The following is a 57671-nucleotide window of genomic DNA, read 5'->3' on the forward strand; positions in this document are numbered from 1 at the left end:
CCGTGGATGTGACCGTCAATAAATCCCGGAATCAGGTTCAGCCCCTCACCATCAATCACGGTCACATCATCCGGGGGTGTTTGCTCCTCCATATGTATCGCTTTGATTTTTGTTTCTTCAATTACCAATGAACCATTAATAACGCCATCCTCTTCGGTGAAAATGGCAGCATTTTTAATATATACGTCGTTTTCCAATCAACTCATTCCTTTTATTTGTATCTGCTTTAAACTTAGCATATCCATTAAGAAAGTGTCCATGTTAAGAAAAAACGCTGACGCGTCTTTTCAGATGCCAGAGGTCAGAGGTCGGATTAGTAGAAATCGGCGAGTTAGCCGATTTCCGTATTGAAAACGTCATCAATACTTTCTTTTCGATTAAGTAATACTGCATCCCTTCCAGGAAATGCAGGTGTTCATTTGGCCCAATTGCTTTGACTTTGCTCCATGTCATCAGTGAGGAAGGCACCCCACTGATATTAATGATCTGGTGAATACGATTTCCTACCTGATATTTCGCTGATTAACTTTTGGATCATCTCATCTGCTGATTGAATCTTTTTATTCTCTGTTTCTTTAATTAACTTTTCCATTAGGTGTTTGTATCGCTCTTGCTCTACCATTTAAAAAACCGCCTTTTTTTAATTACCTATAAGAATCATACCACATTTTGCCGGAAGATGTTGTCGAAACATGTCTTATCCAGTATTTTCTTAAAAGATTTCGTTATGAGATTTTATTTTTTGTACGATATTGCTGCCAGAAGAATAATAGAATCACTGCAATCAGGGCTCCAGTTGCATCCAGCATGACATCGCCAAAATACGGCGTCCGGTTTACGGTGAATCCCTGATGAAATTCATCCATTACAGCATATGCAACCGTCAGCAAAAACGATACGGTCAACCTAACCCGAAAATTCATTCTGCTTGTCTTAATCAACGCCACAAAAAACAGGCACATCAGGATAAAGAAAACCCCGACATGAGCACCTTTCCGCAGAAAAAATTCGACAAACCCTTCCACACCCAAGGCAGAAACACTCACTTCCGACTGATGGTATGAAAAAGAAACCCAATCCACATATGGTATCAGAAATGATAAATCCAATTTACTTTCCAAAAGCGGTTTGACGTCCTGGTCTTCATATGGCTGTGCCGACGAATAATAGATAACACCCATCCACATGATCGGAAGCAGCCAGTTAAGATATTTTTTCATAGCTTCCTCACCCTATCATTCATACAACCTAACGATATTACCTCAAATTTGTTACATCAGATTTTCAAACACCGACCCGGAAAATTTCCAAATAAAAAACCGCAAGCTGCAGCTCCACGGTCTGGAAATTAATTATTGCGCCTGTTACGCCATTTATAAAATTCGAGGTACTCTTTAAATTGTTCCTTTGTCACACCTGAATTCATCGCTTCCTGAACAATTTGCAGCCATTCATCGTCCAGCTGCTGATCATGGTCACCCTGTTTATCTTCACGTATTAAGTCATTAGCGGATATGCCCAACACGGCACTGATTTTCTCAACAAACTGGATCGATGGGTTTGTCTGAAGATTTCTCTCTATGGAGCTTAAGTAGGATTTTGCTACACCTGCTTTTTCCGCCAGTTCAGAAATAGACATTTTCTTTTCTTTGCGCAGTTGCTTTATCTTTTCACCGATCAACACATACACCTTCTTTCAGTATAGATTATACCATAAAAAGATGTATGGTTCTATATTGAGCACATCACTTATTTAGATTTACTCACTTCATGATTTTTGTTTAATAGCAGCCGAACCTCCTCAATCGTCAACCCGATTAATTTTGCCTCCTTCATTAATGCAACCCATTCCTGATCCATCTCAACATACTCCCCCGTACTCATCATAAACGTCACCCCATATAGTTCTCAGGCAGTCCAGCCATCATAACACTAATGCTTTAGACCTGTGACTTTGCGCCCCTATTTTTCAACAGGTATGCTTTTTTCTGAGGAAATATTCTTTTTATAAGACTACTATACTATATATTCAAAGCCTTTTGGGTGTCTTCTTTTGTCAAACGCAAACTAGTTTTGTATTTTTCCAAAAATATTTTATCGAATTAGGTCTTATGACTTATTTTTGAACTTGAAATGTCTGCTGTAATGGCATATAGTCAGAATAGAATGTATTGTAATGGGAGCGGTCAAGTAAAAAATACAATCATTCTGTTCGTGACCGGACTCACCTTCACTGTCAGGAATACTAACAATGATTCATAAAGCAGCACCTTCGATGAAGCAAAACGCTCCTTGCCGATGAAAAAAGTGAAACGTCCGGCACCCCAATTTCGTCTAACCTGGAAGACCATTTTCTGCCCTCAGAAAGTGAAATAGTTGGCACGTTGAATATACTGAATTATCTAAAATGAAGGAGAATTTATGTGAGTTTAAGAATGGCGAAAAACAATCGAAAAAAACGCCGTAAATGGCCGTACTGGGTCGGCGGGACTATATTTATATTACTATTGGTTGCCGGCCTGGGCCTGCTATACATATACGATAAAGTCGGTGATACAGCAGAAACGATGCACAATCCATTGCCAAGAGATGAAGACCCTGAGCGCAAGCAAGAGCTGGACTCCGCTTTCAATGAATCCAGGTCCATTAATATTTTATTGCTTGGTGTCGATGAACGGGAAAATGATCAAGGCCGTTCAGATACCATGATTGTGCTTTCATTGAACCCAAATACAAACGCCATGAAAATGCTCAGCATTCCCCGGGATACACGGGTTGAGATACCTGGGCACGGAATGGACAAAATTAACCATGCCTATGCATTCGGTGATGTTGGACTATCCGTGGAAACAGTCGAGCAAATGCTGGATATTCCTGTCCACTTCTATGCACAAGTCAATATGGAGGGTTTCCGGCAAGGTGTTGATGCGCTGGGCGGAATCACCGTTACAAATGAGCGGGCCTTTTCACAGGACGGTGAGGACTTTCCGGAGGGCGAAATCCAGCTCAATGGGGATGAGGCATTAAGTTACATTCGAATGCGTAAAGAGGATCCAAGAGGCGATATTGGACGAAATGAGCGTCAGCGTGATGTTATCCAAGCAGCCATCGATGAGGCCGCCAGCTTTTCAAGCATTACCAAGGTGACAAATATTCTCGATATAATTGGCGATAATGTCCAGACAGATCTCACGTTCAATCAGATGCAAACACTGTTCACAGACTACCGGCAGTCCCGTAACACGATTGATTCAATGGAACTGAGTGGAAGCGGTCAGTACATTGGTGACATATGGTACTACATTGTACCGGATGAGGAACTGAATCGTGTCAGAACCGAACTGAAAAATCACATGGAGGCAAGGTGATCGATTCTCATAACAATTGATTTCATGCGGGTAAAGGTCAGTATGAATGACTTTTACCTCTTTTCTTTCCGCTGATATGGAAAATTGAGATAGTTAGTTTAGGTGCATGTTTTTGTACAAATGTCATGATATAATAATTTAATAGGATAACAGAAGGAACCTGAGGGGGGATTGTATGAAAAAAATAGCGTTATTATTTCCTTTTTTGTTACTATTTCTAATCACCGCATGTTCAAACGACGAAACGACACCACAGGAACGTTTTAACGAATACGTCAACCATTGGAACAATCAGGAATTTTCCGATATGTATAACATGATTACCACAGAGTCAGCCGAAACCTACCCCACAGAGGAATTTGTCGACCGGTATCAAACTATTTATGGGGATTTGAACATCTCAAATCTTCAAGTGACATTTGAACAACTATCTGATGAGGAAATGGAAGCAGCCATGGACAATGGTACAGCACAATTTCCCTTTACCGTTGAGATGGAATCGATAGCCGGTCCAATTTCATTTGATTATGAAGCAACCCTTACGAAAGAGGAAGAAACAAGCGGAGAAGATGGAGAAGCGGAAGAAAATTGGTTCGTTAAATGGGATCCCGGATTTATTTTCCCGGAAATACAGGATAGCGGTGAAATCGGGCTGCAAATCACTGAACCGAAGCGAGGAGAAATTCTCGACCGTAATCGTATGCCATTAGCCATAAATGATACCGTACATGAAGTTGGGATTATCCCTGAAAACCTGGGAGACAATCCGGAACAAGTAAAACAGGAAGTGGCTGATTTAATAGGCATGTCTGTTGAAGAAATCGATAACAGCCTTAATCAGGATTGGGTACAACCGAATATGTTTGTACCACTTAAAAAATTGCCACCATCAGATGAAGACACCATCAACCAATTAAGCGAATTGAGCGGTGTTACTTTCAATGATGCAACCGGCCGTGTCTATCCGCTCGGTGAAGCCGCATCTCACCTGACAGGTTATATCAGCCAAGTGACGGCGGAAGATCTGGAGGAGCTGGACGAGGAAAAATACGATGGGGACGACATGATTGGCCAGCGCGGTCTGGAATCCCTATTTGAAGAAAGATTAAAAGGTGAAGAAGGAGCTGTCATAACGGCAGTTAACGAAAGTGATGAAGAAACCGTCATTGCTGAAAAGGAAGTTGAGAATGGTGAAAACATCGTGACGACTATTGACGCCGATGTTCAGGAAACTATTTATGAATCCTATGATGATAACGCGGGAACAGCTGCAGCCATTCACCCAAAAACCGGTGAAACATTGGCGCTTGTAAGCAGTCCGGGATTTGTACCAGACGATTTTCTTTATGGTATATCCCAGTCTAAGTATGATGAGCTGCAAAACGACCCGCAGCAGCCAACACTCAATCGCTTTTCCGCTACCTTTTCGCCCGGGTCAGCCATCAAACCGGTAACAGCAGCTATTGGACTCAATAACGGCAGCATTGTGCCTGGTGAAGGTATGGAGATAAACGGGCTTACCTGGAGCAACGGTGAAGGCTGGGGCGATTATGAAGTCCGCCGTGTCAGTGAAACAGATAGTCCGGTAGATGTGACCGATGCACTGATTCGCTCGGATAATATTTACTTTGCCAAAAAAGCAGTTGAAATGGGAACTGAGGAATTCGTAAATGGAATGCAGCAATTTGGATTCGGCGAAGACCTCCCCTTTGAGTACCCTATGACATCATCATCCGTATCATCGAGTGGATCAATAGATGATGAGGTACAGTTGGCGAATACAAGTTACGGACAGGGTGAAATCGAAGTAAGTGCCCTTCATCTCGCCTTGACCTACACGCCAATCTTAAATGAAGGCAATATGCTTAAACCAACGCTTCTGGCAGATGAGGAAAATGGCCAAATATGGAAAGAAGAACTGATTACCAGTGATGAAGCAACACTCATCCATGACGCTCTCCATGATGTCGTTAACGCACCGGATGGAACCGCAAAAGGGGCACAGGATGCGGAGTTTCCGATCGCCGGTAAAACAGGAACCGCTGAACTCAAACTATCTGCCGAAGACGAAGATGGTGAAGAAAACGGCTGGTTTGTCGGCTACCCATCAGAGGATCAGGACATATTAATTGCCATGATGGTTGAAAATACCCAGGACAGTGGCGGCAGTGGCTACACCGTTGAGAAAGTGACTGATGTATTAACGGAAATTAAATAAGCATATTTCATAGCGGCGATTTTAAAAAAGTGTACCCGATTAGTTCGCGTACACTTTTTTCATTTTTGCCCCGCATGCCTGACAATAATCCGCTTCAGCCGGCACTTCATTCTCACAGACATAACACATAGTCATCTGATTTTGTTCCCTGCTGTCCGGCATATCGGTCTTTTTCCCGCATTCCGGGCAAAACACGTCCTCTTCCGAAAGCGGTGCACCACATGAGCATTCCATCACATTTTCTCGATTCAGCTTCGTTTCCTGCAAGAGTGAATAAATTTTCGAATCCAGATCTTTAATGGATGAACCTTTATTCGCCACGACCGATTCTATATCCTCACCTCGACGATAGGCCAAATAAACTTCCTGTCCCAACTCAATCAAAAGCTTTGACTTGGCTTCCGTTAATTCATTTACCTGCTGCTTTGTTTCGGTTATCTTCCTTTTCACCGACTTCCCCCCTAGCCTAAAATATTTTTCGTGTCAGGGCACCGATTAATGCGGTAACCATGGCATAGATCATGCTGACAGCAAATGTTCGTATGATTTCAAAACCGGTAAAAAATGACATGTTATCATGTTCCATCTGTTGTGCCTGATGCTGAATTATCTGATTCATGGAGACATTAAAGGAAAAGAAAGTCATGATGACAGCGAAGACAATACTGTATACAACAATTGATTTCAGCATCTTTTGCTGCCCGGATGCCACCAATAGACGCCCGGTCATGATAAACAGTGCAGCTGTTATGATAATAAAAACAATCTCATTTGAATCGAAAAATTGCGGCGGTATGTCGTATGTCCAACCCATCGTTTCCGCATTGTTAGAGAAACCAGACAGGAAGGAAAACGTTGATTTTTCCTCAAAATCCGGATTATTGAGAACGAACGTATTCAAAACAGAAAAATTAAACAGGTAAACTGCCATCCGGACGATAAATACAGCATTCATAAGGTTGTCAATCATTGTTGCGTCTCCCATTTCTCCCCATTCCGCCGGTGGTTCATACTGAGCCGTTAAAAAGGAACTGATAACAAGCATCACGCCATAACCTGCCAGAAAAACAAATACCCCGTAATAGAGTGCCCGCTGATATACAAATACGCGCATCTTCTCTTTCAACCGGCCCTTTCGTAAAACCATGCTAGCGTAACTGAACATAAAACCGATAAATAGACCATTGACCAGAGCACTAAACGTATTAAAGGCAAATGATACTTGGTTATTTCCCTGATCAATATTCTCAGCTCCTGATAGCGGACTAATGATCACCAACAACATGGCATACCCTACGGCAACAAATATGGCTGCCTTCCACTCATCAATTAAAGGATGAAGCCACTTTATCAGAAATCCGCCGGCGATTAACGAAAGAACTGCAAATATCAAGATATAACTCATTCCGGCAGATATATAAATAATTTGCTGTGAAAACTGGTCATTCTCCATCGATATGGACAAGCTGGTCAAATTGGCAAAAAGCGTCATGTTCAACACATTTAAACTTTCCGGAGTAATCGGCAGCTGAGCATTCCAGAAGTCACCAGGTTCCGTATTGTCTCTTATCGCTCCCAGGATAATTTGACTGAGACCGAGCAGCATCACAATCGACAAAAACAATCCCGGCAGAACACTGCGTACGAGATTAAAATCAAAATATGTATGTCGTGAGAAGCGTGTTTTTGATGATTCATAGACATCAAGTGAGCTGCCACATTTCCCGCAATATCTTGCAGCGTTATGATTGATGATTGCCCCGCATGCGCTGCAGTATGATTGAGCTTGTAAACGCCCATGTGGTTCCTGCTGATACAGAGGATGTCCATCGTGCACACAATACAGCGCATGCGAGGCATTGGTTGTACCACAATGATTACAATCCAGAAAACTCCCCCCTTTTATCACCACTATACGCATCATATCAAAAAAGCTTATCCAATAGTTTATTATTTTCAAAAAGGTCTATTATTATATTTAAAATTAGCTCGTTTTCCAAAACGAAAATCTGCTGCCGCGATGCTCTTCTTTAATCAGATCCGGCTGTTTTTGGTGTGTTTTTTCAAGCGTTATTTGATAGTTCAGATCAAGTGCCTTGATAAATTTATAAAGTGTCACACCGGTTAATAAGACTTGAGCGATAATCATAATCGACACCATAGCTTCTATATTGATTAAAGCTGGTATGCCGAGTACCACAGCCTGGATAAGCGTTACTCCAAACGCCCTGAGCATAATCGTCAATGCAATCGTTATAATAGCTGCGACAAAAATGAATGCATAATCTTCCATGAACAGTTGCATTCTCATCACCTCCCGTTTTGCCTTTATTATAAATAGGGAGTATTGCCACAACCTTGACGTGAATCAATTTTTTATAAAATAGCAAAAGATTTTTCTATCTAAACCAATTTAACCGAAAAAAAGAAGCTTCCCAAAAATTAGGAGCTTCATTAAAGTAATTTCAATAATGCCTCAAATGTCTCTCTATCCCAATTATCAAGTGCTTTATCAATTAATCTTTTCACGTTCATGTGTTCAAGTTCATCGATAATAACTGAATTTTCATCATTATCCTGATAATATGGTTTGACAATCTCATGTAGCTGAACCAGGACATCCGGAATGGAAATAAGTTCATTTAATGTCATGTAGATGATTTCATTATCTTTTTCAAATGTAAACCGTGCTTCAAGATTTTCTACTTTTTGCGTGCTGCGGTTAATTCGGATCTCGCGCGACTCAGCCGGAACAAAACGATAGACTTGATTGTTCATAACCAGCGTAAAACTTTTATATCCCAAAATAACTTGAATATGACTATCAGACACATTAATGTAATATGGCTTCATCATCTTTACGGTCGTCATTATTTATCCCCCTTGTCATGAACATAATCTTAATTTTCTGTATTTTATTATACTATATAACGAACAATTCGACAAGTGAGAAAATAGAATATTAGCAAATATACCGCTGAGTAAATCAGCGATATCAACGGGGTAAACTTAATAGAATCTTCTGGACAGCATCATCTATATCCTTTTCAGTAATTAGATCCATATACTTCTCTTCTATTTGATCACGCTCCTGCCCCGCCATTTTCAAGTAACGAATGCCTTCTTTCATACAAGATTTATAACGGGTGTTCAGCTCACTGATCTCTGTTTCGAATTTCTCATCCGTGCCTGCCGCTACGAATTCTTCATATAAATCAACAATCACTTCCCCTTCACGTTTCGGGAAAAATTCATGCGGATCAGTGCTGTCAAATATACAAAAATCCAAGTCACGCACGAGTACCATATCAACGCTGCCCGGATCAAAACTGCAATAATATAACTCCACATCAAAGCCATGCTCTGTACAGGCTTCGGCAATTTTTTTCATGAACACCGATTTTCCTGTCCCGGCCCGGCCTTTGATGTAGTAGACATTTTTTATGTCTTGAATTAGGTGGGGGACAACATTGACGACACCATCGGCCGTATTAGTCCCGAAAAGTCTATTGTAAGTATGTGGCTCCTGATTCTGCTTTGGAACGTTATGAAGTAAATCATTTATGAATTCTGTTGTGAACGCATCAGCATGGTCAAAATCCATTTTATTAATATAAATCTCTTCCAGATCATCGTGGATTTTTAAGCCTTTTGAAAAGCTGTCGTATGCTTGTTGCGTAAGATTATCGACTTCCGTAAGATTCTGATCTTTGACGGGAAAAGTCTCTTCCAGATTGATCATCTCCGACCTTAAAGTTGCTATTCTGCTGTCAATGAATGCGATTGACTTATCACGGATAATGATGCCATCAAGGTATTGATCCCCAAGTGCACTTTCCAGGATTTCAACATTGCTGGTTTCATAATGATCGATTAACCTGTTAATGATTCCTGTTTTCAAACTTACCGATGGATGCTTCAGAGCAATAACCTGGTTAATGTCATGCAAGTTCGTATAAAGGTGATTGACGAAACCTTCAGCTGTATTGCCGGTAACATAGTAATGGATGTTTGTCATACCGGGCACCTCTTTCTGTGGTAATATAATGATTGCGCCTAATTAAATTATGTTTATGAAGAGGATTTGGTGATTAATTTTAAATGTTTTTCTTAGAATCAATTATTATGCCATCTTTACATTTTTCTCTATACCAAAAGTTCGGGGGTGTTGCCAAAACATTCCACTATGTTCAGATATAAGTTCTTAAAAATAACTATTCTGAAATTCCCATTCTATTAAAATATATGCTAAATGAACTACTGAGAATACTGAGATTACTGATAACGCAAGTATCTTTATCTATACCAAAATTCAGGATGGTGCCAAAACGTAAATGGTTTGCAAATGATCAGGGGCGTTGGGTAAATAGACCCAGGATGTAAATGTAATAAAATATTTATAACCGTACATTTAAAATATTGATATGACAGCGTTCATTTTATTTAATGCTGTTGTTTCATGGTCGCACACATACCCAGGCGATGAAATCGATTCAAAATTGGGTGTATAATCACCTGGATATTTTTACCAAAAGAAAAGCCAGAATTTAAATATTTTTATCTTTATGAACATGGCAGTATGTATATTTTTCTTTCTAATTGGATCATTAATAGAGGTTTTAGCAGATATTGGCCTATTTAATTTAGTTCAACAACTACCAATCGAATGTTTTTCCAAACTGTTAATCATTACTCTACCATACCTCCTACACAAAAAATGCACACCCCACAAAAACTCCTCAAAACCTAATACCTATCCTCCCGCCTATCCTGAAAAATCGGTATCCTGCTTCTGACTTCATCCACCTTATCCAAATCAATTTCAGTCAGAATCATCTTTTCATGATCATTGGCTTCCGCAACAATTTCACCCCAAGGATCGACGACAAGCGACATGCCGCCGAATTCGTTTTTCGGATCTTCTCCCACGCGATTACAGGCGACAACATAACATTGATTTTCGATCGCGCGGGCCTGCAGCAGTACGCGCCAATAGTCGATACGTGGTTTTGGCCATTCCGCTACAACATACATAATCTTCGCACCATTCAATGCTGATTTGCGTATCCATTCAGGGAAACGGATGTCATAGCAGATGAATCCCGCTGATGGGACACCGTTTAATTCGAATTCCGCCTCATCTTGTCCTTCAACCAGATGCAAGTGTTCATCCATCAGCTGGAATAAATGCAGCTTGCTGTACTTGTGAACGAGCTCACCATTTTGATCAACGACAAGCATCGTATTTCGCATACCATCCTCAGTCTGTTCGGCGACAGATCCGCCGACAATGACAACGTTCAATTCTTTGGCCAGATCACTCAAGAACTCAATCGTTGCTTTGGCATCCTTGTCTGCCAGCACATCAAAACGTGATAAATCATAACCTGTATCCCATAACTCCGGCAACACGACTATATCCGCACCACTGTTCGTCGCAGCATCCATTACCCATTTGGAAACACGAGCAAAATTGACTTTTGGATCACCATATGTCACATCCATCTGTATCAGTGCAACTTTCTTTTTCATCGTCAAGTACCTCCTAAAACTAGCCTTCTTCTACTATTACAATCGAAACTTTTATGGAAAAGGGGGCATGAAAGTTAAATTTAAAATTATTTCTTTAATGACGCCCCCAAACCAGGTTTTCTAACGATTATAGTAGTGAGAAAGGGTATTCTAATTAAAACGTACCATAAGTACAGTGCAAAAAAAATCGTCTTGCCGCTTTTGGAACAATAATTTTTCTGCACTTGCAGGTAATCGATGTGATATTGTGATATAGAAAACCACTTTTTGAGGCGGGGATATTACTCCCTCTTATATGCTGGACAAAAAATACTGCTTACCCCAGCAACCCAAGGTAAGCAGCAATTTTCCTTAAACATATATCCAGGCTAACGATCACCGTTTCGCCTCAATACGCTTCTGTGTCAGTCCCAGCAAATAATCGGCGAGGATAGCAAGTGCCGCGGCGAAAATGGCACCACCGAATATTTTTTCCGTATCCCGTACGTTGATGCCGGATACGATTTCACTGCCTAATCCACCGCCGCCGATAAATGGTGCGAGGGTTGCTACACCAATTCCGATGATCAGTGCAATTCGCAGTCCGGCCAGTACAAATGGAAGCGATAAGGGAAACTTCACCTTAAACAACAACTGCAGGCGGGTCATCCCCATACCGGTTCCAGCCTCAACGGAACCTTTATCCACTTCCTTCAGGCCGACAGCCGTATTCCGGATAATCGGCAGAAGCGAGTACAGAAAGAGGCCGATCACAACCGTGTTAAATCCAAGCCCGAAGATAATCATCAATACTGCAAGCAGGGCAAGACTTGGAATGACCTGGATCATATTGGCAAGCGCCAGGATAACCGACTCGAATTTTTTATTCTTTGTACATAGAATACCAAGGGGGATGCCGACGATTAATGCAAACAAAATCCCAAGCAGAACCATTAAAATATGTTCATAGGTCATCCCCAAGAGCCCCATGAAGTTTCCTGAAAGGTACTCAAAAAAACTGCTCAGTGCATCCACGATTTATCACCTACTCCAGTAAGCCTTGTTCTTCCAGATAATCCTGGGCAACGTCTTCTATTTCTTCGCCATCAAGATCAACCCTTCCATTCAGGTCGCCAATCGTTTCCTCATCAAAGCTGCCGATTAACGGTTCGATAGCATCGGCAATTCCCGGATGCTCATCCAATACGTCGTTTCGTACGACAGGTGCTGCATCATATGGCGGGAAGAAGCTTTCGTCATCCTCCAGAATTTTCAAATCATATGCGACAATACGCGGGTCTGTTGAATAGGCAAGTACAACATCCACTTCCCCATTATTGACTGCATCGTAAACAAGGCCGATTTCCATTGGGTTTGTATTGCCAAATTCAAAATTATACGTGTCGATGAAGGCAGGGTAGCCATCGTTTTCGCGTTCCAGCCATGCCGTGTCAAATCCGGCGCTGAATTCCCCCGCAATTCCTTCCAAGTCGGATACTTGTTCCAGGTCGTATTCATCGGCAATATCCTCACGTACGGTAAATGCGTATGTGTTGGCATATCCTAAACCGTCAAAAAACGTAAAATTGAAATCTTCGCCGCTAAAGAAATCTTTCGCCTGCTGTAATGTAGCGTCCGAATCTTCCGGGTTTTCGATATCGGTAAACGATGAAATCGCGGTTCCCGTAAACTGGGTCGACATATCAATGTCTCCACCTTGCATGCCTTCAAGCACAATTGGACTTGTCGCCATGTCCGGGGTTATCTCGACAGAAAGATCCGTTTCCTGTTCAATCAGGTCCTTATACATATGGGCAAGAATTTTTGTTTCCGTGTACGTCTGTGCTCCGATCGTGATCGTCCCACTACCTGAACAAGCCGCAAGTGGTACGACCAAAAACATGACTAAAGCCGAAAAAATACCAAATTTCTTCATATTTACTCCTCCATTTGCATAATCTTTTGTTCTGAACTCTCCCGTTTCACAAAAACTTTTTCCAATCGTCCGAATAAGAAATCAACAACAAGGGCCAATACCATGGCTATAATGGCTGCTGCCAAAATTAACGGTTTGTCATTGACACCCATTCCACCAATAATCAACTGTCCCAGTCCGCCGGCACCGATTAAAGCCGCCAGGGTAGCCCAGTTGATAATATAGACCGCCGTTAACCTGATGCCGGACATGATATACGGCATTGCCAACGGAACTTCAATTTGAATCATCCGCTGCAGAGGACTATACCCCATCCCCTTTGCAGATTCAATAATACCGTGATCGATGGATTCAAAGGCAGCATATGTATTGCGCAGAATAGGCATTAACGAGTATAGAAACAGTGCAATAATAGCTGGTTGTAAACCGATGCCAATCAGGGGAATGAAAATAGCCAGCATCGCAAGACTCGGGATTGTCTGAAAAATATTGGTGATGGTAAATACGATAGACTGAATCCATTTGTAGGACGTTTTAGAGAGAAAAATACCAAGCGGAATCGCCACAAGACACCCAAGCAAAATGGCTGCGCCCGAAATGAGCGCGTGTATCCACAGGGCATCGAAAATATCAGCAGAACGTTCGACGAATACATAGAAATAATCACTGAAACTATGCATTGTAGGCCCACCTCTCCTGGGCGTATATGTCCCGCATATGGCCGACAATACTTCCGCGCGTCAGAAGACCGGCTAGTGTATTATCTGCATTGACAACCGGAATATAGGATAACTTGGATTCATCCAGAATGCGTACGGCATCCGCCAGCAATGCATCAGACCCCGTAGTGTGGGTAAATGACTGGACAATATCCTTTACCTGTTTTGTTTCATTATCGAATTCCCTTGATACATCATAAATCGAAACATAGCCCTCTATCCTGTTATCATCATCCACAACAACGAGGGAATCGACTTGCTTCTTCTCCATCATGTTCATCGCAACGGCAAGACCCCGGTATAGCAGAATAGTGGCCGGCTTTTGTACCATGACATCGGCAACAGTCGGCATGTCCATCGCTTTTTTCAAGCGCTTTTTCCCGATAAAGTTTTTCACAAAATCATTTGCCGGACGTCGTAAAATTTCTTCCGGACTGCCATGCTGAATAATCCGGCCATCCCGCATCAACACGATTTTGTCCGCAATTTTCAGCGCCTCATCCATGTCATGCGTCACAAAAACAATCGACTTTTGAATATCTTTCTGCAGGTGAATCAGTTCTTCCTGAAGCTGCTCACGACTGATAGGGTCAAGTGCACTGAATGGCTCATCCATTAAAATGATTCCCGGTTCGGCGGCAAGCGCCCTGATAACCCCGATGCGCTGCTGCTGTCCGCCGCTTAATTCAGAAGGATAACGCTCTTTGTACACTTTCGGGTCAAGCCCGACAAGCTCAAGCAATTCATCTACACGTGCGTCGATTTGCGTTTTATCCCATTTTAATAAATTTGGTACAACTCCGACGTTCCGTGCAATGGTCATATGGGGGAACAAGCCGATATGCTGAATCACATACCCGATTTCCCGTCGCAATTCGACCGTATTGATCTGTGAAATGTCTTTTCCATCGATGAAAATGCTTCCTTTCGTCGGGGTAATCAAACGGTTAATCAATTTCATGGTCGTCGTTTTCCCGCAGCCGCTCGGCCCGATTAAAACCGTAATTTCCCCATCTTCGCACGTCAGGTTAATATCTTTTAAAACATCATTTCCACCTTCGAAATTCTTATAAATAGTTTTGAACTCGATCATGTTGTCTCACCACCTTTAAAGTACATTTCTGCAACATTTGTGTACGCTTTTAACAAAAAATTTCCCCTTTCCTGATTGAATCTTTGAATCTGCCATGACGAATGACGGGGGTCTCCACCTCACACTATTTCACACGTTTCATTAAAATAATTAACAAATTATTTTTTGAAATAGCTACATTAATATCGTAATAGTTTGTAGAATATTGTCAACTGCTGCTAGTATGTATTTCCTATTTATATGACTGTATTTTTACGATTTAACGCTCTCATTCTTGTTAAAATGGCATATTTCTTTATAATTCACTGGATTCCGGACTATTGGCCATATCAGCCATCCGAATGAACACGTCTGCCAACACCTCAGGAAACACCCACAACAATGGTTGAAGCGGTGGAACAGGCAAAATGATTCATCGTCAGAAAGCCGTATCGAAAACATAAACGTTGCAGCAGATTTACAAGGTCAGCCAAATGCCATTCACTATGGCGTATGCACTGCCACATGGTTTAATCCGGATTATCAGGGCGCACAAAAAAATCCATGCAGTGTACAAATGTACAAGCCTGCATGGATTATCTTTTCTAATTTAGCGCTTTCCGTTCATCTTCACTGAAGACTCTGGACCGCGTTAAGAACCGTTTTCCTTCTGGTCCTTCCAGTGAGAACATCCCGCCGCGGCCGTCAACGGCATCAATAATGAGCTGGGTGTGTTTCCAGTATTCATATTGATCTTTGGATATATAGAAAGGTGTTTCGCCAATTTCACCGAGCAGGACGTCTGATTCACCAACGCGGAATTCGCCCCGCGGGTAGCACATCGGTGAGCTGCCATCACAACAGCCGCCTGATTGATGGAACATGAGCGGCCCATGTGTTTCAGTCAGGGTATCAATCAGTTTCAACGCTTCGTCCGTCGCCGTTACACGTTCGACCATTTGTCACACCCTTTCAGTACAGTTTATGCACGTAAATATTTTCCGGTATTTTCATTCATCCGGAACAATTTAAAACAGCCCTGCCGGATCTTCACTGTAACTGATTAATAGATTTTTAGTCTGCTGATAATGATCAAGCATCATCAAATGATTCTCACGGCCGATGCCGGATTTCTTGTAGCCGCCGAACGCCGCATGTGCCGGATACTGATGGTAGCAGTTCGTCCAGATGCGTCCGGCTTCAATACCGCGACCGAAACGATAAGCCGTATTGATATTCCGCGTCCAGACGCCAGCCCCTAATCCGTACAATGTGTCATTGGCGATTTCCATTGCCTCATCGTCGTCACTGAATGTTGTGACTGCCAATACAGGCCCGAAAATCTCTTCCTGGAAGATGCGCATTTTGTTGTCACCTTTAAAGATTGTCGGCTCAATATAATAACCATCTTCCATATCACCGTCAAGCTGATTGACGCCACCGCCGACGAGCACTTCTGCGCCTTCCTGTTCACCAATATCGAGATACGATTTGATTTTCTCCATCTGCTCCTGAGAGGCTTGAGCGCCCATCATTGTTTCAGTATCAAGCGGATGGCCGATTTTGATTTCATTAACCCGTTTGATTGCACGCTCCATAAATTCATCATAAATCGATTCATGAACGAGTGCTCTTGACGGACACGTGCAGACTTCACCCTGGTTCAGAGCAAACATAACCAGTCCTTCAATGGCCTTATCCAGAAATCCGTCATCTTTATCCATCACATCCGGGAAGAAGATGTTTGGTGATTTGCCGCCGAGTTCAAGTGTGACCGGGATAATATTTTCCGATGCGTATTGCATAATCAGTCTTCCTGTTGTTGTTTCACCAGTGAATGCAACTTTGGAAATCCGGCTGTTGGATGCAATCGGTTTTCCGGCCTCCACGCCAAATCCATTGACAATGTTGAGCACGCCAGCTGGCAGGAGGTCTTTAATCAGATCAAGCAGTACATGAATCGATGCCGGTGTCTGCTCAGCCGGTTTCAGGACGACACAATTACCTGCTGCGAGTGCCGGAGCCAACTTCCATGTCGCCATTAAAATCGGAAAGTTCCATGGGATGATTTGCCCGACAACACCAAGCGGCTCATGAAAATGATAGGCGACCGTATCATTATCGATTTGACTGATGCCGCCTTCCTGTGCCCGAATCGCTCCGGCAAAATAGCGGAAATGATCGATCGCCAACGGTATGTCAGCTGCCAATCCTTCCCTGACCGCTTTACCGTTATCCCATGTTTCGGCTACTGCCAGCATTTCCGTATTTTCTTCCATCCGGTCTGCAATTTTGTTAAGAATATTTGCCCGTTCTGCTACAGAGGTTTTTCCCCAAGTGTCCTTCGCAGCGTATCCGGCATCAACCGCTGCTTCCACGTCCTCTTTTGTTGACCTGGCAAGTTCACAAAATACGTTTCCCGTCACTGGGCTCACATTTTCAAAATACTTTCCATTTGCCGGTGGACGATATTCTCCGCCGATATAATTGTCATATCGTTGCTGAAAATGTACTAAGGCACCTTCCGTGTTCGGATTGGCATACTGCATTCCGACATTCCTCCCCATTTTTTGTAATCGGTTACATATTTTTTGATGAATGACTCTGGATGGGTTCTCTTGTTCAAATTATACAACTGAATTTAGAATTATGCCAACAATTTGTTTTCTTGATACAATGAAACTTGATCCCTGAATTCATCTCCACACGCATGAAGTGGGATTTTAATGGCAGTTTTTTTATATGATGGGTAAAGAAAAAAGCCACCTTTACCGTAATAGATGGCTTGAGTTGATATGGGCAATATGACACCCATACATACGAAAAGATGCCTGAGGCGACATCCTGGTTTAATAAATATTAAATGGTTATGGATTAATGCGCGTTAATCTTCCAATTCAGGGAGAACACGAACTTCTCTGTCCATTGACGATTGACAAAGCGGACATTCAGGTTCCTCATTGAAACTGAAGGATTCTCTCATCCAGCCTGCACAGTCTTCATTCGTACATGACCATACATTCGTTTCCACTTCTGGAACGGGTTGTTTTCGCCCACGGGAAAATGACATAACAGCATCCCCTTTCATGGTATTATAGCTATTATACGCCTTTTTCATGAAGTTGTAAAATTTTGCTTTCTAAGATGGGCGCTGTTACAGTATATGTTTGAAATGGACAAATAGAAGTAAATCCTTACTGAATTTTATAGAACAAATTTTTCAATCGCTTTCCCGGCGCCATCCTGGTCATTCGTATCCGTGACATAATCAGCAACATTTTTGATTGCTTCCTGGGCATTTCCCATCGCAATACCGACGCCTGCTTCCTGAATCATTTTAATATCATTCAGGCTGTCACCTGCTGCCATGACATTAGCCATCGTTATGCCGAGTTCCTCGCACACGTTATGAAGCGCACTTGCTTTACTAACGCCTTTAGGGTTCACTTCGATGTTCATTGGCAATGAATTCGTCAGTTCAAGATCATCATAATGGGAAAGTTGCTTGACAAGTGTATCCAATTTTTCTGATTCATTGGTATCACAGCCAAATTTGAGCCATTCAAAGGCATCAAAATCATCCGGCCTTGTACCATACCAAACGCTGTCAGTCGAAACCATCCACGTGTTCAACTCCATATCCTGCGCAAGTTCCCACATTAACTTAATTCGCTCAGGATCAAGCAAATGGCGTTCTTTCAATTTTTTATCAATCGTCCAAATTTCGCCGCCATTGCATGTTATGAGGAAAGACTTTAAATTCAGCGATTCAGCGTAAGGATAACATGAACCCAGCCAGCGTCCGGTACTCAGCACAACATCCACGCCTTGTGCCAAAGCTTGTGCGATTTTTTCCTGATTAAAATCGGAAACAGCCTGCTCACTATTTAATAATGTCCCATCCATATCCAATGCAATCAATTTTATATCCATTTAGACGCTCCTTTTTATGTATAACTCCTGATTATAAAACGTCAACACCCGTTTATTGTAATATATTTCGTGATGCCAAGCAATCGAACCTTATACCAAAATAGTTTACCTGACGTTGAATTTTCTCTTATAATATAGGATATTTCGATAACTGTTATCGGTTTCAATTTTTATCATTTTATAAAAAAAGGAGGAAATGTATGCTAACTGCTGCATGGAACTGGCTATGGGACAAACATGACCAGGCGAAAGAGCTGCTTAGTTTTTTCGTGCGGCCGAATGAATCAAAAATCAAATCTGACAACACGAATCCAAACAGCACCAAAGAATCAAGCGGTGGGAATGGCGGGAATAAAAACCGTTCCTACACACCTGCGCAATTCATCGGATTAATATTGGGACCTGCCCTTTTTACCGTTACCTTATTATTTTTCCAGCCGGAGGGACTATCGGGCGCCGGTCAGGCTGTACTGGCCAGCACATTATGGATTGCTGTCTGGTGGATGACCGAGGCAATACCGATACCGGTCACATCGCTCCTGCCAATCATTCTTTTCCCGCTGACAGGCGGACTGGATATCGGGCTGGCAACATCATCATATGGTGATGATACTATCTTTCTGTTTATGGGCGGTTTTATGATTGCACTCGCTATGGAAAAATGGAATCTTCACAAACGGATTGCATTGACAATCATTTCGATTATCGGAACCAATACAGAACGAATCATTCTTGGTTTTATGGTAGCAACGGGATTTTTGTCAATGTGGATTTCCAATACGGCAACAGCGATGATGATGGTACCGATTGGACTTGCCATCATTTATCAGGTTTCCGACCAGTTAAAGAATGACGACGCAATTGATACCTCCGTGGAAAATTTCGGATTCGGCAAAGCCCTTATGCTGGCGATTGCCTATTCCGCTTCTGTCGGCGGTATTTCGACTCTGATTGGAACACCGCCAAACACAGCACTGGCTGGTTTCGTCAGTACGACATACGGGGTTGAGATATCATTTGCCGGATGGATGCTGTTTGGTGTACCGGTAGCCTGGCTGTTTATTTTTGTTATATGGTTTTATTTGGTAAAAGTGGCATATCCGCAAAAAATAAGTCAGCTTCCCGGCGGACGGGAGATAATCCAGGAGCAAAAAAATGAACTTGGCAAAGCATCTTTTGAGGAAAAGGGCGTGCTTGTTGTATTCATTTTAGCTGCCCTTGCATGGATGACCCGGTCATTTGTCCTGACTGAATTTGTGAATGAAAATATTAACGATGCGATTATAGCCATGACAGCTGCCGTTATCCTGTTTATCATTCCGGCTAAAAACAAAGAAGGTGACCATTTACTGGACTGGAATTCAGCGGTCAAACTTCCATGGGGGATTCTGCTGCTGTTTGGGGGAGGTCTTGCCATCGCGAGCGGATTTACAGAATCAGGCTTATCTGAATGGATCGGGAACCAGCTTACGGTTTTGGAAGGTATTCATTTAGTCATTGTATTACTCACCGTTGCCGGTATGGTTATTTTCCTGACAGAAATAACGTCCAATACTGCTACAGCCAATATGATGTATCCGATCATGGCATCGCTTGCGGTTGCACTCGGTGTCCATCCATTCGCGGTAATGGTTGCTGCAGCTGTTGCCGCCTCCAGTGCCTTCATGCTGCCCGTGGCTACACCGCCAAACGCTGTCGTGTTCGGCTCCGGCTACTTGCGGATTCCGGATATGGCCAAAGCAGGCTTTGCCTTGAACCTTTTCGGCGTCCTGTTAGTCGCACTCGCCATTTATTTCTGGCTCCCTGTAGCATGGGGCATCGATTTGACTGAAATACCGGACATGATGACAAACAACTGATCAGCCAAAAGACAGGAAAACCCCATATGGGGAATCCTGTCTTTTAATTTTTGACAACCAGTATTTTTCTAGTTATTGGCCTGAAACACACGTACAAACACAATATACACTGCCGGCAGACAGCCAAGCAAAATAATCAGTCCGATCCATCCGGCACTGTTCCACAAGGGGCCAAGCGCTGAACTTCCAAGCGCAACACCAATATAATAGGATACCAGATACAAACTGGAGGCACTTCCTTTATGATGCGTCACTTGCTCGCTGACAGTTGAAGCCGTTAAGGAATGCGCCGTGAAAAACCCGAGACATGCAACACATAGACCAACAACAATCATCCATAATTCAGGCCCCAGGGTGATAAATATTCCAATAACCATAACGAGCACGCCAATCAATCGAATGATTTTTAAACCGAACCTGCCAGCCAACCAGCCTGCAAGCGGTGAACCAATAACACCCAGACCATAGGCAAAAAACGTGTACGAAATGGCTTCCAGTGATAACGAAAACGGCGGTGCCTCGAGATAAAACGGTAAATAAGTCCACATACCCGTGAACGACAGCTGCAGTACAATCCCGAGACCGAAAAGTAAAAGCAAGGCCGGATTTTTCAAATGATAGGAAAATGCCTTCAAGTCATTGGAAAACGACAATTGACTCGGCACAAAAAAGCGGGATTTCGGCAGCATAAACATAACCACAATCAAACTGACAAGACCAAAAAGAGCCATTAGATAAAAAGCAAATTCCCAGGAAAAATGGTCTGTCAGATAACCGGTTACCACCCTTCCAACCATTCCGCCCAGCGCATTGCTGGATATGTAAAGCGAAATCGCGACATGGACACTCCGCCTATCAATCTCTTCACTCAAATAAGCAAGTGCAGCCGCCGGTAATCCCGCTAACGCAAACCCTTGCAGGAGTCTTAGAACGAGTAACAAGATGAATGAATCAAACAGCGGGATAATCAAAAACGGAACAGACGCTCCTGCCAATGATAGTTTAATAAATATGGTGCGGCCGCTGCGGTCAGATACAAACCCGAGTACAATCAGTCCGGCAATCAACCCTGCGATTGTCAGAGATAATGCCAGTCCGGAAGCGGAAACCGGCAGCTCAAATTCGTTCACAAAAACAGGAAAAAGCGGCTGTACCGCATACATCCCGGCAAATACAAAAAAAGATGCCAATGCCAGACTCAGCGTAATCCGCCAAAAATATAAATCTTTAATCGAATATTGCTGCTGCATATCTTTCACACCCAACTATAATCAATCCAGCACATAGCGATTCCGGCCGGCGCCCATACCGAACGACATGACCAGGATAGCCACAACAATCAAGGTTATGAGTGGTACCGTCCATTGATGCGTCACATCATATAAATACCCGATGAACATCGGCCCGACAGCTGCGAGCGTGTACCCGAGTGACTGTGCCATACCGGATAGCTCGGCGGCATGTCGTGCGTTACGTGCACGCATCCCCAAAAAAGCAAGTGCAAGTGCGAATGTTCCACTTAAGGTAATCCCAATCAGGATGATGCTGATGACCATAGCGGGAATCGATTCACCGATCAACAGACCACCATAGCCGCCAAGGGCACACAGTCCCATGACGAGCACGATACTGCGCTGCGATTCAAGCCGATCGGCAATTACCGGCACAATAAAGCTGGCAGGTAATCCGACAAATTGCGTAAAGGACAGCATCCACCCTGACATTGACATGGTTAAACCATTACTATGTAAAATTTCCGGAAGCCAGGAAATCGTCACATAAAACAAAAAGGATTGCAGTCCCATATAACAGGCAACCTGCCAGGCCAGTGGTGATTTCCACATCCGGTTATCACTGACGTTCACGTATTTCAAATCGGCATCATCACGCGGTGAATCCCTTTTCGATAGATAAATCCAAACAATCATCCCCAAAACTGCCGGCATGCACCAAACGAGCAATGCCAGCTGCCATCCAAGACCCAGGCCTTGTGCAAACGGGATGCTTAAACCGGACGCTGATGCAGCAAAAATCCCCATCGCGGTTGAGTAAACACTTGTCATCAATCCGACTTTTGCCGGAAACTTTTCCTTAATAACACCAGGCAAAAGTACGTTTAACATTGCAATACCCAAACCGACAAATAATGTGCCGATAAATAAAAGGGCAATAACCGAAATCGATCGAACTGAAATCCCGATAAACAAAAGGATCAGCCCGGCCAATAACATGCGTTCATTGGTAAAACGGTTCCCCAATTTTGGTGCAGCAGGTGACATCACTGCAAAAGCAACCAGCGGGAGGCTCGTCAGGATCCCTGCACTCCAATTGGACAGGCCGATGTCATCACGGATAATTCCAATCAGCGGTCCAACAGACGTAATGGCAGGACGCAGATTGAATGCAATGATAACAATCCCTGCTACGAGTAAAAAACGGTACAGCTGTTTTGATTGATTATTTGTCATGACTGAATGTCCCTTCCTGCAAACTGATTTGTACCTGAGAAAAAACGCTGACGCGTCTTTTCAGATCCCAGAGGTCGGAGGTCGGATTGGAAGAAATCAGCGAGTCAGCTGATTTCAAGACTTCTGATCCTAGAACACAGAAAATAGCATCACCGAAAAAATGTCTACAGTCTAATATAGCATAATCGCTTTGCTTTTAAAAAAGAAGATTCCCTGTCGAAACAGAGAATCAAGTTTTTAATGTCCTGCTGAGCAGAGACATATGCCGGTTTATGCCTGCGATATTGCCTGGGAAATAACTGCCGAACGATGCCTTGATACAAAACCATTGTGTTTGATTTTTTGCTGACAGCTACATTTCCTCTTCGCCAGCCTGATGCATTAGCCCTCTCAGAATAACCTGATCATAAAGCCACTTCCATTGATTAACCGTCAGTTTCTGCTGAATAGGGCTCCAATGATATGAATTATCGATAGTTGAAACTTCCTTCTTAACTGACTGCACCATATTTGACAGCAGCTGGTTCTTTTGAAACCTGTATTCATTCTGCCACAAGTGGTTTGTCATTCTGTACTTGATTTTCGGCTTTGCCCATGCAGAAAAATCACCAGTTATCGGATCATATGAATTATATGCCTCCCATAACCCATATAACCCTTCTTGAAAATAGGTTCCAATTTGATCATAAAGTCCCAGTTTTTGAGCAAAATAAACGATTTCTTTTTCATATTGTTCCACAATGTTTAAAAATTGTGTCCCTCCCCACTCCTTATTGCTCACATCCTTACCCCCTCTGTAATATTTATTCTTATTGAATCACTTCTATTATACACATTGGTCAATTGATGCTTGGTTTTGGAAGTTTTTGTCGAATCCTTTTGATCGACCCGATTTTATTCGAAAATAATGTCGAAGTATGTAAATTAAAGTCAAAACATGTTAGGAAATTGGTTGCATTTCAGACCATCTTAACAACGTTTATCAATTTTGAAATTTTTATGAACATTTTGAGAGGTAAATAACCCGTCTTCTGTGAAAAGTATTGCTTTTATAAGTATAGTATGCTTTGACATGAATCCTTTTTCTTTTCATAATCATCTTTTCTGGGTATAATGTAGGAAAAGGTTAGCATATATTAATAAGACCACAGCTGTCACTGTGGTCTGTTAAGCTGTTCCCCAACGGTTCGGCTTTTCTAAAATAGACCTCTCCTATTTCATTGCAGGTGCCCGAGAGGTCTATTTTTTGTTGTTGATTTCCACGATTAACGCCAGTAATCCAATCAACAAGGTACCGAAACCAATCAGTACCATGAACACTTCAAAAACATTCAAAAGCGTCACCCCCTTTGACGGCCGATATTTATTAGCCGTCTGCGCCTCACCTGAAGGAACAGCTCTTGGTTGGTAGTATAGCACAAACTTTACCGAATATGCGAACAAATGTTTGTATAGTATAATTTGTGGGACAGATTTTTGTTTAGCGCTTTAGAATTAATTTTAATTAATGACTCTATTTGCAGTTACGGTTTGATAGCAGATGGTTAAAGAAGAGGGTGTGTGCTTGTATAGTTTAATCTATGCAGGTGGGTGAAGGGGCTTGTAATTCATTTAGGGGATAATTTCTGCAAAAGCGCATGCGCCCCCTGCAGATATTAGGTCTTTAATCTCTCAGCTGAACTCCTACTTTAGTGAATCAGACCGGGATAAAAAGCGAGCACCCTAAATTAGAATGCTCGCCTGCTATCAGGAATGGATTAAGCACCGGTTACGATATGGAAGCCAGAGTCTACGTGAAGCACTTCACCCGTAACGCCTCGTGCCAAATCGCTCAGTAAAAATAATGTCGCATCTCCGACCTGATCCTGATCAACCTGTCGGCGAAGCGGTGCTTTTTCTTCAACAACTGACATTTTATCATTAAAGCCGGAAACACCTTTTGCCGATAATGTGCGAATCGGTCCGGCTGACACAGCATTGACGCGAATGCCGTCTTTACCGACATCCTCAGCAAGATAGCGTACACTTGCTTCAAGCGCCGCTTTGGCTACACCCATGACATTATAGTTTGGTACAACACGTTCAGCTCCTAGGTATGTTTGTGTAACAATACCGCCACCCTCAGTCATAAATTTCCGGGCCTCCCGGGTGACTGCAGCAAGGGAGTAAGCGCTGATATTCTGCGCTGTCAGATAACCTTCACGTGAAGTATCAGCATAATCACCTTCCAATTCATCTGTATTGGCAAATGCAACAGAATGAACAAGACCATGAATCGTACCGGCATGGTCACCGACTTCCTGAAATGCTTGCTTAATGCTTTCATCATCCTCTACATCACACGATACAACCAGTTCAGCCTCGATGCTATTTTTTTCCAATAGCTTTTCCAACTTTTGTTTGGAACGCTCCTGCCGATAGGTGAAAATAAGATTGGCACCGGCGTTATAAAGCGACTTCGTGATACCCCAGGCAATGCTGCGATTATTCGCAACACCCATAATAACGATATTTTTATTTTTTAATAATGCATTCATTTGTTTACCTCCATTATGGTTGGATATATGTATAATTATAATGTAGCACAATTAGGACCAGGTTTTAAATCCCGAGGTGGGAAATGAATGCATGTAACTGATTAATTTTAAAAAGCAAAAAAATAAGCCTGCCTGCTGCAAGCTTACCATTCCATGCCGATTTCTTTTTCCAGCATTGTGAGACGCGCCTTACTATCAGCGAGATCGTTAATATAATCATTGAACTTATAATTCATTCTACGCATATCACCACGCATCTTTTTCATTTCCGTCTCTATACTTTCTACTCTGGTTTCTATGTTTTCTACTTTAGTTTCCAGATTGCCTAATCTTTCATTGCCCTTTGCAACATCGTTTGACAATTCCTTAATCGCAACGAACAGATCCTCCATTGTTATATCGCTCATCTGATTCGCCTCCGTCATTTGATAGACTTATCATAACATTTGGATTCATATCCAACAAGCGAACGTAGTGTTAAAACATTACCTGAACCAGTGTGGAAAATTTAATTTTTTCTGGACCAAAATTGGTTTTTAGCCACTCTAATAACAACCAACATAAAGATCCACCTTTTTTAATCGAAATCGAACTATTAAAATTTCGGGATGACGTTTTCAATCTTAAAATCGGCTAATTCGCCAATTTCTTCAAGTCTGACTCCCTGCATCTGACCTCTGGAAAGACGAGGCAAGGCCTGAGTCTTTCTTATAAGGTCAGAAAGTATAACATTTTAGATAAGACTTCAATCTAGAAATCGGCTAGTTCGCCGATTTCTTCCAATCCGACCTCTGACCTCTGGCATCTGAAAAGACGCGTCAGCGTTTTTTCTTATATGTCCTCCATCATCCGCTCAACCAATGCTTCCTGATAGCCGGCTTTGCCTTTTGCACGCATGATCTCAGCGACTTCCGCCAATTCCATATGTTCAATCCGATTCAATTTTTCCAAACGTTCTTCCGACAATTTTTTCACCGGTCTGCTTGCTGCATAAGCATCTGCATTCATATGCCATAACTTAGCACTTTCTGTCGGATATCTGTTCAGTAATCGCTGTGCCATGCCGAGGCCTTCAGGATCAAAATCGCCGGCATAATGTAGTACACACCCGGATTCGGCAAGCCTGTCGAGCAGCATCAATGCTGCGAGCGTAAACTGCCCATTCGTACAGACAATGGGCATATCCGGTTTATGATCCAGAAGCGTAGCACATACGCCGGAATTTTCCACAACCCAGACGTTGGATTCGTAAGCAGGATAGACCTTTACCAGTTTCATAAGTTCACGTATCGGGACAATCTGCACCGTCTGCTGATCAACGGCGGATTCCCATACAGGATGCCTCCCGGTTTCCGTTTCTGCATAAAGCCCGGCACATGTCACGTAATTTAACAGGTCATCACGATAAATCTGAAAGTCCTGCAGCAATTCATTCGTCGTCTCGGTCGTGGTTGGCATTACCCCACTGGTCTGGACTGCGAGCACATGCAGCCATAGTTTTCCAAGATCCGTATTTAGATCAAAGGCATGCGGATCGCCGGCAATACGCTGGCTGAACATTGGCAGCCGCTCCGGTGACTCCGGCAAATTGCGCTGAGCGATATCCAGCCAGGCTGTCATTGCTGCAAACTTATCAGGCGTCTTGTCAATCAGGGTCCACACCCACCGTGACTCACTGCTGTTTGCCAACAGCTCATCAAACCAAAAGCTTAACGCAGTATACGTCTCCTGCAGCCCGATAACAAGACACCGCTGCCCTTTTTCCTTTTCCTCGCGTTGCTGTTTTTTAGAAAGAATCGTTTCGCCAAAATAGGCATCAAGAATCTGTTTCAGCCCAATGTCACCAAACCGGGTATCGGCTAATTGTCTCTCAAACGCCGCAACCGAAATTGAGCCTTTTTCAGCTAATCGCGACCCCGGCATTCCGAAAAAACCGCCGATCACTTTCAGTTGGCCGTCCGTAAACAACCGAACCGGGACAGTCCCGCCGATTCTTCCAAGTGATTCGTACTTTTTCCGGAATGCATGGAACAATTTTTTATAGGCTTGTTCACTTTTGAAAAATCTCACTGCTGCCTGTACTTCATTAGTCATAACCAACCCCCTTTACGAATCGGTGGCTGCAACTTCTTCTTCGCCTTCAACAACCAAATGCCGTGTATGGCCGTCCCAATGATAACGGATCACACTCACAAACGCCTCGTTTTTCGGACGGACGAGTTCAGCAATGGCGAGTGAAGAAATCGTATCATAATCACCCCAGAGCACCTGAGAGTTCATGATATAGTCGAACCCAAGCTCCTCGACAATCTCGAACATCTCCCGGATATTATTTTCATCAACACCGGCAAAAGCCTCATCGAGTGAAATGATATATGGCGCCGTGTCGTCCGCTTCCAAATACCGTGAATAACATGCTGTAAAAAGCGGTATATACATAGCCATCGCCTTTTCCCCACCACTGAATTTGTAGAAAGCATGGTTGGTCAATTCACGTTTCGGCTCACCTTCACGCTGGTAGGATAAAACAAAGGAAAACCAGTTCCTGTAGTCGAGCACATCTTTCAGCACTTGCAGGAGTGTATTCCCTTCACCTTTGACCTCCACCAATTCTTTGGCACGTTCGATTTTAGAGCGAAAATGTTCAATGACCTCGTTAATATCATCCTCTTTTAATAGCCGGGCATCACGGCGCAGCAAATCGACCAGTTCTTTTGTATCCATTTCCGCTTCCGTTTCAGCGGTGCGGGGCTTCCATTTGATAGAGAATGACAAGCCGGATGACGAATCACTGTTTACCATCAGTTTATTCATTTTTTCTGTCCAATCCTGAGCCCGGTTAATCCGGCTCCGCAGTTTTTTACCGACAGAATCAAACAGGATCTCCTCGTACAGTTGCCGGTCCTGATCATCAAGCATCGTCTGCTGGCGCTCACGGTCATCCGCTACTTTTTCCATAATAAAATACGGGCTGACCTTCTTCCCTTGAAAATCGAGCTGAATCAAGCGGCGATCTGTCTTCTGCTTCCAATTGTCAATCTGAATGCGCTGTTCGTCGCTCCAGTCGTCATGCATCCAATCACGCTCAGTTGCCGGCATGTCCATATCTGTCATTCGATACTCCATCAAATTGGATTGCTGCTCATAAAATACATCCGTTAATTGCTTTTCAATCGTTGATGGATCTTTTTCTTTCAAAAACGTTTTATACTGCTTAACGATTGATTTGGCCAGTTCATCCGTTCCCGTCTCCTGATTATGCACGTCGACAAAACTAAGATGGACTTCATCGTTGAATGATTCCTTCCACGCGTCAATCATCTTTGTCCAAAACTGCAATTTTTGCCGTGAAACGTTCATGTTGTCTTCAAGCACATTTTTCTCTGCTGTCTTCTGTGGTAATTCTTCTTTGGTTTGATCAAGTTCCCGATTGGTTACCGTGATATTTTCCTGAACGTCCTGAATTTGCTTCCGGATATCGGCAACACCTGCCGCCTCCAACTGATTGTTAATCTCGGCGATGTTTTGCTCTTTCCGGGCTTGTCTGTCAGCCAGGATATTCAGTTCACCCTGCAGTTCATCAACTTCTGCCACCAATTCTTCCAGCCGATCTTTCGCCTGTTGTAATTGCTGGGCCATATAACGATACGTTGTATGTTTGTTGATAAGATCATGCAAGCCTTTTTCATACATTCGCATCATCCGTTTTGCTTCCTGATACGCATCATGCGAAAATTCAAGATTAAAACCCCGGGTATCCGTATCCAGCTTGTGTTTGATTTCCCGGTATGCCTGATACAGCCGGTTCATTTGGTCATCCAGATCACGCAGCTTTTTGTCGTATTGTTTGATGTCAAATCGCTTTTCCTTGATATGGGAAAAACTTTCTGACAAGTCTTCATCTGACGGGAAAGCAGCTATTGCATCCTTGGCTTCCTGAATGTTGCCGCGCAATGCTTCGATGTCTCTTGTGATCGTCTGTTTTTCTGCTTCCAATGATTCCATTTCAGACGACAATTGTTCGATTTGTTGCTGCCTGTAACGTTTCCGGGCATTCCTGCCGATAAACCGAACCTGCTCAACCGGAAGTGCATGACCGCTGATAAGACCAATCCGGTATGTACCATCACTGTTAATTGCCGTGTTGTCATGGGTTTCATCATCCACCAGAATACTCCGTAATACGTCATCGACTTTCATCCGGCTAATCGATGCATCCTCATCCAAATCCGGCTCTAAATAATCCGCCAGTGTATGGGCCATCATGTGCGGGTCAGGTTCCAGGATGCGGTCATGTTCAACAGACATGACGTCATCCGCGATCAGCGCATCCAGCGTCCCTGTGTCAATCAATGCTGATTCAATATTTTGACGGACGTCATCCGGCACATGCTTTTGGAACGCCACCGCTTCGTAAAATGGCAGAAAACTGTTTCCGGATTCAGCCAATCTCCGGCGGGCATCACGTGTTTCTTCCTCCTGGTTTGGTGGCTCAGGATCGCGTTTTGTTTTTAATTCATCCAGTTCAAGTTCTTTTGCCCGGATGTCCTCTGTGAGTGCAGTAATCCGGCTGTCTTTCCGGGCAATTTGTTTATTGATTTCCAGCTGATAATCACTGGCCGCTTCAACAAAAGCTGAACGGATATTGTCATAGTTGACAGGTTCATACAAACGATACATATCACGTGCTGTCTGCTGCAGCACCTCATCACTTACCGGCAAAAAGTCATGCCGCTCAGTCCAAGCGTGAATTTCCGCCAATTTGTCCTGTTTATCCTGTTCAAAAATACCGAGCCAATCTTGTTCTTCCTGTTTCAGCTTATCCAAGTCCATTTTAGCAGCAGCCATATCCTTATCACGATCGGCAATTTTTTCTTTCTTCGCTTCCAGCTCCCGAAGCTGATCCGAAATGGATTCAATTGTCTGGTAATGCTGTTCGGCCTCTTTTTTCCAGATGGTAAAGTCATGGTCTGAATCCTGATACCGACGAAAATCCGCTACGTTCGTCTTATGCTGCAAAAAGGAAGTATCCGCTGCATCCTGATCGAGGTCATCGATCACGCCATCCAGGTTACGCACCATATCGTCAAGGTCTGCTTCCAGCTGTTCCTGTTTTTCCCTGGTTGCGAGCTCCTGCTGCTTTTTCTCTGTCAGAGCATTGTCTTTTTTCGCATGATCTTTCTGAATCTGGTCGCGTGCTGCCATTTCATCGGTCCGTTCTTTCTCAAGGTTCCAGACTTTATGGCTCCCGAGGCGGCTGCGTTTCTGCTCCAGTACGTCATGTCTCTGAATGAGTTCACGTTTCCGGTTCTCCAGTTCGCTGATCTCGCTTTCCAGCTTGCGGTCGGTTTCCTGTTGTTCGGAATAAACTTTCTCTTCTTTATCGTACCGTTTCTTCGCTTCAACATAATGGTTCGCCTTGTCCGCCAGCTTATATTGATTATAGACGTCATACCGTTTCAGCAATTTTTCCAGTGCCGTCTGTTCACGTTCCAATTGTTCAATTTGCTGCTTCGTCTGATCCATATGTTCAATTGTATCGGACAGGTGGCGCAAATCATCGTCTGTTAACGGGGGAAGGGATGCTTCCAGAATCTCGTATATAGCAGTTGGGCGAAACTCTTTGGATAATTTCGGGCTGCGCAACTGGATTAGCAGTTTGATCAGGTCATCGTATGCTTCCATGTCGGCAAAACCGAAAATATACTTGTTCACCAGTTTCATATAGTCACCTTGTGTCCGGACGACTTGCCCGCCGCTGTCAATCCGGTTCTCCAGTTGTACACGTGACAGTGGAATCCGCTGTTTTTCACCGCCGTTATTGTCTGTTTCATAGAGCGTAAAGTCCTTACCGATACGACGATTGTCAGTGATGACAAACCCCCAGAAATTCATGTTTTTATGCCGGCGTGCCTGCAGCCCGATTCCGGTTGTGATATATTGATTCGTGTCTTCACGCTTGTATTCAAGGAATAAATAGCCGGTTCGCTCATCACGGTTGGCGACATCCTTTTCACCGAGCAGATAATCCTCCATTTTCCGCGCACGTGAACCGAATGGATCCAAGCGATCTGGTGATTTTTTCCCGTCGAGCAAAACTGGCAGGATACTTTGCATCGTCACGGATTTTCCGGAGCCGTTCGAACCCCGGAGCAGGAGCTTCCCGTCTGCAAAGTCAAAAATTTCGTCATCATAATACCAAAAGTTTAACAGCCCGGCCCGATTCATTTTCCATTTATGATGTTTGTTCATGTGTCTCATCCTCACGTGCTAAAAAATCATTCGGATAATGCCCTGTCGACCGTCCGAACAGCGGTTTGATAATATAGGCATTGGTTACGGGTTCGGTTTCGAGCATCTCCCAGTCCTGCAGAAGTTCTGTCAATTCGTTGGTAACGCTAGTGATGCTGGACTCACGATAATGCTTGCTCCAGCCTTTTCCATAAATCGCTTGAACCTCAGCGACAATCTCTTCCAGATTTATACGGGATATACGGAGCGTTCCAAGCTCATCCGGCTGATAGGCATCCTGGCTCCGCATATAGCTTGCGACGTGGAGCGCCACGTCCATAATAGCTTTTTGATCCGGAAAAAGGCTCAATTCCTGTTTTCTTTGATCCGTTACCAGCATGGCGGCGTTTTTGAATACTTCGAGCCGAAACTTGGTATGTGCTTCAATATCTTCTCTCAATCTGTTCCGGAAATTGCGGATATAGGCAAAATCCGAATCATCCTCACCCCCGCGGTGCACGACCGGTGAAATGAACAATCTTCGGTAAACCCGCTTACGCCGTTCATCCGACTCATGCCGTTCCCATTCGCTTGCCAGAATCGCTTCGGCTGTTTCATACTCAAACAGATCCCTTGGGTACGAGCGCATGAAATAACGAGCGTAGACGGTTGTCTCATACAGCACTTCCTGTTCGGCATCCATGGCAAACCGGTCGATTTCACCCTCTACTGATTGAAGGATCGATAACTTCTCCAGGACTTTTATCACCCGAACAAGCGAACGGCGGTGATTGTAGTTCGTCCAGTCAAGCGGAAATTCACCTGGATACAGATCTTTTATTTCCTCACAAATATCCGAAAGTAAAAACTGCTCATCGACCGAGCGATTCTCCGTAAATGCCAGTGCACAGCAAAACATTGCATAGTCCCGCGGGTCCTGAAAATCCTGAATGCCCATCCAGCTTTTTGGCTCAACCGGGATTTTTTCCAGTTTTATGAAATGCTGATGGACGATCAGTTCAAAACCCAATTTATCATCAACGTAGCGTTTCAGAACCTTTTCCCGCTCACGGATCATTTGATACAGCTCCGGTTCGTCAAGGCGCAGCACCCAAAATTTTTCCAACAGTAACGCCAGTGCTCGTTCTGCTTTTTCATCAAATGAATTGGTTTCCATTTAGACGTTCACCTCTTCAAAAAACTGAAATGTCACATTTGGCATCTCAATATTACCGTCCTCCGCGTGTAAAACGACTCGCTCATCCTCTTCTATGACGACTTTGACACGGCGGCCGAATTCGGTTTTAAACGATCGGTCTTTACGAGCCATCGCCTTGCCGACCCAGCCAAGGAGCATTTTCCGAACATACGGTTCAACAGTCGGCAGTTCTTCCAGCCGGATTTCGTTGCCCGTCATATATTTTTCCAGCGTTTCCTGTTCCATCTGTTTGTTGTGCAAATGCTCAGCACGCGCTTCTTCTTTTCGTTTTTGCTGGCTGATAATGGCACCGGGGCGCGTCTTTTCCTGATAATGCCGTATCCGCGGCTTCGTTTCATGTTCCATTGGAGCCTCGTCCCAAATATCGGTATAAATATCATCGGTCGGCACATGATCACTGAACAAATGCCGTGTATGGAAAACACCAAAAACAACCGATGACAGTTCGTGGGCATCTTTCACATCATCCAGCGAGTCAAACCACTCAGCCAGATGCAGATAATCCTTTTTTCGGCTGCGGAAATAATGATGACGTTCACCCAACCGCTGTACAATTCTTGTGATACGGCGGATCTGTTCGTTTGTCCTTGTCTGCAGCATGTCCAGATTACTCTCGCCATGCAAGCTGCCGAGGAACCAGTCACATAAACTGCGCCATTTTTCCGTTTGGTCTGTGATTAGTGCTGTTTCATCCAATCCGACATCTTCAAAACGGGGAACCTGCCGCTGGTGGATGATCACCTGGTTAATCAATGGCTGCAATTGTTCGATGCTAATCGTCTCCAAAAGCTGTTGGATTTTCAGAGCTGTTTGCTGGAGACCGATTATGAAGTCACGCAAATACGTTGTGAACTGATCCTTATAGGCGAGGAATGCTTCGGTCTGCATCTGCTCCTCAGCTGCTTCACTATTGATATGCGCCATATAGTCGGACGTGTTTTGGTTGATCGACCGAAAATAGGCAAAAATATCATTCCAAAGCTGGGCGCATTCATCAGCTGGCGGAAGCTCCTGCTTGCCCGCAATCGTTTCGACTTTTAACAGTTCCTGATAAAGCCGCTCGAATTCTTTCCGCTCAAGCGATCCGCCAAACACATCACCGCCGTGTTCCATCTGTTGGAGCATCCGTTCAAATTCAATCGTATACGGCGTTGATTGATAGCGATAGCGCTTTTTCTTAAATTCCTCGATTGTGCTGGCACGGCTCATTTCCTGTCTGGCAACCAGATTATTCCATTTCACAAGCTGGTCAAGATCCTGATGCAGCTGATCTTCTGTATAGTCCTGAAAACCATCCAGATCCTTCAGATGTGCGAATATTTCTTCCGGAAACAGCAATTCCCGCATCCGTTCATGCTGCACGTAAAAGTAACGGAGAATTGCCCGGTAACTCCACGCTTTATCAGCCGTTAAATAGGACGCCTCCTGTACTTTTTTGAAAGATTGTGTCTGCATGATCACCACTCGCAAATTTCGACTTAATTTTATTTTACGTCTGTTACTACGAAATGTCTATGGATTTCATTTTGGAAATTCGTGTAGGCTTTCCGCAATGAACTAATCACTGTTCAGACCGCAAGCTTATCCGCTAATTGCTTAATCCAAACATGATTCCATCACTGGATTCATACTATTATACCGGCTGATTTGACGGCACATCGGGTTGTCTGCTAGTTTAATAGCATGTTAAAAAAGCGCTTGCAAACTAAGGAGGAATGGAAATTGAAAACCTTAACGTCTTTTTTTGATCGGATGGTTCAGCGCTATTTGCCTGATGCCTTTCTTTTCGCCATCATCCTGACGATTGCTGTTTTCTTATTGGGAATGGGTGTTATGGGCAGTTCACCGGTTGAGATGGTTGAATACTGGGGCACGGGCTTCTGGGACTTGCTTGAATTCGCTATGCAAATGTCGCTGATTGTCGTGACCGGTTATATTCTGGCAAGTACACCATTTGTTCGTAAAATTTTGCAGAAAATCAGCACTTTAGCCAATACGCCCGGTCAGGCGATTTTACTGGTGACATTTGTTGCCTCCATTGCGTGTCTCATCAACTATGGCTTCGGATTGGTTGTCGGAGCACTTCTGGCCATTCACATAGCAAGACGCGTCACCTCTGTGGATTACCGCTTGCTGATGGCCAGTGCATACAGCGGCTTTTTGCTTTGGCATGGCGGGCTGTCCGGATCAATTCCGTTATTGATTGCGACGGATGACCATTTTTTAATGGATTCGATTGGGACTGTACCGGTAACAGAAACACTTTTCAGCAGCTTTAATCTATTTATTGTCCTATTCCTCCTTTTGACGTTGCCATTGTTAAACTGGTATTTGATGAAAGCACGTGACCCTTTCACCAATACAGATGCATCAACATGGGATACAAAAGACTATGCGGATACGGAGGAGGAAGAAGTACCACCCGAAAACAGCACACCGGCTGAGCGTCTGGAAAACAGCCGGATTATTTCGCTCATCATCGGACTGATGGGACTTGGATTTATTATCTATCATTTTGTCCAAAATGGATTTGACCTGAACCTCAACATTGTGAACTTCATTTTCCTGTTCATGGGCATTCTTTTTCACAAAACACCACGCGGCTTTTTGAACAGTGTGACAAGTGCAGTTAAGAACGCCGGTGGAATCATAATTCAATTTCCATTTTATGCCGGGATTATGGGCATGATGGTTGAATCAGGCTTGTCACAGAAGATGTCGATGTGGTTTGTGAATATTTCAAACGACGTCACACTGCCGTTATTCTCGTTCATTAGTGCCGGCATCGTCAATTTCTTCGTCCCATCCGGCGGCGGACAGTGGGCAGTTCAAGGGCCGATTATGGTGCCGGCCGCTCTGGAAATTGGTGCAGATACTGCCAAAACAGCGATGGGCGTTGCGTGGGGAGATGCGTGGACGAACATGATCCAACCATTCTGGGCATTGCCGCTGCTCGCAATTGCCGGCTTGAAAGTACGTGACATTATGGGCTTTTGTGTCATGATTTTATTTTACAGTTTCATTCCGATTGCAATCGGACTATTATTCTTGTAAATTTGTAAAAAATGGAGGTTGGACATTAACTAAAACAACTAACTCTAAAGAAGACAATACACTGTTAGCGGAGGAAATATACGTAGACTCCAGCGGGAGGAAAGGCATAGGTGAGACCCCGCAGTGCGGCAGCACGAGGAGGCTCACCAGCCGCCCGCGGAAAGCGGAGTATATTTCCGGAGCGGGTTGTAACTTACCATAATTTCTGGTTCGGATTCTTCTTTCATTAAAACTCTTTTATTCCAATCTCATTTTTCGCACTGCATAATACAGCAAAATGTCACCGATTCCCGTCACGTAGTTTTGCTTTTCCCAAAAATCTGCGCGACACCAATTCCGGCGATGATCATAACAGATCCGATCAGAATGCTGTTTGTCAGCTCCTCGCCCAAAATCAGCCACCCGAAAAACAGGCCAAATACCGGGACGAGCAATGTAGACAATGTTGCTGAAACCATATCTATAATGCTCAACAACACAAACCAAACCGTGAAACATAATGCGGACGCCAGAACACCCGTAAATAATATGTAAAAAATGCTTTCACCGTTTAACTGGACAGGGTCACCCCATTCAGCAAACAGCGTGGCAATGATGATACCGATTGTTCCAAACAGCATTTGATAGGCTGATACCTGTAACTGTGTCATACCTTCCAATTTCATCCGGTAGTACACATTCGCTGCCGCCCATGAAACGGCTGCAACAATAATCAGGAGTTCTCCAAATATGACCGCCGGATTCTGCACGAAGAAGATATCCCAGCCAAGAATGGTAACCAGACCAAGCATGCCGATTACTAAGCCGAGCACTTTTCCCGATGTTATTTTTTCACCTAGAATTTTTACGGCAAAAATACTGCTCCATAACGGCATCGAATAGAGAAGAACTGACGATTTCCCGGCATCGACAAACTGCATCCCATACATGACAAATGTAAACACAATGGTTGTCTGCAATATCCCGATAACAATCAGGTGCTTCCACATGTCTCGAGGCGGTTTACCGGATTTTAGCAGCCATACAGCCAATAGCAGTGTCGCCGCACCCGTTCCAAACCGAAACGCCGAAAACGTGAACGGTCCCATAAAATTCAATGAGCCTTTCATAAAAACCCATGCATAGCCCCAAATGAGTGTAATAAGCAGAATTAATCCCCAAACAATCCATTTATTTTGCAGCATCGAATGTCTCATAATCTAAAAACCTCTTCATCTGGCATAATACTACCAGTATAGTAATTTCCTGCTTGACTGGCAACTGCTAAAGCTTAGTACCTATAACATTCGACACATTTAAACGAACTTGCACAACTTTTTTAATCCGTTTGTCGTATGGACGTTCGAGGTTTATCGATTTATGATGAATATAAGCTATAAGATTCCCCCTTTTATAATAAGTATCGGGTGCTTTCCATATAGGAGGCACCCATTTTTTGTCAGTATAACCTGGTTCTGAATCTAGCCTTTTATCGCACCTTCTGTCATACTTTGGCAATTCGCTGCTGGAAAATCGCATAAAGGATAATGACCGGAACAATCGCAATGACAAGACTTGCGAATAGCGTTCCCCATGCGTTTGTATACTGGGCCTCACTGCTGATAAAATCAATGGCTAACGCCAGCGTGTAATTCCCTTCCGATTGCAGGAAGATGAGCGCCATAAAGTACTCGTTCCAGAACTGAATCGCGTTCATGATGGTAACCGTAACAATGCCTGACATGGATAGCGGTGTAATAATCTTCCACAAAACACCATAGGGTGACATGCCATCCATTGCAGCTGACTCTTCCAGCGATTTTGGTATGGTGCTCATAAAACTTGTCAATACAAAAATCGAAAACGGCAGCTGGCTGATTGCATACACAATCGCAAGTCCAAAAATATTATCCAATAAATTGAATTGAGCCAGCAAGAAAAACAGCGGAATCCAGCCGAGTACCATTGGAATCATCATAGCTGAAATGTACAATGTAAATAAAAAATGACTTCCTTTAAAACGTATCCGTTCAAGCGCATATGCAGTCGGGATTGCCAGCACCAATGTCAAAACAGCCCCAACGACCGTCACAATCAAACTATTGAAGACACTTGTATCTATATTATATTCGGTCCATGCCGTAACAAAATTCTGGAAGTTCCATGTTTCCGGAAAGCCCCACGGATTAGCGTATATTTCCGCATTCGACTTAAACGATCCAATAAACATCCAAATCAGCGGGTATAATACCGCAATTGACCACAATATCAATGGAATCCTGATGCCTGTTCGCGATATCATTTCACTTACACTTCGCTTCATGCCGGTTTCCTCCTCTCCATCAGTATTCCACCTTTTCCCGACGCAGTAATAGCTGCAGGAATAATACAGTAATTAAGGAAATGACTAATATCATGACACCAATCGCTGCTCCGTATCCAAAATTATACTGCTGGAAAGCCTGTTGATAGAGATAGGATCCCATCACATGTGTCGCATTATTCGGTCCGCCCCCGGTCATAACTTGTACAATGATAAACGAGCCATTTAACGTTGTAATCACAATATATAGAATGGAGATTCTAATCTGTGGCCATACAAGTGGTAGTGTAACTTTCCAAAATTGCTGCCATTCATTTGCCCCGTCAATCCGTGCCGCTTCATAATAGCTTTTCGGGATATTGGCAATCCCGCCCATTAAAAGCAGCATAAACAACCCGATACCGGCCCAAATAGACGGCAAAACAAGACTGGTCAAAGCCCAACTTTCATTCCCCAACCAAGCCCTTGTCCACTCTTCAAGTCCAAGGAATTCCAAACCTGAATTAATCAGACCCAAATCCGGATTGTAAATGAACGCCCACAAGATACCAATGACGACAACAGACATGATATTCGGAAAGAAAAAGATAATCCGGTAAAACGGGGCTTCCTTAATTTTCAGCTGGGTCAAAGCAACCGCAATAAACATTGCCATAATCATAATACCGATCACTTTTGTAATAACCAGGAAATAGTCATGCCAGATGGTCGCCGGTATAATCTCATCCTTGAATAATTGTATATAGTTGTCGAATCCAACAAATTCCCTCGCCTGTGACGAACCCGACATTTCAAAGAACGAATAATATAGTCCGCTGAATAATGGGTAAAGCGTAAAAATACTGAACATAATGAACGTTGGAATCAGGCAAAAAGCCAGAAACAGGTACTTTTGTTTTTTAGACTGTACCATTCAATCACACTTTCTTGTGAAAATAATGGTATGGAATGCAGTAAAGCAGGGTGCTCTCTGCATTCCATATGACTTACTGTTTTTCCGGAAGATCCGCGACTCAATCGATTTGTAAGTCTCTGGTCGCGTTTTCTGCCTACTCGTTTATTTGGCACTTCAATCGAATATTACTGGCTGTTCCGATACTCAGCAGCTGCTGCCTCTGCTTCTTCGACAAACTCTTCTGCTGTTATATTACCCAGCATCAGGGAAACGAGTGAATCACTGATCGGTGTTTCCAAATCCGCACTCATCGGATGTGGCTTATGATAAATTTCGGCCTGTTCCGGATCATTAATCATTTCGTTTGCATCAATCAAGTATTGCGGGACGTTTTTATTTGATGCCAAATCAACACCTTCAAGATTCATAATCGCCCCGGTATGCTCAGAGAAAAGACTCGCATACTCTTTCGTGTAAACAAACTCAACAAATGCTTTAGCTGCTTCAGGATTTTCGGATTCCTCAGCGATCGCCAACGGACGCAGATCAGGGACAACAGCCATTGGTTCGCCCGCTTCATTCATTGGTGACGGGATGAAACCATACTCCAGATCCTCTGGTTTGTCACCTTCCATTTCATTTGGCAGCCAGAAGCCTACAGGTATATAGGCATTGTCGTGAAGCAGGAAATTCATTTGTGATTGCGTATGGTTAATCGCACCAAATCCTTCGTCAATATAACCTTCCTGCTGCATTTCCTCCACTTTCTTCATAACGTCAAGGACAGTATCACTCGTCCAGGCACCTTCAGCACCGGTAATCACGTCATTTAATAATTCGTTTCCGCCAGCTGCTCCAAACGCCGGATAAAGCATACCGCGCAGGAAATAATATGGATGTTGGCCACTTGTTGTAAATGGCGCAATACCTGTATCTTCCTGGATTTGTCCCATTGAACTCATGAAGCTGTCAAAATCAGTTGGTACTTCCCAGCCGTTTTCTTCAAACCAGGTAATATCATACCATGTACCCCACGTATCAAAGACCAATGGCAAACTGTAGATACTTCCGTCAAAATCGGATGGCGGTACGATGAAACTATCCATCAAAGGCGTTCCATCCACTTCAATATCTTGTACCCAGTCAGTCAAATCCATCAGCTGACCGTCCTCTACCATTTGTGTTTCACTTGATCCGGCACCATCAATATAAACAACATCAGGCGGATCTCCGGATACCCAGCGGGACCTCATTTCTTCGTTAATATTCGGTCCGGCATGTTCAACAATTTCCAGGTCAGGATGCTGTGCCTGAAAATCACCAATTACCTCTTTCCACCATGAGTCACCATAACCACCGACAAAATACTGAACCTCCAATGTTCCGCTCAGACCTTCGCCATCGCTTGTGCCGTCACTGATTTCTTCACCTGAGCTGTCACCGCTGTCGTCAGACGAATCTTCTGTTCCGCTGTCATCAGAGCATGCTGCCACGAATACCAGCAGTACAGCCGCCAGCAATACCAGCAATAAACGCCCCTTCAATCGTTTTTCCACAATTTCTCCCCCTTTGGTTTTTATGAAACAGTGAGTTGGTTTGTTTATAATAAAATTGTTCGTTAAGCCAAATACTTGACCACTTTCAGGAATGATTTCAAGTTATGTTATCGTGTATCCTTGTCTAACTATATGTATGAAATATTTAAAAAATTACTATTATTGAATCGGAATCAGCTTGTTTATGGAGGCTTACCGGATATTGAGCAATAGTACAAAAAAAGCCTGCATCACTTCATGTGACACAGACTTTCAGGTTAATTTATGATACTCATAAGCGGGAAAAATAATCAATTGCCTCTCTGACATAGCCTTTTGTATATGTGATCGCCTCTTCTGCCTTTCTATAGGTTACATCAGCTTCAATCATTACGATAGCTGGCTTCACTTGATAGTTTGTCTGTTTAAGTACATTTTCCGCTTCACCATATGAAACATTTGTTGCCTCTATGATTGTGCGCTTTGCTCTTTCTTTCAGTTTATAGTTGCTCGCATGAACATCCACCATCAAATTTTCATGAACTTTGCCTAATCTAACCATCGTGGCTGTACTCATCATATTCAGAATCATTTTATGTGCTGTAGCTGCTTTCATTCTTGTGGACCCTGTCAAAACTTCCGGCCCAACAATCACTTCAATCGGGCAATCTGCAAAGTTGCTGATCAGCGAACCTTGATTGCATGATAGTGAAATTGAATAAGCCCCGATTTGCTGTGCATACTTTAAAGCACCAATCGGATAAGGTGTTCTTCCGCTTGCGGTTATGCCGACAACAACATCTTTTTTTGTAATATTGCGCGCCTTAAGATCTGTTTCGCCCTGTGCTTCCAGATCTTCAGTGCCTTCAACAGCATTGAAAAATGCAGCATCACCTCCAGCCATAACTGTTTGCACCAAATCTTTCGGTGTCATAAAAGTCGGCGGACACTCTGAGGCATCAAGCACACCCAATCTGCCACTCGTTCCCGCTCCTATATAAAACAATCTCCCGTCACTAAGAAGTGCCGTACTGATTTGTTCAACAGCACTTTCCACATGAGGCAACACAGATTCAACGGCCAGTGCTACCTTCTTATCTTCATTATTGATTGTTTGCAAAATCGACATCGTATCCATTTGATCCAGATGCATACTATCCGGATTTCTCTTTTCAGTCGTCAGTTCAGACAATTCCATTTTCATGATGATCTCCTTGTCTCGTATATTCAAAACCTATTTTAAGTTTCCAGTCGTGATGCCAAAATAGTTCGTGCAAAGAAAACGGTCGAATCATTTAACTATAAAGCAAATACTGATTTCTTACTTCTGAAATCCACTGATTCAATTCAGCTGTCCATGAGGCAATGATCTTATCAACCGATTCCTGATTCATAATCATTTCAGGGACCTCACGATTGCCAATAATATTGACATAGCCGGATTCCATGACAAAGTCATCAGGACTCTGATTTCGCATCGCATCAACTAAATGTAAGCCTAACGCTACTAAATCTATTTTAGATGGGTCGACAATGTGCACCTGAACGCCTCCAATTAATTTACCTTCGTCTTCCCCGTGCATCGGTGTAAAATAAACCGATCTGAATAGAACACCGGAAAGTTCGCGATTATTCATTTCCTTTTCCAATTCTTCTCCATTAACCCACGGTGCTCCAACAAGTTCAAAAGGTTTTGTGGTACCAATACCGGTTGATAAAGTCGTATCGGCAAGCAATTCAGTTCCTGCATATAAATATGCGCTTGCTTGAGTTGGTATGTTAGGTGACGTCATAACCCACGGGAGCCCAGTATCCTCAAAATGCATCGCACGTTTCCATCCCCGCATTTCAGCAACTTTTAAATTGACGTCCAAATTGTATTCATGATTCCACATGGTAGCCAGCTCGCCAACGGTTAACCCATGACGGACAGGCAGCAAAAAACGCCCCATAAAACTGACGGCATCAGGAGAACGCAGCGGCCCTTCCACCTTTGTACCGCCAATAGGGTTCGGCCGGTCTAATACAATTATTTCCTTGTCAAATTCAGCCGCTGATTCCATAACAAACCCAAGCGTGTAAATATAGGTATATACATTGGAGCCGATATCCTGAATATCAAATAATAAGACATCTACATCTTCTGTCATCTTTTTCGTTGGCTTCCAGGAAGATCCATACAGACTGTATACAGGTAAACCTGTCCGCTGATCCATGTAAGTGTCGACATGTTCTCCGCCTTCCTGATTGCCTCGTATGCCATGTTCAGGACCATATAAAGCAATTAAGTGAACATCCGGGTGTTGATGCAACAAATCAATATCACTGTTCAAACGGCGGTCCACGCCTGTTGGGTTCGTTATAAGCCCGACATTTTTATCTTTCACCCAATCCAGGTGCTCATTTAAAAAAACGTCAATACCCGGAATAACATGTTGATTATGCTTCCTCGGGTCTCTTTCTCGCATTGTTATTCCTGTCTCCACACAAACACTCCCAGTAAAGTAATATATATCTATGCGAATTGCGGTAAAAACTTTTTATTTTCATGTAAGATATCATCAAGAAGCGGCTTTGCTGTATCAACAGATGTTACTAACGGATGAACCATCAATGCCTGTAATGCTGCATCGTAATCGCCTTTAACCGCGGCCTCCACTGTCAACTCTTCATAAGCCTTCACAACTTGCAGTAACCCGCGTATATGTGCTTTTGGCTGCGACTCAATCTGAATGGGATGTGCACCATCTGCGTCAATAACACAATTAACTTCCACTGAAACATCATCATTTAAGCAGGGCAACACGCCATTGTTCTGAACATTAACCGTTTGGATATCCTTTTTGTTAGTATAAATTGACGTGATCAAATTAACGGCTGCCAGGGAATAATATGCCCCGCCCCGTTTCTCCAGCTGTTCAGGCTTATGTGATAAATCGGGATCTTTATATAACGCAAATAATTCCTCCTCAAGCTTTTTGACGACTTCTGCCCGCGTTCCTTTTGCCTCCAAAGAAGCCAGTTCATCATCAAGCATTTTGTCGGTCATATAGTAATAACGGAGATAACCGCATGGGAGAGCCCCGAGCGAACGTAAGAAATCACGATCCCAGCCAAAATCCGGTATATTTTTAACACTCAAGCCTTTTGTTCCGGGCAATTTATGAAGGATTTCATCAAGAATATCGTTTCCGTCAACCTGAATTTTTGTTGTCCAATTCAAATGATTAATACCGACCCATTCTAAATTGACTTGCGAAACATCTGTATTGGTCATGTTTGCGATAGTCATTTTGGTCCCAATCGGCAAGTTGCACAAGCCGATACTTTTAACATGTGTATGCTTGACAACAGCCTCTGTCACAATACCAGCCGGGTTTGTGAAGTTGATTAAAAATGCATTGGGTGCCAACGCCTCGATTTCCTTACAAATGTCAAGAATCACGGGAATTGTCCGTAATGCTTTGGCAAATCCGCCTGCTCCAGTTGTCTCCTGACCGATACAGTTATAGTTTAACGGTAGTTTCTCATCCCGGGTGCGGGCATCCAACTGGCCCACTCTAATCTGGGTCGTCACAAAGTCAGCATTTCGGATGGCCTCTTTTCGATCTGTTGTTAAATGAACCCGTATCGGAACACCGGCTTCTTCAATCATCCGTTGTGCCAATGCCCCAACAATTTCAAGTTTTTCCCGTCCTGCTTCAACATCTACTAAAAATAAGTCCCTGACAGGCAATTCATCATATTGGTGAATAATTCCTTCAATTAACTCCGGTGTATAGGAAGAACCGCCACCTATTACAGCAATTTTAAGTTCTTTAGTCGTCATGCTTAATAGCCTCCATATGAACTGAATTTAGTCAAAATGTCATCATTCGCTTTAATGTTGAGGTGATCCATCGCCAGTAATATGGCGCCATATACCGGTTCCATCTCTAAATTAATGAATTCGCTTGCCGGGTTTTCGTTTTTCACTGTTTCTTCGAGCGTATTCAAAAGATATGGATTTTTGCCTTCTTGCAGCACCGAGCCAACAAGAACAATTGGAATTGGTTCTATCTCAAAATTTCCTAATCGCTTAATAACTGAGTTGGCAGCCAATCCCAGTTCCCAGCCGACTTTTTTCAGAATATTGATGGCTTCAGCATCTCCCCTATCAGCTGCCTGGTGTACTGTTAGCGTGAATGTTAAAGGAAATTCTTCATGCAAATGGTCCAAATAATAATGATACATGTCTTTCATACGTTGAAAACCAACACTTGCCGGCAGCATTTCGGTCAGCAATGTTTGCGGGCCTCGCAGTTCCCATGCACGTACGGCTGCCCGAAACGCTTCCAGGGCGATAAAACCGCCTCCTGCGCCATCACCAAATCTGTAACCGAAGCCGCCTGTTTGGACTGTGTCCCCGATACTGTTTCGGCCTGCAGCGTTCGTTCCCGCTCCGCACACCAGAACCACGCCTATATTTGTACGGCTTCCTGCCCGGAGGCCCTCCAGTGTGTCAGGTGCGAGATCCCAGTCTTTAAATGGTAACGTTGCCAAAGCATTACGCAAAAGTTGAATATCCTTTTCTCTGTCTGCACCGGCCAGGCCAAATTGTGCAAAACTGATCTCACTCGGCTGAAGACGAGCTTCATTAAGTGCCTGGTTTACTGCTGATTGCATGTTTTCCAGAAACTTGTCAACTCCTGTCCCCTGATGATTGCCGTTACCGGAGATCCCTTGCCCCAACCGGTCTCCATTACTGTTGACAATAACGGCATATGTTTTGCTATTTCCGCCATCTACGCCAAGTATATAATCCAATCAGCCATTCTCCTTATTTGTGAAAAATTGTTTTTGTATCTTTAAATTCCAAAATGATAGTATGCTATTTTTTGTTAATACCTATCATCCCTTAACAGCACCCCTCATAACACCCGATATGAAGTGTCGTTGGAGAATTAAAAAGAAAATGATAATCGGTGCCATCGATATAAGAGCCCCGGCTGCAATCAAACGCCAATCTGATGTGAATGTACCGGAAAGCATATTTAATCCAAGCGGGAGTGTGAACATATCCTGATCACTTACAATAATCAATGGCCATAAGAAATCTCCCCATGCCGTAATAAACGTAAAGATAATCAGCGTTACGATCGAAGGTTTCACAAGCGGCATTAGTATTCTGAGCCAAATCTGAAAACTGTTTGCCCCATCCATCCGTGCCGACTCATCTAATTCTTTGGGGATGACGGTAAATGCCTGTCGCATTAAAAATACACCAAACGCCGTTGTAATATGCGGCAAGATCATACCAGCATATGTATTGCTTAATCCAAGATTTAACGACATGATATAAATCGGTATCATTAGCAGCTGGAATGGTATCATCATGGTACTTAAAATTAATATGAATATGACATTTTTTCCTTTGAAGTTCATTCTCGCCAGTGGATAGGCGGCAAGCGAGCAAAATAAAACATTAAAAAACACAGTAAAGACGGTAACAACAACACTATTAAACAAGTATCTCCAAAACGGGAAAGTCTCCATTACTTTAACAAAGTTTGTGAATGTCAATTGCTCAGGTATCAATTTGGGCGGGTACTGAAAGATATTTTCACCACCCGATTTAAGCGCTGTCGATACAAGCCACAAAAAAGGCCCAAGCATAAACAAAGTTAGTAATATTAAAAGGATGTAGGTTAATATTTTTTTAGTAACGCCAATAAGCCTGGTACTTAATGATTTGGGATTGTTCACAGAAGTTAAAGCCAATTGGTTACCTCCTCACGTAAGATTTCCTTTTTTGCCCATGAATTTAATATTGATAATGGAAAGAATCAATGTTAAAAGGAACAGTATAACCCCGGCTGCACTTGCATAGCCCATATTCAGGTTAGCGAAAGCCTCGTTATAAATGAAAAACACCAAGGTTTCGGAGCTATGGAGGGGGCCACCGCCTGTCATGACATAAATCTCCTCGAAAACTTTCATCGCAGAGATCGATGACATAATTGAAACAAGCAGAATAAATGGCATTAACATCGGAATTGTGATACGCGTTATTTGTTGCCACCAGTTTGCACCATCGATTCTCGCTGCCTCATAAAGATCTGAATGGATGGACTGCAAGCCGGCCAGATAAATAACCATATAATATCCCAATCCTTTCCAAATTGTCACGACCATGACGGCAAATAAAGCTGTGCTTGTTGACGTTAACCAGCCAATTGGTTCACTGATAATTCCCGCAAGTTCCAACGCATAATTCAGCAAGCCATGTTCTTTATATACCCAATCCCATGCGATACCTGCAACAACCAGAGACGTCACAACAGGTACAAAAAAGGCAGAACGGAAAAAGCCTATGCCCTTTACTTTCTGATTCACCAATACCGCCAAAAAGATCGGTACAATCACAAGCGCCGGCACAACGCCAATTAAATAAATAAACGTATTCATCAGTGTTTGCCAAAATAAATCGTCCTGAAATAAGGTCTCATAATTATCCAAACCTATAAATTCAGCATCCTGAATCATGTTATACTCAGTCAGACTCAGCCATATTGCCCGCATCATAGGATAAAATATAAATGCTCCCAGGATGATGGAACCGGGGATTAAAAACAAATAAGGTGTTAATTTCTGTCTGTTCATCCAATATCCTCCTATTTTCAGGAGATCCAATAAATGTTGCTTCTTCTCCGGTAATCATTTCAAAAACAAACGATAAGTGCTTATTCAAACGAAAGGATAGGGTCACCCCTAATCCTTCCGCTTGTCGATCATTACTCAGCTACAATCTCGTTCCATTCCTCTTCAGCTTGTGCAAGCGACTCTTCAGGTGTTGCCTCACCCATCATTGCCCGCGAAAATGCATCGTGCATGACTGTTTGCAAATCATTGAAGTTATCCATAGGCGGCACCAGCAGCTCTGCGTCCGGCAATTGCTCTGCAGATGTTTTCCGCACTAAATCAATTGGTTCTGCATCATCAGGCACGTCTGTAAAGTAAGGATCTTCCAAGGCTTCTGTTGACGACGGCAGAATCGGTGTTAACTTGGCAAATTCAACCTGATTTTCTGCACTCGTAATAAATAAAGCAAAGTCTACTGCGGCTTCCTGATGTTCAGTCTGCTCAGGTACAACGAGGTTTTGAACAGTCATGTTCTTTTTGCCCGAGTCACCTGTAATGGCTGCTGAAGGTACAGTATTTTCATAGATTTCCGGTGCGTTTTCCTGAATTTCCGCTATAAAGAAGTTAACACCAAATGCAACTTCTCCTGACTGATAAAAATTCGTTCCCTCACGTTGGTCACCCGTCAAAGATTCAGCAGGGATCAAGTCATTTTCATATAGCTCAGTGAAATATTCCAGCACCTCAACACCGTCATCCGTATTGAAAGCCGCTGTTCCATCTTCGTTCATTAATGGTACACCCATCAATTCCATATGCTGTAAAGGAAGTGAAAGGTCCAACGATGGAAAGTAGCCATATTGATCCGTTTCTTCTTGAATAATTTCTGCATATTCTTTTGCTTCTTCATATGTTTCCGGCGGATCTTCCGGGTCTAATCCAGCTTCCTCATAGATCGCTGAGTTGTTTAACGTCACCGCTGTGTCCAAATACCATGGAACACCGAAAGTCTCCCCGTCTAATTGATTGGCTTCCCAGGCACCATCAAGATAACGGCTTCTTTCCTCTTCTGAAACGGCCTCATCCATGTTTACCGTTGCATCCAATTCCGCCAGGCTGCCGCCAAACGACGGATTCAAATTCACGACATCAGGTGCGTTGTCAGCACTGACATCAGCTAAGATCTTCTGCTCAAGATCAGCAGCCGGAACGTCCAGCCAATTGATCGTTATATTTGGGTTTTCTTCCTCGAAATCAGATATCATGCCTTCAATATAATCCGTGAATGTTGGCTGTAACTGCATCGTCCAGAATTCAAGTGTTATTTCCTCGTCTCCTCCACCTTCTCCGTTTCCGTTTCCATCTCCTTCAGCTTCAGTTGTATCCGAAGAATCATTACAAGCTGCCACAACCATCATAATCATGACCAAAAAAGCCACGAATAGCAGGTTTTTTCTTTTCATTTTACTCTCCCCCATTGAATTGTTTTTGCAAATTAAAAACCTGACAAACCCATTTGTTTATACCATCACCACCCCCTTTTTGGTTTTACCTCATCGTTTTAAAATGGGGATCTTACTGCCAGTTACATGCGGGATAAAGTAAGTACGGCTTTCTTCGTTTAATAAAGTCTGCCGAATACGCCTCCCATTCTTCAATTATTTCTGAAACAGATCTTCCCCGGTTTAAATCTTGACGATATTTGGAACTCCCCCACAGTAAATCAATAAAAAGACTGCCCTCGGATTCAATCCATTCAAATTGATCCGGATACAAATGCCATGTTTGATCAATGATATGAAGTCCTGTTGCTGTGGGAATAAAACAGTCGCTATCGGTAACATGCACTTCAACGCCTTCAATTACCGCACCCTCATATTTTGAGAGTGCAGGTTTAAACATAACCGGCCGAAATGTCACACCGGGGAGATCCAGTTCATTCAGCACATCAGCCCACTTCTCGCCGTTTATCCACAAAGCACCAATCCAGCGAAATGGCATCGTTGTCCCCCTTCCCTCTGATAAGTTTGTGCCTTCAATAAAGGCTGTTCCGGGATAAATAAGGGACGTGGTAAAATTGGGAATATTCTGCGAAGGCGGTACCCAATTAAGATCTGTGTTTGAAAAGAGCCACTCTCTATCCCAGCCCTCAACCTTAACGATATGGAGATCCGCATCAAGATCGTTTTCATGCTTATATAAAACGGCCAGCTCTCCAATTGTCATACCGTGCCGAATAGGCAAGTCATATTGGCCTACAAACGAGCGATAGCGGTTCTCGACCCCAGCTCCTTCCACCAAAGTACCGCCAAGTGGATTGGGCCGATCCAAAATAACAAGCGGAACACCAGCATTCCCGGCAGTTTTCATGACATGAAACATCGTCGAAATATATGTATAAAATCGGACACCGACATCCTGAATTTCCAGGATCAGCGTGTCTATGTCTCTTAATAAGTGTTTAGCCATCTGTTTATTTTTCCCGTATAAGCTAATGATTTCGATTCCGGTTTTCGGGTCCACTTCATCTGAAACAGATTCCCCCGCTTGACCAACACCGTAAAAACCATGCTCAGGAGCGAACAATTTCGTCACATTGACACCTTCATCAATCAACCGGTCAATCGTTCTTTCAAATGATGAATTCAGGCCGGTGTAATTGGTGACAATTCCAACTCTTGCACCCCGTAATAATGAATTATATGGTTCTGTGAATAAGTTTTCATTTCCCAGTTTCATTCGTTAACCCCTCCAGGAACTTAATCAAGCACACTTGCCATCACGGCATTATGAAATAGTCTTCTTAACCTGAAAATGGAATGATCCCTTCCCAAATGAACCCTGTTCGTCAAAAGAACGACAAATACATCTTTTTCAGGGTCGATCCATAAACTTGTTCCCGTAAAGCCTGTATGCCCATAAGAATGTCGCGAAAAAAGTTCACCGGATGCGTCCATTATGTCTCCTTTTAAAACCCTCCCAAGCCCCCTATTGCCATCAAGCAATTCAGTATAATTGATGATTGCATTTTCAATGGTTACAGGTGATAATACCAATGTATCGCCAATCTTTCCTCTGTTCAGCCACATCTGAGCATATCGGGACAAATCACCGACTGTAGAAAACAAGCCGGCATGACCGCTTATACCACCAAGAGCTTGGGCTTTTTAATCATGAACCTCTCCCCATTGAAAGCGGCCAGCGTCTTCCCGGAATTCTGTTGCGGCAATACGGCTTTTTAATTGCTCGGGCGGATTAAAGTATGTATCAGCCATTCCAATTGGGTTAAAAATATATTCGTTAGCCGCCTCATCCAACGGTTTATTTAAAATGATTTCAATAATATCGCCTAATAGAATAAAACCCAAATCACTGTAAACGACACACTCCCCCGGCCTTCTGTCGAGCTCTTGCGAATAAATGAATTGTTTAACTTCATCAGGTTTCCAACTTGTAACGTCTTCACTGATATGTGGTTTCAAGCCGGATGTATGTGTCAGCAAGTGTCTGATAGTAACCAGCGATTTAGCTTCCGTTTGAAATGCAGGAATATAGGTGGAGACGGGTTCACTCAGTTCAATCAGCCCCTTCTCAATGAGCATCATGACCAATGGCAATGTCACAACGACTTTTGTTAATGACGCACAGTCAAAAATGGTATGTTTATTAACAGAATCCTTCACAGATGGATCCAACATGATGTTTCCGCTTGCAAAACTACCCACAATCACGTCTTCTCTGCCAACAACAGCCGCAGCACCAGGAAGTCGCTGAGCTTCTATTTCCCGGGATAAAATGTCAAAAGCGCTGCCTAATCGTGTCTTATCAATCGTATTCTGTGATAACGGCACATCTTTTTGCCGCGACATAAGAACACCCTTTTCCATGGAATCTTATCTTTCTCAATTTCTCCTGCAATCAATGAATTGTACTGCAACCAATCTACTAATTTGTGTTATAGGAATTCATCCCCAATAATACTTTTTAAAAATTAGGAATTCAATTGATGAACCGCTTTCAAAACATGTTTAATCACTCGGTTAATCAACTATTATTATAGGTTTTTTGAACTAATTTGTCAATCTAATTTTAAAATTATGTAATATAATTTCAGTTGTGGCATACAATTCTGCGATTACTAACTTTCCACATTTAATAAAGAAATGGCTTTCCTCGTCTCATCCAAGTATTTAATGGTCTCATCATATTCCACCGACGCCAGACACATGAACAGAACATCAATGACATGCAGCTGTGCAATACGAGACGATGTCGCACCACTTCGAAATGTCGCTTCCCTTGCTGCTGATGTATGCAACTGGATATCGGAAAACTGACTCAATAAAGAACTGCCGTATTTTGTAATACTGATTGTTGTCACTTCTTTTTGCCTGGCAATCTCCAGTAATTGACTTGTCTCTTTAGTGTTGCCTGAAAACGATATCCCAACAACAACATCTCCTGGTCCCTTATTGGCAATTGAAGTGGCAGCCATATGGGCATCTGAAAAAGAATAGGCATGCTTATTGATGCGGGTAAACTTTTGCTCGGCATCGCTGGCAGCAATATATGATGCACCTACCCCAATGAAGATGATCGATTTTGCATTCGATAAAGCAGTCACAGCCTCCTCCAGCTGCTTTTCACTCATAATATCAATCGTTTCCTTTAATGTCTGAATCGTATTTGTTGTCACCTTGTTAATAATGCTCCGGTAATCTTCGTTAGGATCGATGTCGCGATAGTCATCACCGGATTCTGCCTGAAGATCGCCGGCAACCCTGATTTTTAACTCCTGGAACCCATTGAACCCCAACGATTTGCACAAACGTATGACTGCAGCACTGCTTGTTTGACTCTTCTCCCCTAGACTTAAAGCTGTTAAAAGAATCGACTCTTCAGGATTGTTCAAAATATATTCAGCGATTTTTCTTTCTGATGGTGGCAAACTGTTTATCATTTCTTTTAAAATGACGAGCCCGCCTTTTGTGTGTGACATATGTATCACCTCTTCATTTAAATTGTTTCAATGATATTGTTGATAACTGTCTCATCTAATTCGCTGTTCTCCATTAAATAAGCGCCAATAACTGATCCCCCTACAGGAGGCATTTCAGGTAACGTAACGTCAGTCGCAATGTCATGATTCAATTCCCTTTTTATGAGCTCGGGCAGTATATCTTTTTCACTGAAAACACCACCACACAAAACAACCTCCGTTTCCTCGCCTGATTGGAAAAGTTTTTCATACACCGTTTCAATACTTATGGCCATTTCTTTAGCTGCCTGATGTAAAATGGCTTGCGCCGATGGGTCATGCTGTTTATAAGCTTCGAAGACAATTTCGGCAATTGGTGAAATTTTATTTTTGGGCGTTGTGGAGGAATAAACGTTTTGTATGAGGGATTGGGCATCGTTTACGTCAAAATGGGAATATATCATCGATAGCATAACTGTTTCGGGACCACGTCCATCTGCTGACTTGAGCGCACTAATAATCCCTTGTCTGCCAATATCATATCCGCTGCCTTCATCACCGAATAGATAACCCCAGCCACCGGCACGTTCATGTTTCAACTGACGATTGATGCCATAAGTGATTGATCCCGTACCGGAAATTTGTACAATGCCTGGCGCCCCGTATGTGCCTGAATATAGTGCGTTGACTGTATCAGCTTCAATACGAACCGGTATGCCATCAGGGAGGCATGATTCAATTAAATCGCTTAAAATCGTTTTATTCGCTTCATTACCCGCCCCGGAAACACCCGCACATACACTTTTAATATTTTTCATGGCTATGCCTGACGACTTCTCAATCGATATAAATAACGTTTCCAGTGTATTTTTAAGTTTGTGTTTTGAAGTGATATTCGGATTGGTTGAATTAGTTGTGTGTGCCACCACTACCTTCCCATTCATGTCGGCAATGACAGCTTTCGTTTTCGTCCCGCCCCCATCAATTCCCATTACGTAACCCAAATTCAAATCATCCTTTACGGCAATATATTTTCCTAGTATCCACAATATAGAACTTTATGTTAATTAACAAGTCTATTTTTAAAATTTTATTTCAAATTTTACTCAAAAAATTTTTATTAATCTATGTTTAAAAATAATACACAAGGGTAAACTTATAACGTAACGCTTTTCAATACTCCCCCTTAAAAAATAATGAAGGCTTGTCACCATATAGTTTGGTGGCAAGCCTTCTGTTTTCATTATTAAATTTCACAGTATAACCTCAAACTGAGCAGGAAAGTCAAGCAACTGCTCTCTTTTTCTGGTATATTGTTGCGAAAAATGTGATAATAAAAGTAGATTGAAGGGAGCGAACGTCATGTATGAAAAAAAACGCCATAAAAAGCCTGTTATTAATGAACCAGGCTGGACAGTAGACGATTATTACCAGCTGCTGGAAGATAATAACCAGTATGAGATAGTTAATAGCATACTTGAATTGAAGCCATCACCAAGTACAACACACCAACGCGTCAGCCACCGTCTGGAGCGAACGCTGACTGATTCATGCGAAAACGAATATATCATCATTGATTCGCCGATTGATGTCATTCTTTCCGACATCGAAATACGCCAGCCCGATATCCTGATGATTCACCGCAGCCGTGAACATATTATTGAGGAACATGCCATCGTCGGGCCGCCTGACTTAGTCGTTGAGATTCTCTCCCCCAACAGTGCCAACCGGGATCGGATGATGAAAAAAGAAAGCTATGCCACGTTCGGTGTTTCTGAATACTGGATTGTCGACTACAAAAATGAAGCCATCGAGCAATACATGCTGGAATCCGGGAGCACACAATATGACCTGATCAATGTTTTTGAGGCAGATGACACCGTTACATCGACCCGCCTGCCATGTGTTTCATTGACGGTCAAAGATGGACTGAAAATTTGACTTCACTCCGAAGCTCCAATCGACGGTACTCACCCTATCTCACCAACACGTTGAATAACCATAGCTTTTGCCTATCATAACCATAGAAAATGACTTATTGATAATCTATTGCCATCGATTTAAACTAGATGTATACCATTATTTGAGGAGGTCATACATTTGAGTAAAGCAACTTTTTATCATGCAGGCTGCCCTGTATGCCAGGATGCAGAGAAAAATATGCTGGGATTTTTGGACCAATCAAAGGTAGATTTGGAGATTGTTGACTTCAACAATGATTCCTCACGAATCAGTGAAGCGGAATCTGCCGGGGTCAAATCAGTCCCTGCAATCGTTTTAGATGGCCAACCCTACCACATTAATTATGGCGCAAGCATGGAAGACGTGAAAAACGGATAGATTTATAAAATGAGAGCCATCATGATGATGCGCTCTCTTTTTTAAATAAAGTGAAACGTCATTTAGTCGATTTTGTGTTTCACAGCGTCTGAACATCCTCTTTAATCAAACTGCTGGTTTCAGTCACCTGATCAATGAAAGCCCTTGTCGTGGCACACATGTACTTATCTTTTCGGTAAACAAACCCAATCTTTCTTTCCAGCACCGGGTTAACCAGCCTGACCTTGACAATATGAGAATTATTTAAAAAGTCCAGATATGGTGCAGGGAGAATGGTGACACCAATGCCTTCAGAAACCATTTGGGTCAATGATTCCAACATTGTCATCTCAAGTGTCGGGTGTAATGAAATCCCGAGCTTTGCACAATAAGAGTCGATTAACTGCCTGAGGAAGTAATTTTCGGGCAGCAAAACGGTTGGAAAATGCTCGAGTGTCTCCAGTTCAACCTTTTCCTGTGCAAGCGGATGACCCACTGGAACAGCCAAGGAAAGTTCTTCAGTGTATAAAGGAATCGATGCTAACTCCTCATCTTCTACTGGTAAAAATGAAATCCCAAGATCTAGCCCATTTTCAAGGAGCCCTTTTTTAATGTCGCCCGTTCGTAACCCGAACACCGATAAATCAACATTGGGATATGATTGCTTAAAGGTTGATATGGCAGGTGGCAGCAGGTAGCTGACACATGTCATCAGGGAGCCTATCGTGAGTTTTCCTGTCTGCAGGCCATTTAAATCTCTCAATGCAGCCTGGGCTTGTTCAATTTCATAAAACACCCGTTTAGTATGGTGTAACAGTATTTTTCCCGCTTCTGTCAAAGCTGTTTTTTTGCCAATCCGATCAAATAGTGGTATACCCATCTCATCTTCTAAAATTTGAATTTGCTGGCTCAATGTCGGCTGCGCTATATTTAACTTCTCAGCAGCTCTTGAAAAATGCAATTCTCTGCTGACCGCCATAAAATATTCAAGTTGTCTCAGCTCCATGTCATCCTTATCCTTTCAAACAATAGGTTATAACTATTATTATTATATAAATAATATAATTATACAATCGTTATGTTTTCGCCAGGCCTGCACGTTTGATAGTTTCTGTATTTTTGAATTTAATTTCATTTATCAGTTAGACTAGGACTGAACTAATTCAGAAAGGAGATGATGTCACCATGTCTAAAGAGCATCGTCATGCTAACAGATTGGTCAATGAAAAAAGTCCATACCTGTTGCAGCATGCTTATAACCCTGTAGATTGGTTTCCATGGGGAGATGAAGCTTTCGAAAAAGCCAAACAGGAAGATAAGCCGATCTTTCTTTCGGTGGGCTACTCCACTTGCCATTGGTGTCACGTCCTTGCCCATGAGTCGTTTGAGGATGAGGAAGTGGCATCCTATTTAAACGATCATTACATTGCCATCAAAGTCGACCGTGAAGAGCGGCCCGATATTGATTCAGTGTATATGAAAGTCTGCCAAATGATGACCGGACAGGGCGGATGGCCGCTATCCATTTTTATGACACCGGATAAAGTGCCGTTTTATGCCGGGACATATTTTCCGCGCAACAGCAAATACGGCATGCCCGGTTTTATGGACGTTATCACACAGCTTTATGAAAAATATAAACAGGATCCCGACCGTATCGCCGAAGTGACTAAAAGTGTGACCGATGCACTGGCGAAAACTGTTTCGGCCAAAAGTGATCACCGGCTGACTAAAGACATCACAGACAAAGCTTTCGAACAACTTGAAAAACGCTTTGATTCCACGTATGGCGGTTTTGGTTCAGCACCAAAATTTCCAACACCGCAGAATTTGCTGTATCTCGTGAGGTACTATCATTTCACCGGTAACACCGCTGCACTGGAAATGGCCGAAAGCACATTGCAGGCCATGGCTCGCGGCGGGATTTACGATCATGTCGGGTTCGGCTTTGCACGCTATTCCACCGATGAAAAATGGCTCGTTCCGCACTTTGAAAAAATGCTTTATGATAATGCGTTGCTGCTGATGGCATATACGGAATGTTATCAGATAACCGGCAACCCGCATTATAAAGAAATCAGTGAGCAGATCATTACATTTGTCATGCGGGAGATGTTCAGTTCGGAAGGCGGTTTTTATTCAGCGATTGATGCTGATTCAGAAGGCGTTGAAGGCAAATATTATGTTTGGGATTATGATGAGATTTTTAACATCCTTGGTGAAGAATACGGTGATTTGTATACATCCGTTTATGGCATGACACTGGAAGGTAACTTCGAAGGAAAAAATATCCCAAACTTGCTGAGCACTGATATGGAAGAAATCGCAGAGGATCATGGTTTAACATTAACCGAACTTCACCAGAAACTGGATGTTGCCCGAAAACAACTGTTGTCAGCACGTGAGGAGCGCGTTCATCCGCATGTGGATGATAAAATCCTGACTTCATGGAATGCCATGATGATTGCCGCACTGGCCAAAGCCGGTAAAGTTTTTGAAAAACCGGAATACACAAGGACGGCTGAAACCAGTATCCATTTTATTGAACAGCATCTTATTCAGGATAACAGGGTTATGGCGCGCTATCGTGACGGCGAAGTGAAATATAACGGTTACTTGGATGATTACGCCTTTTTACTGTGGGCTTATGAGGAACTGTATGAAGCAACGTTTTCATTGCCCTATCTGAAACAGGCACGCTACCTGACCGAAGAGATGATTGATTTATTCTGGGATAACGAACAGGGTGGTTTCTTCTTCAATGGATATGACAGCGAAGAACTGCTGTCACGGGAAAAAGAAGTTTACGATGGCGCTCTTCCCTCAGGCAATGGGGTGGCAGCTGTCATGCTCGGCAAAATAGGCTATTTGACAGGCGAAACAGCCTATCTGGATA

50 protein-coding genes, 2 pseudogenes and 1 riboswitch (2 of these 53 only partly in view) are annotated in these 57671 nt (G+C 43.1%); of the genes and pseudogenes, 7 read left to right on the forward strand and 45 right to left on the reverse strand.

All coding sequences use genetic code 11. The annotated features are described in order from the left end of the window. The 5 genes from nagA to Len3610_RS10475 all read right to left on the reverse strand — a co-directional run. Positions 1-197 carry the start of an N-acetylglucosamine-6-phosphate deacetylase gene (gene nagA, locus Len3610_RS10455; protein ID WP_176447894.1) on the reverse strand. The gene continues 985 nt to the left of window position 1, outside the view, so the window shows 197 of its 1182 coding nt (coding positions 1-197); it begins with the start codon at positions 195-197; its stop codon lies off the left edge, out of view. Positions 198-478: 281 nt separating this feature from the next. Then, positions 479-622: a hypothetical protein gene (locus tag Len3610_RS10460; RefSeq protein WP_176447895.1), complete on the reverse strand. Its 144-nt coding sequence runs from the start codon at positions 620-622 to the stop codon at positions 479-481. Positions 623-725: 103 nt separating this feature from the next. Continuing rightward, a complete protein-coding gene (locus Len3610_RS10465) occupies positions 726-1220 on the reverse strand; it encodes a VanZ family protein (protein ID WP_176447896.1) in 495 nt (164 codons plus the stop codon). Positions 1221-1348: 128 nt separating this feature from the next. Then, positions 1349-1681 carry a helix-turn-helix domain-containing protein gene (locus Len3610_RS10470; protein WP_176447897.1) on the reverse strand — a complete coding sequence of 111 codons (333 nt, stop codon included), beginning with the start codon at positions 1679-1681 and terminating at the stop codon, positions 1349-1351. Between the two features lie 68 nt (positions 1682-1749). Further along, complete coding sequence (locus tag Len3610_RS10475; protein WP_176447898.1) at positions 1750-1887, reverse strand: anti-repressor SinI family protein; 138 nt, start codon at positions 1885-1887, stop codon at positions 1750-1752. Between the two features lie 21 nt (positions 1888-1908). Continuing rightward, positions 1909-1993, reverse strand: a riboswitch (cyclic di-GMP riboswitch). Between the two features lie 430 nt (positions 1994-2423). Between Len3610_RS10475 and Len3610_RS10480 the strand changes: the two genes are divergently transcribed. Both Len3610_RS10480 and Len3610_RS10485 read left to right on the forward strand, forming a co-directional pair. Next, on the forward strand, positions 2424-3368 hold the full coding sequence (locus tag Len3610_RS10480) for an LCP family glycopolymer transferase (RefSeq protein WP_255259559.1): 945 nt from the start codon (positions 2424-2426) through the stop codon (positions 3366-3368). A 175-nt stretch (positions 3369-3543) separates the two neighbouring features. After that, on the forward strand, positions 3544-5586 hold the full coding sequence (locus Len3610_RS10485) for a penicillin-binding transpeptidase domain-containing protein (RefSeq protein ID WP_176447899.1): 2043 nt from the start codon (positions 3544-3546) through the stop codon (positions 5584-5586). Positions 5587-5625: 39 nt separating this feature from the next. On the opposite strand, the gene Len3610_RS10490 is transcribed toward Len3610_RS10485, so the two are convergent. The 14 genes from Len3610_RS10490 to Len3610_RS10555 form a co-directional block, all read right to left on the reverse strand. After that, positions 5626-6036: a zinc ribbon domain-containing protein gene (locus Len3610_RS10490; protein ID WP_176447900.1), complete on the reverse strand. Its 411-nt coding sequence runs from the start codon at positions 6034-6036 to the stop codon at positions 5626-5628. Positions 6037-6052: 16 nt separating this feature from the next. Then, positions 6053-7498 carry a zinc ribbon domain-containing protein gene (locus Len3610_RS10495; protein ID WP_176447901.1) on the reverse strand — a complete coding sequence of 482 codons (1446 nt, stop codon included), beginning with the start codon at positions 7496-7498 and terminating at the stop codon, positions 6053-6055. Between the two features lie 72 nt (positions 7499-7570). Continuing rightward, positions 7571-7891 (reverse strand): hypothetical protein, encoded by a 321-nt coding sequence (locus tag Len3610_RS10500; RefSeq protein WP_176447902.1) that lies wholly within the window; start codon positions 7889-7891, stop codon positions 7571-7573. Between the two features lie 149 nt (positions 7892-8040). Then, entirely contained in the window at positions 8041-8457 is a 417-nt protein-coding gene (locus tag Len3610_RS10505; protein WP_176447903.1) for a hypothetical protein, read from the reverse strand. Between the two features lie 124 nt (positions 8458-8581). Further along, complete coding sequence (locus Len3610_RS10510) at positions 8582-9604, reverse strand: hypothetical protein (protein ID WP_176447904.1); 1023 nt, start codon at positions 9602-9604, stop codon at positions 8582-8584. Positions 9605-10332: 728 nt separating this feature from the next. After that, positions 10333-11118, reverse strand: a complete 786-nt coding sequence (locus tag Len3610_RS10515) for a carbon-nitrogen family hydrolase (protein ID WP_176447905.1) — start codon at positions 11116-11118, stop codon at positions 10333-10335. A gap of 375 nt (positions 11119-11493) precedes the next feature. Further along, on the reverse strand, positions 11494-12072 hold the full coding sequence (locus Len3610_RS10520) for an ABC transporter permease (protein ID WP_255259560.1): 579 nt from the start codon (positions 12070-12072) through the stop codon (positions 11494-11496). Positions 12073-12142: 70 nt separating this feature from the next. Next, positions 12143-13033 carry a glycine betaine ABC transporter substrate-binding protein gene (locus Len3610_RS10525; protein ID WP_176447906.1) on the reverse strand — a complete coding sequence of 297 codons (891 nt, stop codon included), beginning with the start codon at positions 13031-13033 and terminating at the stop codon, positions 12143-12145. A gap of 2 nt (positions 13034-13035) precedes the next feature. Then, entirely contained in the window at positions 13036-13713 is a 678-nt protein-coding gene (locus Len3610_RS10530; RefSeq protein ID WP_176447907.1) for an ABC transporter permease, read from the reverse strand. Further along, complete coding sequence (locus Len3610_RS10535; protein ID WP_176447908.1) at positions 13706-14845, reverse strand: ABC transporter ATP-binding protein; 1140 nt, start codon at positions 14843-14845, stop codon at positions 13706-13708. Before Len3610_RS10535 ends, Len3610_RS10530 begins: the two co-directional genes overlap by 8 nt. 584 nt (positions 14846-15429) lie before the next feature. Next, entirely contained in the window at positions 15430-15783 is a 354-nt protein-coding gene (locus tag Len3610_RS10540; protein ID WP_176447909.1) for a DUF779 domain-containing protein, read from the reverse strand. 69 nt (positions 15784-15852) lie between these two features. Continuing rightward, positions 15853-17373, reverse strand: a complete 1521-nt coding sequence (locus Len3610_RS10545; RefSeq protein ID WP_176447910.1) for an acetaldehyde dehydrogenase ExaC — start codon at positions 17371-17373, stop codon at positions 15853-15855. A 335-nt stretch (positions 17374-17708) separates the two neighbouring features. Beyond that, positions 17709-17894, reverse strand: coding sequence for a cold-shock protein (locus Len3610_RS10550; RefSeq protein WP_176447911.1), 186 nt, complete (start codon positions 17892-17894; stop codon positions 17709-17711). A gap of 134 nt (positions 17895-18028) precedes the next feature. After that, the gene (locus Len3610_RS10555) at positions 18029-18757 is read right to left on the reverse strand and encodes a Cof-type HAD-IIB family hydrolase (protein WP_176447912.1); all 729 of its coding nucleotides are present in this window, start codon (positions 18755-18757) and stop codon (positions 18029-18031) included. 200 nt (positions 18758-18957) lie between these two features. Between Len3610_RS10555 and Len3610_RS10560 the strand changes: the two genes are divergently transcribed. Beyond that, complete coding sequence (locus Len3610_RS10560) at positions 18958-20616, forward strand: SLC13 family permease (protein WP_176447913.1); 1659 nt, start codon at positions 18958-18960, stop codon at positions 20614-20616. A 68-nt stretch (positions 20617-20684) separates the two neighbouring features. Here Len3610_RS10560 and Len3610_RS10565 read toward each other — a convergent pair whose 3' ends face one another. From Len3610_RS10565 to Len3610_RS10610, 10 genes are all read right to left on the reverse strand, one after another. Beyond that, a complete protein-coding gene (locus Len3610_RS10565) occupies positions 20685-21866 on the reverse strand; it encodes an MFS transporter (protein ID WP_176447914.1) in 1182 nt (393 codons plus the stop codon). 21 nt (positions 21867-21887) lie between these two features. Then, positions 21888-23084, reverse strand: a complete 1197-nt coding sequence (locus Len3610_RS10570) for a CynX/NimT family MFS transporter (protein ID WP_176447915.1) — start codon at positions 23082-23084, stop codon at positions 21888-21890. Between the two features lie 352 nt (positions 23085-23436). Beyond that, positions 23437-23865, reverse strand: coding sequence for a sigma factor (locus Len3610_RS10575; RefSeq protein WP_176447916.1), 429 nt, complete (start codon positions 23863-23865; stop codon positions 23437-23439). Positions 23866-24323: 458 nt separating this feature from the next. Further along, positions 24324-24419: a putative holin-like toxin gene (locus Len3610_RS10580; RefSeq protein WP_176447917.1), complete on the reverse strand. Its 96-nt coding sequence runs from the start codon at positions 24417-24419 to the stop codon at positions 24324-24326. A gap of 422 nt (positions 24420-24841) precedes the next feature. After that, positions 24842-25621, reverse strand: coding sequence for an enoyl-ACP reductase FabI (fabI, locus tag Len3610_RS10585; RefSeq protein WP_176447918.1), 780 nt, complete (start codon positions 25619-25621; stop codon positions 24842-24844). 143 nt (positions 25622-25764) lie between these two features. Next, complete coding sequence (locus tag Len3610_RS10590) at positions 25765-26028, reverse strand: DUF2730 family protein (RefSeq protein ID WP_176447919.1); 264 nt, start codon at positions 26026-26028, stop codon at positions 25765-25767. Positions 26029-26452: 424 nt separating this feature from the next. Beyond that, the gene (locus tag Len3610_RS10595) at positions 26453-27715 is read right to left on the reverse strand and encodes a TIGR02679 family protein (protein ID WP_176447920.1); all 1263 of its coding nucleotides are present in this window, start codon (positions 27713-27715) and stop codon (positions 26453-26455) included. Positions 27716-27727: 12 nt separating this feature from the next. Then, entirely contained in the window at positions 27728-31873 is a 4146-nt protein-coding gene (locus tag Len3610_RS10600; RefSeq protein ID WP_176447921.1) for a TIGR02680 family protein, read from the reverse strand. Continuing rightward, positions 31857-33029, reverse strand: coding sequence for a TIGR02678 family protein (locus Len3610_RS10605; RefSeq protein WP_176447922.1), 1173 nt, complete (start codon positions 33027-33029; stop codon positions 31857-31859). The genes Len3610_RS10600 and Len3610_RS10605 overlap by 17 nt, the downstream gene beginning before the upstream one ends. Beyond that, positions 33030-34526, reverse strand: coding sequence for a TIGR02677 family protein (locus Len3610_RS10610; RefSeq protein WP_176447923.1), 1497 nt, complete (start codon positions 34524-34526; stop codon positions 33030-33032). Positions 34527-34793: 267 nt separating this feature from the next. Here Len3610_RS10610 and Len3610_RS10615 point away from each other — a divergent pair, with 267 nt between their 5' ends. Next, positions 34794-36125, forward strand: coding sequence for a short-chain fatty acid transporter (locus Len3610_RS10615; protein ID WP_176447924.1), 1332 nt, complete (start codon positions 34794-34796; stop codon positions 36123-36125). Between the two features lie 293 nt (positions 36126-36418). Here Len3610_RS10615 and Len3610_RS10620 read toward each other — a convergent pair whose 3' ends face one another. From Len3610_RS10620 to Len3610_RS10695, 15 genes and pseudogenes are all read right to left on the reverse strand, one after another. Next, on the reverse strand, positions 36419-37321 hold the full coding sequence (locus Len3610_RS10620; protein ID WP_176447925.1) for a DMT family transporter: 903 nt from the start codon (positions 37319-37321) through the stop codon (positions 36419-36421). 264 nt (positions 37322-37585) lie between these two features. Beyond that, positions 37586-38427: pseudogene (locus Len3610_RS10625) on the reverse strand (carbohydrate ABC transporter permease). Between the two features lie 19 nt (positions 38428-38446). Then, positions 38447-39340 carry a carbohydrate ABC transporter permease gene (locus Len3610_RS10630; protein WP_176447926.1) on the reverse strand — a complete coding sequence of 298 codons (894 nt, stop codon included), beginning with the start codon at positions 39338-39340 and terminating at the stop codon, positions 38447-38449. 167 nt (positions 39341-39507) lie between these two features. Then, positions 39508-40878 (reverse strand): extracellular solute-binding protein, encoded by a 1371-nt coding sequence (locus Len3610_RS10635; protein ID WP_176447927.1) that lies wholly within the window; start codon positions 40876-40878, stop codon positions 39508-39510. A gap of 271 nt (positions 40879-41149) precedes the next feature. Beyond that, complete coding sequence (gene murQ, locus Len3610_RS10640; protein ID WP_176449628.1) at positions 41150-42055, reverse strand: N-acetylmuramic acid 6-phosphate etherase; 906 nt, start codon at positions 42053-42055, stop codon at positions 41150-41152. Positions 42056-42152: 97 nt separating this feature from the next. After that, the gene (locus tag Len3610_RS10645) at positions 42153-43343 is read right to left on the reverse strand and encodes an exo-beta-N-acetylmuramidase NamZ family protein (RefSeq protein ID WP_176447928.1); all 1191 of its coding nucleotides are present in this window, start codon (positions 43341-43343) and stop codon (positions 42153-42155) included. Positions 43344-43372: 29 nt separating this feature from the next. Beyond that, positions 43373-44686 carry a 6-phospho-beta-glucosidase gene (locus tag Len3610_RS10650; protein WP_176447929.1) on the reverse strand — a complete coding sequence of 438 codons (1314 nt, stop codon included), beginning with the start codon at positions 44684-44686 and terminating at the stop codon, positions 43373-43375. Positions 44687-44688: 2 nt separating this feature from the next. Then, complete coding sequence (locus Len3610_RS10655; RefSeq protein WP_176447930.1) at positions 44689-45663, reverse strand: N-acetylglucosamine kinase; 975 nt, start codon at positions 45661-45663, stop codon at positions 44689-44691. An 84-nt stretch (positions 45664-45747) separates the two neighbouring features. Continuing rightward, positions 45748-46617, reverse strand: coding sequence for a carbohydrate ABC transporter permease (locus tag Len3610_RS10660; RefSeq protein WP_255259561.1), 870 nt, complete (start codon positions 46615-46617; stop codon positions 45748-45750). A gap of 12 nt (positions 46618-46629) precedes the next feature. Further along, on the reverse strand, positions 46630-47499 hold the full coding sequence (locus Len3610_RS10665; RefSeq protein WP_176447931.1) for a carbohydrate ABC transporter permease: 870 nt from the start codon (positions 47497-47499) through the stop codon (positions 46630-46632). Positions 47500-47630: 131 nt separating this feature from the next. Then, a complete protein-coding gene (locus Len3610_RS10670; protein ID WP_176447932.1) occupies positions 47631-48941 on the reverse strand; it encodes an ABC transporter substrate-binding protein in 1311 nt (436 codons plus the stop codon). Between the two features lie 112 nt (positions 48942-49053). Then, on the reverse strand, positions 49054-50217 hold the full coding sequence (locus tag Len3610_RS10675) for an exo-beta-N-acetylmuramidase NamZ family protein (protein WP_176447933.1): 1164 nt from the start codon (positions 50215-50217) through the stop codon (positions 49054-49056). Between the two features lie 20 nt (positions 50218-50237). Beyond that, positions 50238-51365 (reverse strand): annotated as a pseudogene (locus tag Len3610_RS20930) (serine hydrolase domain-containing protein). Between the two features lie 251 nt (positions 51366-51616). Next, positions 51617-52477: a MurR/RpiR family transcriptional regulator gene (locus Len3610_RS10690; protein WP_176447936.1), complete on the reverse strand. Its 861-nt coding sequence runs from the start codon at positions 52475-52477 to the stop codon at positions 51617-51619. 17 nt (positions 52478-52494) lie between these two features. Then, positions 52495-53460 carry an N-acetylglucosamine kinase gene (locus tag Len3610_RS10695; protein ID WP_176447937.1) on the reverse strand — a complete coding sequence of 322 codons (966 nt, stop codon included), beginning with the start codon at positions 53458-53460 and terminating at the stop codon, positions 52495-52497. 358 nt (positions 53461-53818) lie between these two features. Here Len3610_RS10695 and Len3610_RS10700 point away from each other — a divergent pair, with 358 nt between their 5' ends. Together Len3610_RS10700 and Len3610_RS10705 are read left to right on the forward strand one after the other, a co-directional pair. Then, entirely contained in the window at positions 53819-54397 is a 579-nt protein-coding gene (locus tag Len3610_RS10700; protein WP_176447938.1) for a Uma2 family endonuclease, read from the forward strand. Positions 54398-54556: 159 nt separating this feature from the next. Continuing rightward, positions 54557-54796, forward strand: a complete 240-nt coding sequence (locus tag Len3610_RS10705; protein ID WP_176447939.1) for a thioredoxin family protein — start codon at positions 54557-54559, stop codon at positions 54794-54796. A 79-nt stretch (positions 54797-54875) separates the two neighbouring features. Here the strand turns inward: Len3610_RS10705 and Len3610_RS10710 are convergent, their stop codons facing one another. Further along, positions 54876-55781: a LysR family transcriptional regulator gene (locus tag Len3610_RS10710; protein WP_176447940.1), complete on the reverse strand. Its 906-nt coding sequence runs from the start codon at positions 55779-55781 to the stop codon at positions 54876-54878. A 179-nt stretch (positions 55782-55960) separates the two neighbouring features. Between Len3610_RS10710 and Len3610_RS10715 the strand changes: the two genes are divergently transcribed. Beyond that, positions 55961-57671: the 5' portion of a thioredoxin domain-containing protein gene (locus Len3610_RS10715; protein WP_176447941.1), read on the forward strand. The gene runs 344 nt beyond the window's last position; the window shows 1711 of its 2055 coding nt (coding positions 1-1711); its start codon is at positions 55961-55963; the stop codon falls past the right edge of the window.

Origin of the sequence: Lentibacillus sp. CBA3610, from assembly GCF_013373365.1 — a bacterium.
Lineage (GTDB): Bacteria > Bacillota > Bacilli > Bacillales > Amphibacillaceae > Lentibacillus.

Bases quoted from the DNA above. Each gene is read 5' to 3' on its own strand.
- Len3610_RS10540 (WP_176447909.1), bottom strand. From the start codon at position 15,783: ATGGTCGAACGTGTAACGGCGACGGACGAAGCGTTGAAACTGATTGAT.
- Len3610_RS10535 (WP_176447908.1), bottom strand. From the start codon at position 14,845: ATGATCGAGTTCAAAACTATTTATAAGAATTTCGAAGGTGGAAATGAT.
- murQ (WP_176449628.1), bottom strand. From the start codon at position 42,055: ATGGAATTGTCTGAACTGACGACTGAAAAGAGAAATCCGGATAGTATG.
- Len3610_RS10510 (WP_176447904.1), bottom strand. From the start codon at position 9,604: ATGACAAACATCCATTACTATGTTACCGGCAATACAGCTGAAGGTTTC.
- Len3610_RS10485 (WP_176447899.1), top strand. From the start codon at position 3,544: ATGAAAAAAATAGCGTTATTATTTCCTTTTTTGTTACTATTTCTAATC.
- Len3610_RS10570 (WP_176447915.1), bottom strand. From the start codon at position 23,084: ATGACAAATAATCAATCAAAACAGCTGTACCGTTTTTTACTCGTAGCA.
- Len3610_RS10690 (WP_176447936.1), bottom strand. From the start codon at position 52,477: ATGTCACACACAAAAGGCGGGCTCGTCATTTTAAAAGAAATGATAAAC.
- Len3610_RS10620 (WP_176447925.1), bottom strand. From the start codon at position 37,321: ATGAGACATTCGATGCTGCAAAATAAATGGATTGTTTGGGGATTAATT.
- Len3610_RS10505 (WP_176447903.1), bottom strand. From the start codon at position 8,457: ATGACGACCGTAAAGATGATGAAGCCATATTACATTAATGTGTCTGAT.
- Len3610_RS10515 (WP_176447905.1), bottom strand. From the start codon at position 11,118: ATGAAAAAGAAAGTTGCACTGATACAGATGGATGTGACATATGGTGAT.
- Len3610_RS10500 (WP_176447902.1), bottom strand. From the start codon at position 7,891: ATGCAACTGTTCATGGAAGATTATGCATTCATTTTTGTCGCAGCTATT.
- Len3610_RS10525 (WP_176447906.1), bottom strand. From the start codon at position 13,033: ATGAAGAAATTTGGTATTTTTTCGGCTTTAGTCATGTTTTTGGTCGTA.
- Len3610_RS10650 (WP_176447929.1), bottom strand. From the start codon at position 44,686: ATGACGACTAAAGAACTTAAAATTGCTGTAATAGGTGGCGGTTCTTCC.
- Len3610_RS10710 (WP_176447940.1), bottom strand. From the start codon at position 55,781: ATGGAGCTGAGACAACTTGAATATTTTATGGCGGTCAGCAGAGAATTG.
- Len3610_RS10465 (WP_176447896.1), bottom strand. From the start codon at position 1,220: ATGAAAAAATATCTTAACTGGCTGCTTCCGATCATGTGGATGGGTGTT.
- Len3610_RS10600 (WP_176447921.1), bottom strand. From the start codon at position 31,873: ATGAACAAACATCATAAATGGAAAATGAATCGGGCCGGGCTGTTAAAC.
- Len3610_RS10530 (WP_176447907.1), bottom strand. From the start codon at position 13,713: ATGCATAGTTTCAGTGATTATTTCTATGTATTCGTCGAACGTTCTGCT.
- Len3610_RS10460 (WP_176447895.1), bottom strand. From the start codon at position 622: ATGGTAGAGCAAGAGCGATACAAACACCTAATGGAAAAGTTAATTAAA.
- Len3610_RS10595 (WP_176447920.1), bottom strand. From the start codon at position 27,715: ATGACTAATGAAGTACAGGCAGCAGTGAGATTTTTCAAAAGTGAACAA.
- Len3610_RS10560 (WP_176447913.1), top strand. From the start codon at position 18,958: ATGCTAACTGCTGCATGGAACTGGCTATGGGACAAACATGACCAGGCG.
- Len3610_RS10665 (WP_176447931.1), bottom strand. From the start codon at position 47,499: ATGAACAGACAGAAATTAACACCTTATTTGTTTTTAATCCCCGGTTCC.
- Len3610_RS10605 (WP_176447922.1), bottom strand. From the start codon at position 33,029: ATGGAAACCAATTCATTTGATGAAAAAGCAGAACGAGCACTGGCGTTA.
- Len3610_RS10675 (WP_176447933.1), bottom strand. From the start codon at position 50,217: ATGAAACTGGGAAATGAAAACTTATTCACAGAACCATATAATTCATTA.
- Len3610_RS10630 (WP_176447926.1), bottom strand. From the start codon at position 39,340: ATGGTACAGTCTAAAAAACAAAAGTACCTGTTTCTGGCTTTTTGCCTG.
- Len3610_RS10520 (WP_255259560.1), bottom strand. From the start codon at position 12,072: ATGACCTATGAACATATTTTAATGGTTCTGCTTGGGATTTTGTTTGCA.
- Len3610_RS10550 (WP_176447911.1), bottom strand. From the start codon at position 17,894: ATGTCATTTTCCCGTGGGCGAAAACAACCCGTTCCAGAAGTGGAAACG.
- fabI (WP_176447918.1), bottom strand. From the start codon at position 25,621: ATGAATGCATTATTAAAAAATAAAAATATCGTTATTATGGGTGTTGCG.
- Len3610_RS10700 (WP_176447938.1), top strand. From the start codon at position 53,819: ATGTATGAAAAAAAACGCCATAAAAAGCCTGTTATTAATGAACCAGGC.
- Len3610_RS10475 (WP_176447898.1), bottom strand. From the start codon at position 1,887: ATGATGAGTACGGGGGAGTATGTTGAGATGGATCAGGAATGGGTTGCA.
- Len3610_RS10555 (WP_176447912.1), bottom strand. From the start codon at position 18,757: ATGGATATAAAATTGATTGCATTGGATATGGATGGGACATTATTAAAT.
- Len3610_RS10610 (WP_176447923.1), bottom strand. From the start codon at position 34,526: ATGCAGACACAATCTTTCAAAAAAGTACAGGAGGCGTCCTATTTAACG.
- Len3610_RS10670 (WP_176447932.1), bottom strand. From the start codon at position 48,941: ATGAAAAGAAAAAACCTGCTATTCGTGGCTTTTTTGGTCATGATTATG.
- Len3610_RS10565 (WP_176447914.1), bottom strand. From the start codon at position 21,866: ATGCAGCAGCAATATTCGATTAAAGATTTATATTTTTGGCGGATTACG.
- Len3610_RS10545 (WP_176447910.1), bottom strand. From the start codon at position 17,373: ATGCAGTATGCCAATCCGAACACGGAAGGTGCCTTAGTACATTTTCAG.
- Len3610_RS10590 (WP_176447919.1), bottom strand. From the start codon at position 26,028: ATGAGCGATATAACAATGGAGGATCTGTTCGTTGCGATTAAGGAATTG.